At 61.1% G+C, this 57,671-nt stretch carries 42 protein-coding genes; 31 read left to right on the forward strand and 11 right to left on the reverse strand.

Annotated elements, in window-relative coordinates:
• Nucleotides 1-182 precede the first annotated feature (182 nt).
• From DWX39_RS04060 to DWX39_RS04070, 3 genes are all read left to right on the forward strand, one after another.
• Nucleotides 183-896, forward strand: coding sequence for an ABC transporter ATP-binding protein (locus DWX39_RS04060; RefSeq protein ID WP_117655442.1), 714 nt, complete (start codon nt 183-185; stop codon nt 894-896).
• An 8-nt stretch (nt 897-904) separates the two neighbouring features.
• Entirely contained in the window at nt 905-3,571 is a 2,667-nt protein-coding gene (locus DWX39_RS04065; protein ID WP_117758582.1) for an ABC transporter permease, read from the forward strand.
• A gap of 273 nt (nt 3,572-3,844) precedes the next feature.
• Nucleotides 3,845-5,050, forward strand: coding sequence for a DUF362 domain-containing protein (locus tag DWX39_RS04070; protein WP_117758583.1), 1,206 nt, complete (start codon nt 3,845-3,847; stop codon nt 5,048-5,050).
• A gap of 250 nt (nt 5,051-5,300) precedes the next feature.
• On the opposite strand, the gene DWX39_RS04075 is transcribed toward DWX39_RS04070, so the two are convergent.
• Nucleotides 5,301-6,266, reverse strand: coding sequence for an alpha/beta hydrolase (locus DWX39_RS04075; RefSeq protein WP_117758584.1), 966 nt, complete (start codon nt 6,264-6,266; stop codon nt 5,301-5,303).
• A gap of 187 nt (nt 6,267-6,453) precedes the next feature.
• Between DWX39_RS04075 and DWX39_RS04080 the strand changes: the two genes are divergently transcribed.
• From DWX39_RS04080 to DWX39_RS04115, 8 genes are all read left to right on the forward strand, one after another.
• Complete coding sequence (locus tag DWX39_RS04080; protein WP_199411441.1) at nt 6,454-7,137, forward strand: hemolysin III family protein; 684 nt, start codon at nt 6,454-6,456, stop codon at nt 7,135-7,137.
• 110 nt (nt 7,138-7,247) lie between these two features.
• Entirely contained in the window at nt 7,248-8,621 is a 1,374-nt protein-coding gene (locus tag DWX39_RS04085; protein WP_117758585.1) for a hemolysin family protein, read from the forward strand.
• 24 nt (nt 8,622-8,645) lie between these two features.
• Complete coding sequence (locus tag DWX39_RS11210) at nt 8,646-9,479, forward strand: hypothetical protein (RefSeq protein ID WP_233508870.1); 834 nt, start codon at nt 8,646-8,648, stop codon at nt 9,477-9,479.
• A 136-nt stretch (nt 9,480-9,615) separates the two neighbouring features.
• Nucleotides 9,616-10,005, forward strand: a complete 390-nt coding sequence (locus DWX39_RS04095; RefSeq protein WP_099432470.1) for a YtxH domain-containing protein — start codon at nt 9,616-9,618, stop codon at nt 10,003-10,005.
• Nucleotides 10,005-10,760 (forward strand): PRC-barrel domain containing protein, encoded by a 756-nt coding sequence (locus DWX39_RS04100; RefSeq protein WP_117758586.1) that lies wholly within the window; start codon nt 10,005-10,007, stop codon nt 10,758-10,760. The genes DWX39_RS04095 and DWX39_RS04100 overlap by 1 nt, the downstream gene beginning before the upstream one ends.
• Nucleotides 10,761-10,832: 72 nt before the next feature.
• Complete coding sequence (locus DWX39_RS04105) at nt 10,833-12,239, forward strand: polysaccharide deacetylase family protein (protein ID WP_233508871.1); 1,407 nt, start codon at nt 10,833-10,835, stop codon at nt 12,237-12,239.
• A 328-nt stretch (nt 12,240-12,567) separates the two neighbouring features.
• The gene (locus tag DWX39_RS04110) at nt 12,568-14,412 is read left to right on the forward strand and encodes a magnesium transporter (protein WP_117758587.1); all 1,845 of its coding nucleotides are present in this window, start codon (nt 12,568-12,570) and stop codon (nt 14,410-14,412) included.
• A gap of 74 nt (nt 14,413-14,486) precedes the next feature.
• Complete coding sequence (locus tag DWX39_RS04115) at nt 14,487-15,683, forward strand: Nramp family divalent metal transporter (RefSeq protein WP_117758623.1); 1,197 nt, start codon at nt 14,487-14,489, stop codon at nt 15,681-15,683.
• A 363-nt stretch (nt 15,684-16,046) separates the two neighbouring features.
• Here DWX39_RS04115 and DWX39_RS04120 read toward each other — a convergent pair whose 3' ends face one another.
• A complete protein-coding gene (locus DWX39_RS04120; protein WP_117758588.1) occupies nt 16,047-18,263 on the reverse strand; it encodes an acyltransferase family protein in 2,217 nt (738 codons plus the stop codon).
• A 187-nt stretch (nt 18,264-18,450) separates the two neighbouring features.
• Between DWX39_RS04120 and DWX39_RS04125 the strand changes: the two genes are divergently transcribed.
• The 13 genes from DWX39_RS04125 (at nt 18,451) to DWX39_RS04185 (ending at nt 34,174) form a co-directional block, all read left to right on the forward strand.
• Nucleotides 18,451-19,413: a ribokinase gene (locus DWX39_RS04125; RefSeq protein WP_117758589.1), complete on the forward strand. Its 963-nt coding sequence runs from the start codon at nt 18,451-18,453 to the stop codon at nt 19,411-19,413.
• A 30-nt stretch (nt 19,414-19,443) separates the two neighbouring features.
• Nucleotides 19,444-20,418, forward strand: a complete 975-nt coding sequence (locus DWX39_RS04130) for a nucleoside hydrolase (protein ID WP_117758590.1) — start codon at nt 19,444-19,446, stop codon at nt 20,416-20,418.
• Nucleotides 20,419-20,645: 227 nt separating this feature from the next.
• Nucleotides 20,646-21,656, forward strand: coding sequence for a LacI family DNA-binding transcriptional regulator (locus tag DWX39_RS04135; RefSeq protein WP_117758591.1), 1,011 nt, complete (start codon nt 20,646-20,648; stop codon nt 21,654-21,656).
• Nucleotides 21,657-21,916: 260 nt separating this feature from the next.
• Complete coding sequence (locus tag DWX39_RS04140) at nt 21,917-23,317, forward strand: L-fucose/L-arabinose isomerase family protein (RefSeq protein WP_117758592.1); 1,401 nt, start codon at nt 21,917-21,919, stop codon at nt 23,315-23,317.
• Between the two features lie 2 nt (nt 23,318-23,319).
• Complete coding sequence (locus tag DWX39_RS04145) at nt 23,320-24,156, forward strand: transketolase (RefSeq protein ID WP_199411442.1); 837 nt, start codon at nt 23,320-23,322, stop codon at nt 24,154-24,156.
• Nucleotides 24,149-25,090 (forward strand): transketolase family protein, encoded by a 942-nt coding sequence (locus DWX39_RS04150; RefSeq protein ID WP_117758593.1) that lies wholly within the window; start codon nt 24,149-24,151, stop codon nt 25,088-25,090. Before DWX39_RS04145 ends, DWX39_RS04150 begins: the two co-directional genes overlap by 8 nt.
• Before the next feature lie 56 nt (nt 25,091-25,146).
• Nucleotides 25,147-26,637 carry a glycerol kinase GlpK gene (locus tag DWX39_RS04155; protein ID WP_117758594.1) on the forward strand — a complete coding sequence of 497 codons (1,491 nt, stop codon included), beginning with the start codon at nt 25,147-25,149 and terminating at the stop codon, nt 26,635-26,637.
• A gap of 169 nt (nt 26,638-26,806) precedes the next feature.
• Entirely contained in the window at nt 26,807-27,295 is a 489-nt protein-coding gene (locus DWX39_RS04160) for an S-ribosylhomocysteine lyase (RefSeq protein WP_117758595.1), read from the forward strand.
• A gap of 144 nt (nt 27,296-27,439) precedes the next feature.
• Nucleotides 27,440-28,084, forward strand: a complete 645-nt coding sequence (locus DWX39_RS04165) for a DUF4867 family protein (protein ID WP_117758596.1) — start codon at nt 27,440-27,442, stop codon at nt 28,082-28,084.
• A gap of 344 nt (nt 28,085-28,428) precedes the next feature.
• Nucleotides 28,429-29,859 carry a 6-phospho-beta-glucosidase gene (locus DWX39_RS04170; RefSeq protein ID WP_117758597.1) on the forward strand — a complete coding sequence of 477 codons (1,431 nt, stop codon included), beginning with the start codon at nt 28,429-28,431 and terminating at the stop codon, nt 29,857-29,859.
• 402 nt (nt 29,860-30,261) lie between these two features.
• A complete protein-coding gene (locus DWX39_RS04175) occupies nt 30,262-32,061 on the forward strand; it encodes a histidine kinase N-terminal 7TM domain-containing protein (protein ID WP_158561611.1) in 1,800 nt (599 codons plus the stop codon).
• A gap of 2 nt (nt 32,062-32,063) precedes the next feature.
• Nucleotides 32,064-33,557 carry a sensor histidine kinase gene (locus tag DWX39_RS04180; RefSeq protein ID WP_117758599.1) on the forward strand — a complete coding sequence of 498 codons (1,494 nt, stop codon included), beginning with the start codon at nt 32,064-32,066 and terminating at the stop codon, nt 33,555-33,557.
• Complete coding sequence (locus tag DWX39_RS04185; protein WP_117758600.1) at nt 33,554-34,174, forward strand: response regulator transcription factor; 621 nt, start codon at nt 33,554-33,556, stop codon at nt 34,172-34,174. Before DWX39_RS04180 ends, DWX39_RS04185 begins: the two co-directional genes overlap by 4 nt.
• Before the next feature lie 109 nt (nt 34,175-34,283).
• Here the strand turns inward: DWX39_RS04185 and DWX39_RS04190 are convergent, their stop codons facing one another.
• From DWX39_RS04190 to DWX39_RS04215, 6 genes are all read right to left on the reverse strand, one after another.
• On the reverse strand, nt 34,284-35,126 hold the full coding sequence (locus DWX39_RS04190) for a hypothetical protein (RefSeq protein ID WP_117758601.1): 843 nt from the start codon (nt 35,124-35,126) through the stop codon (nt 34,284-34,286).
• Nucleotides 35,127-35,206: 80 nt separating this feature from the next.
• Nucleotides 35,207-36,448: an SPFH domain-containing protein gene (locus tag DWX39_RS04195; RefSeq protein WP_089573532.1), complete on the reverse strand. Its 1,242-nt coding sequence runs from the start codon at nt 36,446-36,448 to the stop codon at nt 35,207-35,209.
• Between the two features lie 48 nt (nt 36,449-36,496).
• Entirely contained in the window at nt 36,497-37,819 is a 1,323-nt protein-coding gene (locus DWX39_RS04200) for a hypothetical protein (RefSeq protein ID WP_117758602.1), read from the reverse strand.
• A 24-nt stretch (nt 37,820-37,843) separates the two neighbouring features.
• Complete coding sequence (locus DWX39_RS04205) at nt 37,844-38,581, reverse strand: DUF4428 domain-containing protein (RefSeq protein ID WP_117758603.1); 738 nt, start codon at nt 38,579-38,581, stop codon at nt 37,844-37,846.
• A 331-nt stretch (nt 38,582-38,912) separates the two neighbouring features.
• Complete coding sequence (locus tag DWX39_RS04210; protein WP_117758604.1) at nt 38,913-40,424, reverse strand: nucleoside hydrolase-like domain-containing protein; 1,512 nt, start codon at nt 40,422-40,424, stop codon at nt 38,913-38,915.
• A gap of 267 nt (nt 40,425-40,691) precedes the next feature.
• A complete protein-coding gene (locus DWX39_RS04215; RefSeq protein ID WP_117758605.1) occupies nt 40,692-42,029 on the reverse strand; it encodes a prolyl oligopeptidase family serine peptidase in 1,338 nt (445 codons plus the stop codon).
• A gap of 490 nt (nt 42,030-42,519) precedes the next feature.
• On the opposite strand from DWX39_RS04215, the gene DWX39_RS04220 reads away from it, so the two are divergent.
• Nucleotides 42,520-43,947, forward strand: coding sequence for a PTS transporter subunit EIIC (locus DWX39_RS04220; protein ID WP_117758606.1), 1,428 nt, complete (start codon nt 42,520-42,522; stop codon nt 43,945-43,947).
• Between the two features lie 210 nt (nt 43,948-44,157).
• Nucleotides 44,158-45,471: a DUF4038 domain-containing protein gene (locus tag DWX39_RS04225; protein WP_117758607.1), complete on the forward strand. Its 1,314-nt coding sequence runs from the start codon at nt 44,158-44,160 to the stop codon at nt 45,469-45,471.
• Nucleotides 45,472-45,660: 189 nt separating this feature from the next.
• On the opposite strand, the gene mgtA is transcribed toward DWX39_RS04225, so the two are convergent.
• Entirely contained in the window at nt 45,661-48,429 is a 2,769-nt protein-coding gene (gene mgtA / locus DWX39_RS04230; protein WP_117758608.1) for a magnesium-translocating P-type ATPase, read from the reverse strand.
• Nucleotides 48,430-48,865: 436 nt separating this feature from the next.
• Between mgtA and pyrE the strand changes: the two genes are divergently transcribed.
• Together pyrE and DWX39_RS04240 are read left to right on the forward strand one after the other, a co-directional pair.
• Nucleotides 48,866-49,546 carry an orotate phosphoribosyltransferase gene (gene pyrE / locus DWX39_RS04235; protein WP_117736922.1) on the forward strand — a complete coding sequence of 227 codons (681 nt, stop codon included), beginning with the start codon at nt 48,866-48,868 and terminating at the stop codon, nt 49,544-49,546.
• Between the two features lie 377 nt (nt 49,547-49,923).
• Nucleotides 49,924-50,544, forward strand: a complete 621-nt coding sequence (locus tag DWX39_RS04240; RefSeq protein ID WP_055250846.1) for a helix-turn-helix domain-containing protein — start codon at nt 49,924-49,926, stop codon at nt 50,542-50,544.
• A gap of 143 nt (nt 50,545-50,687) precedes the next feature.
• Here the strand turns inward: DWX39_RS04240 and DWX39_RS04245 are convergent, their stop codons facing one another.
• Nucleotides 50,688-51,542: a MurR/RpiR family transcriptional regulator gene (locus DWX39_RS04245; protein WP_117758609.1), complete on the reverse strand. Its 855-nt coding sequence runs from the start codon at nt 51,540-51,542 to the stop codon at nt 50,688-50,690.
• Nucleotides 51,543-51,584: 42 nt separating this feature from the next.
• On the reverse strand, nt 51,585-54,152 hold the full coding sequence (locus DWX39_RS04250) for a glycosyl hydrolase (protein WP_117758610.1): 2,568 nt from the start codon (nt 54,150-54,152) through the stop codon (nt 51,585-51,587).
• 116 nt (nt 54,153-54,268) lie between these two features.
• Between DWX39_RS04250 and DWX39_RS04255 the strand changes: the two genes are divergently transcribed.
• The 3 genes from DWX39_RS04255 to DWX39_RS04265 all read left to right on the forward strand — a co-directional run bounded on the left by DWX39_RS04255 (nt 54,269) and on the right by DWX39_RS04265 (nt 57,598).
• Complete coding sequence (locus DWX39_RS04255) at nt 54,269-55,276, forward strand: AraC family transcriptional regulator (RefSeq protein WP_117758611.1); 1,008 nt, start codon at nt 54,269-54,271, stop codon at nt 55,274-55,276.
• Between the two features lie 185 nt (nt 55,277-55,461).
• The gene (locus DWX39_RS04260; protein WP_117758612.1) at nt 55,462-56,910 is read left to right on the forward strand and encodes a glycoside hydrolase family 1 protein; all 1,449 of its coding nucleotides are present in this window, start codon (nt 55,462-55,464) and stop codon (nt 56,908-56,910) included.
• Nucleotides 56,911-57,061: 151 nt separating this feature from the next.
• Nucleotides 57,062-57,598: a PTS glucose transporter subunit IIA gene (locus DWX39_RS04265; RefSeq protein ID WP_117758613.1), complete on the forward strand. Its 537-nt coding sequence runs from the start codon at nt 57,062-57,064 to the stop codon at nt 57,596-57,598.
• Nucleotides 57,599-57,671 lie beyond the last annotated feature (73 nt).

A 57,671-nucleotide genomic window follows, 5' to 3' on the forward strand; every position in this document is an offset into this window, starting at 1 on the left:
ATAAAGAAGGCCAAGATTCGGGACGCAGTTCAAATGAGCGATTTCACTCATTTAAGTCTGTCCCCAATGAGTAAGTACCCAATGACTGGTTTGGAAAAAATTGCGCCTGTCGCTTAAAAATAGTTCACCGTGGTTTACTATTAGCTTAGAAAAGTAGCAGAAGGCTAACAACGGGGGATAACATGGCGACAAAGCAAGCCTATGTCCAGGTCAAAGGGCTCAAGAAACACTATGGCGACGGTGATGCGCGCCTGACGGTGCTCGACGGCATCGACACGTCCATCAACCGCGGCGAGATCTGCGTCATGCTGGGACCCTCGGGCTCGGGCAAGTCGACCTTTCTCAACCTCATTGGCGGCCTGGAGGATGCCGACGGCGGCTCCATCATGGTGGACGGCTGCGACCTCACCGCGCTCAAGCCTGCCGATCTGGGCGAGTACCGCCGCCGCGAGCTGGGCTTTGTCTTCCAGTTCTACAACCTGGTGCCCGACCTTACCATCAAGGAAAACATCGAGGTCACGGCGCACCTGTCCAAAAACCCGCTCAATGTCGACGACCTGCTGCGTTCGCTGGGCCTCTACGAGCACCGCAACAAGTTCCCACGCCAGGTCTCGGGCGGCCAGCAGCAGCGCTGCGCCATCGGCCGTGCACTCGTCAAAAACCCAGGCCTGCTGCTGTGCGACGAGCCCACGGGCGCGCTTGACTACAAGACGTCCAAGGAAATCTTGCAGCTCATGGAGGATGTCAACCGCACCTACGACTGCACCATCATCATTGTCACCCACAATGCCGCCATCGCGCGCATGGCAAATCGCGTGCTGCGCCTGCGCGACGGGCGCATCGTCGAGGATGAGCTCAATGAGTCACCCGTCGCGGCCGCCGAGCTCGATTGGTAGGCGGCGCCATGACACCTCTCGCAAAACGTCTCCCGCGCGAGCTGCGCCGCAATATCGGCAAGTACCTGGGCATCTTTTTGCTTATGTGCGGAAGCATCGCCCTTACCTCGGGCTTTTTGCTCGCGGCGCATTCCATCGGCTGCCTCATCGACGACATGCGCGACGAGTACACGATCGAGGACGGCCGCGTGACCACCTCCTTCGAGGCTACCAAAGACCAGCTCAAGGCCGCCGAGGATGCAGCCGGCGACGTCGGTGGCGTCACGCTCTACAAGAATTTCTCCATCGACGCCATCATCAAAAAGACCGCCGGCGACGATGGCACCAAGCGCACGCTGCGCACCTATGCGCACCGCACCAAGGTCGATATCGCGTCCTACTGTGAGGGCAGGCAGCCCAAGGCGGACGATGAGGTGGCAATCGACCGTGTCTTCGCCACCAACAACGACCTCGCCATCGGCGATAAGGTCGAGCTTGAGGGCCGCACCTACACCATCTGCGGCATCATGACCCAGCCCGATAGCCAGGCGCTGTTCCTCAACAATTCGGACTTTACGGTGAACACCATCACGTACGGCGTGGCAGAGGTCACCGATGCCGGCTTTGCCGCGCTCGAGGATGCCGGTGGCGCGCCTGCCTACACCTACTCCTTCACCTTTACCGACCGCGATCTCCCCACCGCGGATCGCATCGATGCGGAGCAGGATATGGTCGAGGCGCTGACCGATGCCGATGCGCGCGTGGACGATCTGATCGATGCCGATTCCAATCAGGGCATTGGCTATGCGCGCGACGACGTGGACGGCGACTCCATGATGTGGATGACGTTGCTCGACATCATCATCGTGATCATGGCGTTTGTCTTTGTGGTGCTCACCGACGCCACCATCGAGGAGGAGAGCGCCATCATCGGCACGCTGCTCGCCAGCGGCTATCGCCGCCGCGAGATCGTGCTGCACTACCTCGCGCTTCCCGCCATCGTGGGCGTGCTCGCGGCGCTTTTGGGCACTGCGCTCGGCGTTGTGTTCTTTACCGAGCCCATGCGCGGTCTCTACTACGGCTCGTACAGCCTGCCGCCCTTCCAGGTGTACTGGAGCTGGGAGATCTTCGTGAAGTGTGCCGTGGTCCCCGCCGCTGCGCTCATCCTCATCACGCTGGTGGGTCTGCTTCGCAAGATGGGCAAGACGCCGTTGCAGTTCCTTCGTCACGAGGCGAGCGGCAAATCGGGCACCAAGCGCGGCCTGCAGCTGCCGGAGCGCATGGGTTTTGTTTCCCGCTTCCGCCTGCGTATCTTCCTGCGCAATCTGGGCAACTTCGCCACGCTCTTCGTGGGCATCGCGTTTGGGTCGCTGCTTTTGCTCTTTGGTCTGGCGATCCTGCCCACGATGACGCACTATGCGGACAATCTAGAGACGAGCCTGGTCGCCGAGCATCAGTACACACTCAAGGCGCCGCTGGAGCTCGAGGGCACTGCCGAGGAGCGCGAGCAGTGGTCGGCACTCGAGCGCTTGCAGTCGGTTGACGGCGCGCTGCTTTCTGCCGCCCAGGATGCCGATGACGAGCTTGACGGCGCGGCCGATGCGGCGCAGACGGCAGCCGATGCCGCGACCGCATCTCCGTCTGCCGAGAGCCTGACCGCAGCGCAGGATGCGCTTGCCAAGGTCCAGGACAAGAAGGATGCGCTCTACGCGCGCCTTGACGATCTTGCCGATGCCCTTGGCTGCGACCGCGACGAGGCTATCGACCTGATCGACAAGGCCTCTAAGATCGACACTGACAACGACGACATTCACCCGGTCAACACGACCGACAACGGCGCGGGCGCAATCGCGCAGGCCGAGAAATATGCCGTTTACCAGCTGCAGTACGACCGTGGCGACGGTAATGGCGAGGAGACGATTTCTGTCTACGGCATCTCGTCCGATTCGCGCTACTGGAAGGGCCTCAACATCGGCGATGGCCGCGTCGTCTTTGGCGGCGGTCTGCTCGATAAGTTTGGCTGGAGCGAGGGCCAGAAGGTCACGCTCAGCGACAAGTACGAGGGCGAGCATTATTCCTTTGAGTACGCGGGCAAGGACTGTGCCTGGGGCTCCAAGTCGGACATGAATATCTATATGAGTATCGACGACTTTAACGAGCTGTTCGACAACGACGCCGCCTACTTTAACGGCTATGTGAGCGACGAGAAGCTCGACCTCGACGCGCGCTACTTTGCCGGCGACACCACGCCCGACGACATGCGCGCCGTGGGTGACCAGTTCATCGGCATGATGAGCGACATGATCGGCATGATGGTCGGGCTCGCGGTGTTTATCTTCCTGCTGTTTATGTACCTGCTAACCAAGGCCGTTATCGACCATAGCGCCCGCTCGATCAGCTATATGAAGGTCTTTGGCTATCGCGATGGCGAGATCTCGCATCTGTACATCCGCTCGATCACGCTGTGCGTGGCGGCATCGCTCGTGCTGAGCCTGCCGTTGATTATCTGCTCGCTTACGGCTATTTTCCGCTCCATGTTGCTCGCCTATAACGGCAATATCGAGATTTATGTGCCAAGCTGGTCCATGGCGGCGTGCGCAGGGATCGGCTTTGCAACGTACCTGGTCGTGGCGCTGCTGCACATGCGCTCGATCAAGCGCGTCAGCCTGGCCGAAGCCCTCAAAGTTCAAGAGTAGTCATTGGGGACGTTCCTAAACGACTAGTCATCGGGGACAGTCTTTGCCGATCTGCCCGCTCGCCGGCCGGGCCGGCAAGGACTGTCCCTAGCTGCCGGCAGGAAAGGAACGTCCCCAACTGCCGGGTGCCGGATGGCGAAAGGATGTCCCTGGCGGCCGGTCATTTAAGTCTGTCCCCAATGAGTGGCCAGGCGCTGCGCTTGACTTTGACCCTGCTTCAACGGGTACCATCTCCTATGTCTGTAACGCCATATAGACCGAGGGGATATATCTATGACCGCAACTGCACCCGCAGCACCCGCCAAGGTGTACTTCACCAACCTGCGCACGCATGCTCGCGAGAGCCAGCTCGACAAGCTCAAGCGCCTCATTCGCCGCGCCGGTATCGAGCAGATCGACTTTGAGAACAAGTTTGTCGCCATCAAGATTCACTTTGGCGAGCTGGGCAACCTGAGCTTTTTGCGCCCCAACTACGCCCGCGCCGTCGCGGACGTGGTGAAGGAGCTGGGCGGCAAGCCCTTCCTCACTGACTGCAATACGCTCTATGTCGGTAGCCGCAAAAACGCGCTCGAGCACATCGACACCGCCTACCAGAACGGCTTTACCCCGTATGCCACAGGCTGCCAGATCATCATCGCCGACGGCCTCAAGGGTACCGACGAGGCGCTCGTCCCGGTCGAGGGCGGTGAGTACGTGCGCGAGGCAAAGATCGGTCAGGCGCTCATGGATGCCGATATCGTGATCAGCCTCACCCACTTTAAGGGCCATGAGCAGGCCGGTTTTGGCGGCGCCATGAAGAACCTGGGCATGGGAGGCGGCAGCCGTGCCGGCAAGATGGAGCAGCATGCCGCCGGCAAGCCGAACGTCGCGACTGAGCACTGCGTTGGCTGCCGTGCCTGCGAAAAGATCTGTGCGCACAACGCCATCTCGTTTGACGATACCCGCGAGCGCGAGCTTGCCAACGGCAACGCCCGCACGGTGCACGTGGCCGCCATCGACCACGATCGCTGCGTGGGCTGCGGACGCTGCATTGCGGCGTGCAACCAGGACTGCATCAAGCCCGACTATGATGCCGCGGCCGACGTACTCAACTACAAGATCGCTGAGTACACGAAGGCCATTGTTCAGGACCGTCCGAGCTTCCACATCTCGCTCGCCATGGACATCAGTCCCAACTGCGACTGCCACCCCGAAAACGACACGCCTATCGTTAACGATATCGGCATGTTCGCGAGCTTCGACCCGGTCGCTATCGATCAGGCCTGCGCCGATGCCGTCATGGCATCCGAGCCGCTGCCCAACACCGAACTCACCGATAGCGCGGCCAAGATGGAGCATAACCACGAGCATCTGGAGGGCGAGCAGGCCAAGGACCCCTTCTGCATCACGCATCCCGACACCGACTGGCGCGCGTGCATCGCGCATGCCGAAAAGATCGGCCTGGGCACGAGCAAGTATGAGCTCATCGAGGTCAAGTAGCACCTGTCTATTGGACATATCAAGCGCTTTTGTAGCGCAACGTTAGCAAAAGCCGCCCGTGAGCACAGCGCTTGCGGGCGGCTTTCCGGAAGTATGCGGCAAATTTCGAGACCGCCGAGCACACGACATTTTTTGGCAACAAAACCCCTGATAAATTGTTGGTAAAACTGCGGTCTGGTCGGCAGTTCCAGATTTTGCAGCATACTTCCGAAAATAGGGGGTTAGATAAATCCCCAACGCCGCTTTTTCCCTAAAAATTCCTATCGAGGAAGTCGTCGACCGTATTCCAGTAGAGCTCGGGGTCAACTTGCGCGCTCTTGGCGTGGGTGGCGCCGTGGATAGTGAGCTTCTGTTTAGCCTTGCTGACGCACGCCTCGTAGTTTTGGTCGAGCATACTGTACGGCACAAAGGTGTCCTGGTCGCCGTGGATAAACAGCATGGGAACCGTCGCGTGTTTGAGTTGCTCCACACTGCTCGCCTTATGAAAGTCGTAGCCCGCGCGCACGTTGCACACCAAGTTTGCTACATCGAGCAAAGGAAAGCTGGGCAGGCCGAACACGTCCTTGAGCTGCAGAGAAAACTCGTCCCAAACACTCGTATAACCGCAGTCCTCGATAATGCATTTCACGTTTGCGGGCAGAGATTCCCCCGCGACGTTCATGGCGGTTGCTGCACCCATCGACTCGCCAAAGACCAGGATGCGCGCCTCGGGGTCAGCCTGAACGATCCGCCCAATCCATGCAACGACATCGAGCCGCTCGGGCCAGCCCATGCCGATATAGTCGCCGCCGGAGCGTTCGTGGGCGCGGGCGGCGGGTGCGAGTACGTTCATGCCGCGGTCGTGGAATCGCTTGACGTATCGGGCCATACCGATGGGCTCGTCGGTATATCCGTGCAGGCAGACGGCGTAGTCGTGTGTGCTCTCCGGGGCGGCAAAATACCAGGCGGCGAGCTCGGTTCCGTCATCTGCGGTGAGGCTGCTGCTCTTGCGGTTCTCTTTAAACCATGCCCGCGCCTCGGTATCCTCGGCATCCGGATGCTCACCTTCTTTGTCGTTCTTGCTATCCTGCATCATCTTCATGGTGTACGGCGCTTGGGGGTTCAGGGCAAAGTCAAACAAAAAGTTGCCGGCAAATCCGAGCAACGTGACAACGAGCGCCAGCGCAACAACGCCGGCTATCTTGAGCCTTCGATGGGGGTGTGCGCTTTGAGTCATAATGTCTTCTCCTCTGGGATGTTAATACGTCAACAATCAAACGAAGCGCATTATGGATGTTCGCCGTTGATGCGTCAACAGACAAAGAATGGGTAAACAAAGGGTCACGTATGGTGCAAATTTCGCACGTACCCAGACGCTTTGATATAGTGTTGAGAACTCTTTTATGTTGGAGGATGTAACCGGCATGTCCGATTCGAGCGACAGTTCCAAGCCGCGGCCCAAGACCGCGGCCATTCCGCACTACACGGTGGGCGAGGAGATCATGAACTCCGTCACCCATGGTGTCGGCTGCCTGCTGGGCATTGCGGGTCTGGTGCTCCTGATCGTATTCGCTGCCCTGCGCGGCGGCGGCCCGGCCCACATGGCCGCGGCAATTGTCTATGGCGTCAGCATTATCCTCGAATACCTAGCCTCTACGCTCTACCACGCGATTCAGCCCGCGCGCGCCAAGCGCGTGTTTCGCATCATCGACCACAGCTGCATCTACCTGCTCATAGCCGGCAGCTATACGCCGTTTTGCCTCATCACGCTCGCAAACGACGGCGGCCCCGCGCTGTTCTTTGCCGTGTGGGCCATCGCCATTATCGGCATCGCCCTCGAGTGCTTTCTGCGCGAGCGTCAACCGCATTGGGTATGCGGCCTGGTCTATCTGCTGATGGGCTGGCTCGTCGTCTTTAAGCTGCCCGAACTTGTGGCGCTGCTCAACCCCGTGGCACTTGCCCTGCTCGCCGTCGGCGGCGTGTGCTACACCGCGGGCGTGCCGTTCTATATCGCCAAAAACGTGCGCTACCTGCACAGTGTGTTTCACTTGTGGGTGCTCGCCGGCAGTATCTTCCAGTTCATGGCGGTGATCCTCTTCGTAATCTAGCGACCACGCCTGCGCGCCCGCATCCTTGTTTGGGCGCCGGTGCAATTGCCGTATCCGCCACCAACGTTTTACCCTAACGTCCCGAATCTTGGAGGTTCGAGAAACTCCCGATGGACATAACCATCTCCCTTATCACTACCCTCGTTTTGACCCTCATCAACGGTTACTTCTCTATGTCCGAGATGGCGCTCACCACGGCAAAGCGCGCTGTGCTGGAGCACGAGGCCGAGGAAGGCGACAAACGCGCCGAGCGCGCCATTAAGCTGGCCGCCGATTCCGACCAGCTGCTCGCTACCATCCAGGTCGCCATCACGCTCGTGGGCTTTGCCTCGTCCGCTGTTGCCTCGACGAGTCTGTCCGACCCGCTCGCCACGTGGCTCATGAGCTTTGGCATCGCGCCGCTCTCCGCCATCGCGCGCGGCCTGGCGCCGGTCATCATCACCGTCGCGGTCGCCTTCGTGTCCATCGTGATCGGCGAGCTCGTCCCCAAGCGCATCGGCCTGGCCAATGCCGAGGGCGTGTCCAAGCAGGTCGTGGGACCGTTGTCGTTTTTCCAAAAGATCGCCCGTCCGCTCGTGTGGCTGACTGGCGCTTGCTCCGATGGCCTGGCCCGCATCCTGCGCATCAAGAGTGCCGACGACCGTCAGAACGTCTCGGAAGAAGAGATCAAGTACATGGTCTCGGAGCAGGACGACCTGCTCGACGAGGAAAAGCGTATGATCCACGAGATCTTTGACCTGGGCGACACCGTTGCCCGCGAGGTCATGGTGCCGCGCGTGGACACCACCATGTGCGAGGACGACGAGACGGTCGCCGACGTGTTGTCCACCATGCGCCAGACCGGCTTCAGCCGCATCCCCGTCTATCACGAGGACCCCGACAACGTCGCGGGCATCGCGCACATCAAGGACCTGATCCAGCCCGCGCTCGACGGCAAGGGCGACCAGCCCATCGCCGGCTTTTTGCGCGACGCCACCTTTGTGCCCGACACCAAGGACATCCTGCCGCTGCTGTCCGAGATGCAGACCTCGCACGACCAGATCGTGGTGGTCGTGGACGAGTACGGCGGCACGGCCGGCATCATCACCATCGAGGACATCGTCGAGGAGATCGTCGGCGAGATCGAGGACGAGTTCGACCCCGACAACAAGTATCTCACGCGCCTTTCGCGCCGCGAGTGGCTCGTCGATGGGCGTTTTTCGTGCGATGACGCGATTGAGCTTGGTTGGCCGCTCGAGGAAAGCGATGATTATGAGACCATCGCCGGCTGGATCTTGGAGCTTTGTGACTCGGTGCCCGACATCGGAGAGGTGTTTGAGGTCGCGGGGTACAAGTTCAAGGTGCAGTCGATGCGTGGCCAGCGCATCTCGCTCATTCGCGTGATTGCTCCGGCCGAAACCGATAAGAAGGATTCCGAGTCCTCGGCAGAGAAGCCGGCGGCGTCGGGTGCGGGCTCTGCGGATCCGCACGATGGCGACGAGTAGGGCAAGGACGAGTAGGGGAGAGTTATGGCAGGCCTGTTCAACATCCTTAAGGTCACCGTCAGCGAGGACAAGATCTGCGCGCATGTGCTGGTGAACCCCGGCATGCCGCTCATGACCTCGGAGGACATCGAGGCCACGGCGCGCGTGTACTACCTGGTGCCTGCGATTGCCAAGCACCTGTGCCTGGGCGATTCCGGTCGCGAATTTCAGGACTGCATGGGCCAGACTGAGCTTTGCCACCTGCTAGAGCACGTGACGGTCGAGCTCATGAACGAGACCGGTCTTGCCGGCAGCATCTCGTGCGGTCGCACGCGCGTGAGCGAGCACGACGAGCGCGTCTTTGAGGTTGAGCTTTCGTGTCCCGATGACGCGTTGGCCATTGGTGCGCTGTCGTCGGCGACCTTTATGATGGATTGGGCGTACCTGCACGCCGACCAGCAGGCTCCCGATGTGGACGGTACGGTCGCGGGCCTGCGCAACCTGGTGCTGGGCATGCGCGCCGAGGCCGAGGGCAAGGATCCTCACGAGGCCGTCGCCGCTGCGAACGGCGAAGATGCTGCCGAGGACGAGGGCGCTGACGAGGGCGATGTGCCGGTCGACGCCGAGCCCGTTGCCGATGCGACCGCCGAGCCCGTTCCCACCGAGCCCCAGGGCGTCCCCAACTTTGACGACGAGCCCCAGGTGGCGATTGATACCGAGGGCGCGGTTGCCGAGAGCCACGAGGCCTCCGCTGCCGTCTTTGGCGGTGCGGCGACGGTTCCGGCAGGACCTGCGCATGAGGGCGGCCTGCCGCTCGTGGACGGCGCCGGCGAGGACCCGGGTGCCACGGTGGCCATGCCGGCTATGCCTCAGGAGTAGGCCTACGCGTTTATCACCATCACGTACCTGCACCTTTGCCGTACGCAGATGAGCGGAGCGGCAAGTGATGCGCTGCGGGTATAATGGACAGCATTCAAACGGTGGGCACCGACGTGCCCGCAGGAGAGGAATGATCATGGGTAAGACTTTCAGCTTTGTCTCCGGCGCACTTTTTGGTGCTGCTGCCGGCGCTATTATCGGTGTTGCTCTGGCTCCGCGCTCGGGCGCCGAGACCCGCGCCATGGCTGCCGATATCGCCAACGACGCCTGGGACAATATGCGCGACACCTACGAGCACAGCGCCGAGGAGGCCCGTGCTGCGGTGAATGACTTTGGCCCGATGGTCGACGCCAAGACCGACGACCTGCGCGCCAAGGTCGACCTGGCCCGCGAGCGCATGGACCAGCTGCGTGAGCAGCTCAACGACGCCATTTCGGGTGGCAACGTGACGCCTGCCGCCGACGTCGTGGTCGAGAACGCCGTCGAGGCTGATACCGAGGCTGCGGAGCCCTCGACCGAGGCATAATGCGCGCCGGGGATTTTGTCGGCGCCAAGATTTATCGCAAGCCTACCGAGGACAAGCGCACCAAAAAGGACGGCACGCCGCGCAGCCCTAAAAAGCTCGGAAAGATTCACTTTCCGGTCTTTACCCCGGGCGGTACGCGCGTGGTCGGCTTTATGGTCCGCCAGTCCGATATCGCGGGCATGATCGAGCGCCCCGACCGATTCGTAGCGCTCGACGCCATTGGTGTCTACGAGGGTGCCATTGCGGTCGATGACGTCAAGGACACGTACGATGCTGCCGCCGCCAAGCGCCTCGACATCAACCTGGACGATTGCATCATCTGGGTTGGCATGGACGTGCGCACGGAATCGGGCGATGTCGTGGGCTACTGCTCGGACGTTGAGTTCAAGCCACGCTCGGGTGTCGTGCAGGCATTCTATGTGACCGCCGGTGCCGCTTCGAGCGTGCTGGTGGGCGACACGCAGGTGCCACCGACGATGCTGCGCGGCTACGAGAACGGCGCGATGGTCGTCTCGGACGAGGTCAAGTCGCTCGGGTATTCGGGCGGTGCGGCTGCCAAGGCCGCCGAGGCCAGCGTCGTGGTGGGCGATAAGGTCAAAAAGGGCGCCAAGGTACTCGACGATAAGGGATCGGTTGCCGTGGACAAGGGCAGCCGCGCACTGGGCAAGCAGCTCGGCAAGACGCGCGGCATGTTCAAGGCCTTTAAGGACGAATACCAAAAGGCGAGCGGAGGCTCGTCAAAAGCTACAAAATAGCGACGTACCAAATGATGGGAGGCAAGCCGGAGACCTGTTGCTCCGGCTTGCTGTGTTTATGGGGGAGGGCATATGCGCCAAAACGGATCCAACTTAAACGGGCGTTCGGGTACGCGTCCGACGGCGCGCCGCGATCTGGGGCAGCTGCCCAGCGGTCAGCGCAAGCGTCACCGTAAGCCCGGCGCGATGTACCTCAACCATAGCCGCGGCTTTAGCGATCGCAGCGCGCGCATCGGCAACAGCCGTACGCCCCGTCGTTCGTCTCGCCTGCCCTATGCGCTCATCGCCGTGGGTTGCGCACTCGTGCTGTTTATCGCTGCCGTCGTGGGCTACGTCAACCGCAGCGTGGACGTGGAACTCAACGGCCAGAAGACCGCGGTGCGCGTGGGCTCTACGCTGCAGAATCTCATAGACGACCAGGAGTTGACTGACACCTACGACGCAGGCGACCTACTGGCCGTCGATGACAGCGTGCTCAAGCGCCATGGGGGCGAAAAGCTGTCGGTGAAGGTCGACGGCAAGCGCGTGAAGCAGGGCAAATGGGATAGCCGCGAACTTGAGGGCGGCGAGAAGGTGACGGTCAAGGATGGCCGTAACACCTACGAGAAGCACGAGATTCAGGCTACGGTTATCGAGCCCAAGCTCAAGGTCGAGGGCACGGGCGCCATAGAGTATGTGCAGACGTGGGGTGTCCAGGGCCGCTCCGAGGTGTGGGTTGGTGAGCAGTCGGGCAAGACGCAGGACCGCGGCGAGGTTGTGCCCGCCACCGATTGCGTCGTTGCGTGCGCCAGCGTGGCGCCCAAGGGCAACAAAAAGTACGTGGCGCTGACGTTTGACGAGGGTCCGAGCGGCGCCACCAAACAGATCTTGCAGGTGCTCAAGGAAAAGGGCGTCACCGCGACGTTCTTCCTTTCGGGCGATGCGGCCGAGGCCTCGCCTGCCACGGCCAAGGCGATTGTCGACGCCGGGTGCGAGATCGGATCCAACAGCTACAGCGACGATTCGCTCAAGGGTCAGGACCGTGAGGCGGTGCGCGAACAGATCACGAAAGGCACCGATGCGATTAAGTCGGCGACCGGCGTGAAGACGATGCTGCTGCGTGCTCCCTACGCTGCCTTTGACGAGCAAAACTGGATTGATGCGATGGACCTGGTCTCCGCCGTGGTCTCGTGGAATATCGACTCGGGCGACTGGCTGCTAAACGGTGCCGACGAACAGGTCTCGACGGTGCTCGATTCGGTGACGCCGGGCAATATCGTGCTGCTCACCGATAGAGACGAATGCGCCGAGCAGACACTCGAGGCGCTGCCGCAGATTATCGACGGCCTCATTGCCGACGGCTACAAGATCGTGACGCTCAGCGACCTGGTCAAGACGGACACGTCGCTGAGCAAAAAGCTCACCTCGCTGACGAAGGTCACCATGCCCAAGGACGCCGTGTTCCCCCAACTTGCCGAGGACGACGACACCACAGAGTAGTCATTGGGTAGTCATTTAGGAACGTCCCCAATGACTATGTCACGGATGCGTCAGCGTTTGGTATGCCTGCAATGTGCAGCGCATAAATTCGATGCCGCAGGGCGATGCTGATGCTATAGTTACTGCGGTTAATGAGGGTCAAGAGAAAGGTTACAGGTGAAATCCAAACCTCGACCATACAGTCGATGACCCCATGCAGGTGCTTTTTGCGCATGCACGGGGTGTAAGCGTCGAGCGGCGTGCCGCCCGCGCATGCGTATACATATCCAGAAGCCCCCGGACGTCGCACATGCGGCCGCGTTCGGAGGAATAATGATGGGGAGCACCATTGAATTATCTGAGTGAGATGCTCAAATTGCCGGTCTTGGACGTCGATGGAGAAAAGCTCGGCGTGGTGAACGATTTTGGTATTGCTACCGGCGAAGTTTTTCCGCACGTGACGTCGCTCGCGTTCCGCGGTCCCGGCAAGACGCCGTTTATGATCAGCTGGCGCAAATGGGTCGACCGTATCGACGAGACGGGTGTACACCTTAAGACGTCGGCCACCGAAATCCGTTTTTCGTACCTGCAGCCGACCGAACTCTTGCTTGCCCGCGACGTGCTCAACAAGCAGATTGTCGACACGCAGGGCATGAAAGTCGTGCGCGTAAACGACATCAAGTTTTCCATGTCGGGCGAAAATCAGCTGCGCCTGCTGGGCGCCGAAGTGGGCGCCCGCGGTCTGCTACGCGCGATCAGCCCCGCACTCGAGCATATCGTCGAAGGCTTTATGAAGCACCTGGGCAAGCCGCTCAGTGAGGACATCATCGCTTGGTCCTACATGGACCTGCTCGATCGCTCGACCAAGAACATTCAACTCTCGGTGTCGCATAAGACGCTCGGCGAGCTGCACCCTGCCGACATCGCCGACATTATCGAGCAGCTCGACCCGCGCCTGCGTGCGCAGGTGTTTGCACAGCTCGATACTGCCCAGGCCGCCGAGGCCATCTCGGAGTTCGATGACGACGAGCTTATGACCGAGATGCTCGAGGGCCTGTCCGACACGGACGCATCGTCGATGCTGGCCATGATGGACCCGGACGACGCCGCCGACCTGATCGACGAGCTCGATTACGAGAAGGCCGAGAAGCTCCTGCGCCTGATGGGCGTCAAGGAGGAGAAGGCGATTCGTAACCTGCTGGGCTATGAGGACAACACCGCCGGCCGCATCATGACCTCGGAGTTTGTCTCGCTGCCCGCCACGGCGACGGTCGGCGATGCCATCGAGGCGATTCGCAAACTCGATGAGGACTTCGAGAGTGTCTATTACGTCTATACCGAGGATCCGAGCGGCATGCTCACCGGCGTGCTCTCGCTGCGCACGTTGATCGTTGCCGACCGCGATGCCACGCTGGGCCAGCTCGCCTATCGCGACCTGGTCTACGTGTCGCCCGACGAGGACCAGGAAGACGTGACGGACGAGATGACCAAGTACGACCTGGTTGCCATCCCTGTCTGCGACGAGAACCGTCATATCCTGGGCATCGTGACCTTCGACGACGCCATGGACGTTATCGCCGAGGAGCATCAGGAGGACCTGCAGATCGCCGGTGTCGGCTCGGGCGATAGCGCGTCGGACGACTCGACGAACGTGCTCAGCTGGTTTGTGCATCGCCAGTACTGGGTTGTCGTGTGGGGCATTGCCTCGTGCATCATGGCAACGGTGCTGGGGACGGCGCTCGGCTCCGCGCATCTGGTGGTGTTCCCCATGTGCGCCATGCCGCTCGTGCTGCTTGCTGCCTCGCGCATGGTGTCGTTCGTCAAGAACTACTTCTTGGAGTATGACGGTCACGACGACGAGCCCAAGCCGTATCTGGGGTTCTTCTTCCAGAGCACGGGCATGGGCCTGATTCTGTCACTCGTGACCTACCTGTGCGCCCAGCTGGTGCGCACCGCTGCGTTCCCCGATGCGCCCATGTTTGAGGAGCAACTCTTTACCGGGTGCTTTAATATCGCTGCCATCATTTGCCTGGTTGGCAACATGAGCGCCGTGATTTACCTGATGGTGCTGTTCTGGCGTGACGAGCATGACCTCAACACGTCGGGCACCGCCATGAACGTTATTGCCGTCATGATCTCGTGCGTAGCGTACTGCGCCGCTGCGGTGCTGCTCACCATGTCGGTCATGGGTTAGGTGGTCGCGTGCAAAATACCAAGCAAAAGTCGGGCACCAAGCAAAAGTTGACCATCGCGGCCATCTTTGGCGCTATGGGTCCCGGTCTGCTGGCGGCGCTTTCGGGCAATGACGCCGGCGGCATTGCAACGTATTCCAGCGCGGGCGCCAGCTATGGCTACAAGATGCTCTGGATGCTTCCCGTCATGACTGTGCTGCTTATCGTGACGCAGGAGACCGCGGCGCGCTGCGGATGCGTCACGGGTAAGGGCCTGGCCTCGCTCATCCGTGAGCGCTTTGGCGTGCGCAGGAGCGTGCTGGCCATGGCGGCGCTGTTGATTGCCAACACGGCGGTGACCATCTCGGAGTTCGCGGGTATCGCGAGTGGCCTTGCTCTGTTTGGCGTTCCGGCGAGCATCTCGGTGCCGCTCGTGGCGCTGCTGGTGTGGATGCTTACCATGTCGGGCAGTTTTCAGCGCATCGAGAAGATTTTGCTGCTGGTAAGCTGCGTGTTCGTGACCTACATCGTCGCCGCGTTTATGGCCGGCCCCAACTGGGGCGAGGTCGCGGTCGACTTGGTCGTCCCCAATATTCAGAACGATCCCAGCTACGTGTCGCTCGTGGTCGCAACAATCGGTACCACCATCGCACCGTGGATGATCTTCTTGGCGCAGAACAACGTGGTCGATAAGAACGCGGGCGAGGACGATATCGTGCTGCAGCGCATCGATACCGTGAGCGGCTCGCTTGCCGCTGATGTCATTGCCGGCTTTATTATCATTACGACCGGTACGGTGCTGTTCCCGGCGGGTATTCAGATTAGCGATGCTGCCGATGCTGCCCGCGCGCTGGAGCCTATTGCGGGTCAGTGGTCTACGGTACTGTTTGCCTCGGGCCTGGTCGCGGCGAGTTTCTTGGCTGCCTGCGTGCTGCCGGGCGTTACGTCGAGCGCTATCTGCGAGGCATTTGGCTGGGAGCGCGGTGCCGATCGCAGCTGGGACGAGGCCCCGGTCTATCGCGGCATCATTACGGCCATCATCGGCATCTCTGCCGTGCTGGTGCTTATGCCCGGCGTCGATCTGTTCCAGATTATGATGACCTCGCAGGTCATCAATGGCGTGCTGCTGCCCGTGGTTCTGGTGTTCCAGGTGGTTATTGCCGCTGACCGTCACATTATGGGCACTAACCGCAACGGCCGCGTGTGGAATGTGCTCACTTGGGCGACTATCGGTGTGATTACGGTGCTCACGGTCGTTATGTTTGTTCTGCAGGCGATGGGTTACAGCGCTTAGCGCCTCCTTTGGACTCCAAACAGGCCGCTGCCATGGGTTGCGGACTGTATTTTGCCTGTTATAGGGGGTTAGTAATATGCGTGTGGACAAAAAATGCCAAATATGAGTACTGTTGCCTGGATGATAGTATTTACGACCAAGAAAATAATGAACATATCTAAAAATCTGTTCATTAAAAGCGAAGCTCCAAGTCTTAAGCCGGCCATTCTGGTCAACTGGAAGGGTCGCGCGCTACCGCTTGGGCGCCATTTTGGGTGGTTTTGCCTGCTACTAAAATGGTAACAGTACTCATATTTGCCCCTTTTTGTCCACGACCTCTTGGAGCCGGCTCGAAAAGAGTGATTTTGGGTTGTTTGCTGCAGGCTACTTGTCGGTGCCCAGTTTGTGCGGCTTGAGAGCGAGCGCATTGACGAGTGCGTCGGTGGCAGACTTGACGGCTGCCGGTTGCGGATCGTTGACGTGATCCTCGGGATGCACGGGCAGGTCCTTCTTGACTGCATCGTGGATCAAGTTGAGGTACTCAGTTACGCCAGTGGTCGATAGATGCGTGCCATCGCCATCGAACAGGTCGTTGCGGTTGGCGCTGTATCCGTACCAGTCGATAACGCGCACGTTCTTGTAGCGCGTAGCGGCGTTGGCGATGGCCTGGTTGGTAGAGCCAACCCACGGCTGCGGGCTGCGCGTGTTCACAAACACCACAATACGCTTATCTCCCGCATCGGCCATGATGGCGTCGATCTGGTCGTCGGTTACCAAGCCGTTGGTGCCCAGTGCAAAGACCACGATCTTGCCGGCAAGGTTCTGTTGGAGATAGCCCTCAAATGCCGCGCGGCCCGCATCGAACTGGCGGCCCTTTTCGGCATCGATGTGACTGTGGGGGAACACGCCGTCGAAGGAATCGACGGCGCGCAGCGACACGGAGTCACCGATCATCAGCAGGTCGTAGGATCCGTCGGGGAAGCCGTCGTTGTCCTTGTCGGTGTCGTCGGCCGCCTGCTGGTCGGTGGGCGCGGTGTTTTTGGCTTCCTTGTTGAGGACTTCGGCGCCCTCACCGCTCAGTGCGGAGGTCTCCGGCACAAAGATCAGGCCGCCCAGTGCAACGACCAACACGACAGCGCAGGCTGCGCAGACAGGGACGTGCGCGCGTACCCAGTTGGCGGGCGTGGTGGCGCCGTCGCGAAACTCGGATACGGTGCGCCCAAAGGCGCCCTTTCTAAACGGCGTCTCGATAAAGCGATATGAACATTCGGCTGCGGCGACCACCAACAACACCTGCAAAATGTACTGCCACCACGGCGTATCGTTGATGTTGGCGACCGGGTTCATGAGCAACAGTAGCGGATAGTGCCACAGGTAGATGCTGTACGAGCGCTTGCCAACCCACACGAGCGGCTCGGCGGACAGTGCGCGGGCAACCATTCCCTGGGGCTGCACGCAGGCCGCGATGACCATGAGCGTGAGGATGGAGCATAGCAGCGTGCCGCCGCGATACTGGAACGCGGTGTAGCCGTTGGTGAGCGCGACCATGGCGGCAAGGCCAACCAGACCCACGACGCCCAACACATCGATGGATGCGGGCGAGGACCAAAAGCGCACGAGGGCGCTCGGCTGTGCCGGGACGGTCTCGGCTGCGTTGTCGGCCTTCTCGCCAGGCTTGCCCTCGGCGTTCTTGCCGTGCTTGGCGGCGCCAGCCAGGCGATTGAGCCCCAAACGATGAGCGAGACACACCGGCGCCAGGTCGCGATCGGGGATAAAGGCCATCCAGGCGCCCAGCAGCAGCGAGAAGACGCGGGTGTCGGTGCCGTAGTACACGCGGCTGGGGTCGGCGGCAGGGTTATAGAGCACCATCATGGCGATGGCGGAGACAGCAGCCAGGCCCAGAACCATGCGGCGCGTGTTGGGCTTGCTCATGTGCATGGATACCATAGCGAGCAGCAGCGGTGGCCAAACCAGGTAGAACTGTTCCTCGATGGCGAGCGACCAAAAGTGCGTAAGCGGCGAGGGGTCGCCCAGGGCGTTGAAGTACGAGACGTCCTGCATAATCTGCCACCAGTTGTTAAAGAACAGCAGCGACGGCAGAATGTCGGGACGCATCTTGGTGAGCATCACGTGGTTAAAGATGGTGCACAGCGCGCAGGTCACGAACACTACCGTTACCACGGCGGGGACCAGGCGACGGATGCGGCGAATCCAGAAGCTCTTAAGGTCGATGCGACCGGTCTTAGCGACTTCGTTGAGCAGCAAGCGCGTGATCAGATAGCCCGAAAGCACAAAGAAGATCGTGACGCCAAGCAGGCCGCCCTGAGCCCACGTGAGGTTGAGGTGATAGAGCACCACCGCGACGACGGCAAGCGTGCGCAGGCCGTCAAGGGCAGGGATGTAGCGGGACTTGGGGCGAGCAGGCGTCTGCTCCGCGGCGGGTGTGTTGGCGCGGCCCGCGTTGTTGGCAGAAGCGCGATGGGGGCTCGCGGTGCGTCGCGGCTCGTTGGCACGGCGTTCGCCCTTCACGCGTTCGTGCGGCGCCGGCTCGTTGCCCGTGCGGCGTCGACCGCGCGAGCCCGATTGCGAGAATTGTTCCATAAAACATCATCCAATGACGAGAATAATCAGCACGTATTCATTGTAGCTGCCTGCCCCTGTGAATGCTTGCTGCTGGCGTAAGCTCAAGCGCGCGTCCACATCAAAGTGGACTAAAGTTATAGGGGGTGCGAGAGTGCACAATCGTTGGTCGACGGTGGGCGCAAAGCCTGAAGACGAGGAGGTTTCCATGGCGGATCACAGCATCGTTGCGGTGTTCGGCAGCATGAACATGGACCTTTCGGTGGCGTGCGAGCGCATGCCGCGTGCGGGCGAGACAGTCGGTGGCAGCGGTTTTATCACCAACGCCGGTGGCAAGGGCGCTAACCAGGCCGTCGCTGCTGCGCGCATGGGTGCGCGCACGTGCATGATTGGCGCTGTTGGGCGCGATACCTTTGGCGATGCGCTTGTGGCAGGGCTCCAGGATGCCGGCGTGGGCGTTGAGTTTGTGGCGCGTCGCGATGACGTGGAGACCGGTACCGCGACTATCATTCGCTGCGAGAGCGACAACCGCATCGTGCTGTCGCCGGGCGCCAACCATGCGCTTGCGGGCGAGGACGTTGCCCGCGCACTGAGGCGCTTGGTGGCCGACGAGCTCGACGGCGATGCCAGCGAGTTTGCCCCGGCTGCCGGAAGCGTCTTTATCGCCCAGGGCGAATGTGACCTTGCAGCGACGGCCGAGGCGCTTGCTTGCGCTCACGAGCTGGGGTTCTATACGGTCTTTAACCCTGCGCCCGCCTGCGATTTGCCGGCAGGAGCGTGGCCTGCGGTCGACTTGGTCTGCCCCAACGAGACCGAGTGCCAGATGCTGACGGGCATTCTGCCCACAGATGATGCGAGTTGCGTCGCCGCGCTCAATGCGCTGCTCGACAAGGGCGCCGGCGCCGCGGTCATCACGCTGGGCGGCGCCGGCTCGGTTACGCTCGGCGATGGCGGTGAGCCGCTGCGCATGCCGGCGCTTTCGAGCGCGGTGGTCGATACGACGGCCGCGGGCGATACGTTTATTGGTGCGCTTGCTGCAGCTCGTCTGGAGGGTCTGCCGCTCTTTGAGTGCATGGCCGCGGGTGCTCGCGCCTCGGCGGTGACGGTGTCGCGTCTGGGCGCTCAGCAATCGATTCCCACGCGCGCCGAAGTTGAACATTGGTTTGGTTAAACGATAAAGACGGAGAAGCGGAGTAGAACAATGGCAACCAAGAAGCTGATCCTTGATCTGGATATGGGTGTGGACGATGCGATGGCGCTGGCCTATGCCATCGCGAGCCCCGAGGTGGAGCTCGTGGGCATCACCACGTGCTTTGGCAACGTGCGCGTCGAGCAATCGGCGCACAACTGCCTGGCGGTGCTCGACCTGTTGGGTCGTCCCGAGGTGCCGGTGTACCTGGGCGCCGATCGTCCCATTAAGGCGACTGAGCCCTATACACCGCCGGCGTCCACCACGCTCATTCACGGCAAGAACGGCATTGGCGGGGCGAGCGTGCCCGCGTCGCCGTACGAGCCGGTGGGGGCGACGTCGGCCGACGGTAACGCGGCGGTCGATTACCTGATTGATGCTGCGCGCACCTATGGTCCCAATCTGGTCTACGTTGCGACCGGCCCGCTCTCCAACCTGGCACTTGCCTTGGAGCGCGATGCGGCGGCGATGATGTCTATCGGTCGCGTGGTCGTGATGGGCGGTGCGCTCACCGTGCCCGGAAACGTGAGCGCGGGCGCCGAGGCCAACATGGCAAGTGATCCCGAGGCGGCCGATGCCGTGCTGCGTTCGGGCCGCAAGCTCACTATGGTGGGGCTGGATGTGACGCATCGCGTGGTGCTCACGCGTCGCGACATTGCCGGCTGGACGGGCTCGGGCACCATGGCCGGTTGCGCGTTTGCGAGCATGGTGGAGCACTACATTGGCTCGTACGAGATGAACGCCTCCTACCTGGGTGGCTGCGCGCTGCACGATCCGCTTGCCGTCGCCGTGGCGATTGACCCCACGCTCGTGGGCGCGCTCGGCTGTAACTTGCGCATCGACCTGCTTGGCGAGTATCGCGGCCGCACCATCTGCGATGAGCGCCGTGTGGCCGATCCCGACAAGAGCGCACTCGTGGCGCTGACCGTCGACGCCCCGCGCTTTCTGTCCGAGTTCAAGGCGCGTATGGCCCGCGTCCTGGGCTAAATGTTTTTCACGCCCCGCCCCATGTAGTCAATTTGGGACGGGGCTTTTTTAGCTACCGAGTAAATGTGCCCGTTGGGGGAATAGTCGCACCACTTTGCTTGACAACAGGCTAAACTAGCTATTAAACATTTACTATTCTGTTTAGATTGAATTTGCGGTCGTTTAGTTATCGAGTCACGGGGCGGTCAGGCCACGATGCTCGACCGCGACCGTTACTAGGGGGAACAATGGCTAAAGCAAGTGTTCGCGAGATCAGCCGCATCACCGGTTTTTCGCCTGCGACCGTGTCCAACGCGCTCAACCGCAAGCGCAGCGTGAGCGAGGAGACCGCCAAGGTCATCCTGGAGTGCGCACAATCGCTCGGATACCAGCAGTCGACGCAGCTCGAGAGTATCCAGTTCGTGCTTGCGCGCAAGACGGGTGCCATCCTGGACGAGAGCACCTTCCATCCCGCGGTTATTGAGGGCGTGGAGCGTCAGGCGCGTCGCCACGGCATGAGCACGAGCTTTGTCTCGCTCGACTTTAGCGACCTGGACGCCGTGCGCCCGCAGGTCGAGGGCCTGATCGCCGATCCGTCCGCCGCCATTGTGCTAATGGGTACGGAGTTGGGCGAGGAGGACTACGCCCTGTTCGCTAACGCCGCCGCCCACCTGATTGTGCTCGATGGCTGGAGCGATCGCCAGTATTTCGACGCCGTGGTCATTGCCAACACCGATTCGGTGCTGCGCGCCGTGGACTACCTTATCGAGAAAGGCCACAAGCAGATCGGCTATCTGGCGGGCAACCTTCGTATTCGCAACTTTAAGGATCGCGAGCGCGGCTATCGCCAAGCGCTTGAGGACGCGGGCCTCGAGGCCAATCCGGCATGGCGTGTCACGTTGGGCACCACGCTCGAGGGTGCCTATCGCGACATGGGCGTGTGGCTCGACAGCGTCTCGCACGACGACCTGCCGACGGCTTTCTTTGCCGAGAACGACGTGCTCGCCGTGGGTGCCATGCGCGCGCTCAACGAGCACGGCATACGTGTGCCCGACGATGTCTCGATCATCGGCTTTGACGACCTATCTCTGGGTGCCTTCTCCAACCCGCCGCTCACCACGGTGCACGTTCCCAAGCACGAGGTGGGCGAGATCGCGGTGCGCCGCCTGGTGGGCAACATCCGCAATCCCAAGAGCTATACCTGCAAAACGGCCGTATCGACCTATTTTGTCGAGCGCCAGAGCGTGCGCGAAATCTAGGCAGAACGGCGCCAGACCTCAGAGCGGAAAAGTCCGCCAAAGGCAACCATATATGACGCTACCAAGAGAGAGGGTCCTACGGGGCCCTCTTTTTGTTGCCCTTGTATGTTCAGATTGTTTACATACCGTTTAGGCTGATTTCTCTACCGTTTACGGGACTTTCGCGCTAAACTACTAAACAAAAGAGTAAAACATTTAGTAAACAGAACAAAACGAAACATGCGTCTGTTTACTGAACATGTGATTAGGGGAGGACGTACATGGATAAGATCAAGCTCGGTTTCGTGCCCACGCGCCGCAGCATCTTTAGCGCGCCGGACGCGATCAAGTATCGCGGCCTTACGGCTGATCGCCTGCGCGAGATCGGCGTCGACATCGTGGATATCGACGACATCAACGACGAGGGCCTGCTGTTCGACGACAGCCATATCGCGCCTATCGTCGAGAAGTTCCGCGCCGAGGGCGTCGATGGCATCATGCTGTGCCACGCCAACTTTGGTACCGAGTACGTTTGCGCCCGCCTTGCCCGCGAGCTCGGTCTGCCCGTGCTGCTGTGGGGTCCGCGCGACGAGCGCCCCGAGCCCGACGGCACCCGCCTGCGCGATAGCCAGTGCGGCCTGTTCGCCACCGGCAAGGTCCTGCGCCGCTTCCAGGTGCCCTTCACCTACATGACCAACTGCCGCCTGACCGATCCCGAGTTCGAGCGCGGCGTCTGGGACTTTTTGGCCGTGTGCAACGTGGTCAAGACCTTCAAGCACACCCGTATTCTGCAGATGGCCACCCGTCCGTTCGACTTCTGGTCGACCATGTGCAACGAGGGCGAGCTGCTCGAGAAGTTCAACATCCAGCTTTCGCCCATCCCCATGACCGAGCTTGTCCAGGCCGTGCGCGACGCCCAGGCCGACGAGCAGGCCATGGCAGCCATGCTCGCCCACATTGCCGACAGCTTTGAGATCTGCATCCCCGAGGATAAGGTCCCCGCTGTGGCCGGTCTTGCCATCGCCATGAAGCGCTTGGTCGAGAAGTACGGTTGCAACGCCGGTGCCATCCAGTGCTGGAACGCCCTGCAGGACGAGTTGGGCATTATGCCCTGCGCCGCCAACGCCATCCTTAACGAGATGGGTATCCCCGTCGTGTGCGAGACCGATATCCACGGCGCCATCACCGCGCTGATGGTCGAGGCTGCCGATCTGGGCCGTCACCGCGGCATGTTCGCCGACTGGACCGTGCGTCATCCCGACAACGAGAACGGCGAGCTGCTGCAGCACTGTGGCCCCTGGCCCTGCAGCTGTGCGGCCGTCAAGCCCAAGCTCACCTACCCGCTGGCGTTCGATCACCCCGGCGCGCTGACGGCCGAGGCCAAGCACGGCGACCTCACCCTTGCCCGTTTTGACGGCGACAACGGCGAGTACTCGCTGCTGCTGGGCAATGCCCGCGGCATCGACGGCCCGGCCGGCATGGGCACCTACCTGTGGGTCGAGGTCGACAACCTCAAGCGCCTCGAGGCCAAGATCGTCGAGGGTCCCTACATCCACCACTGCGTCGCCATTCACGCCAACGTCGTGCCGGTGCTCTACGAGGCGTGCAAGTACATCGGCATTGCCCCCGACTTATACGACCCGATTGAAGAAGACGTCAAAGCCTACCTGCGAGGAGAGTAGAAATGGCAACTATCGAAGAGCTTGAGTCCCTGCGTTGGGACCTTCGCCGCGATTGCGTCGATATCATCATGGCTGGCGCCGGCGGCCACATCGGCGGCGACATGTCGGTGATCGACGCCCTCATGACCCTCTACGCCAACCATCTCAACATTTCGCCCGAGACCGTCGACGATCCCAACCGCGATCGCTTCGTGCTCTCTAAGGGTCATGCCATGGAGGCCTACTACGCGGTGCTCTGCCACGAGGGCTATCTGGACCTCGATGACGTCAAGGCCCGCTTCTCCAAGTTCGGCAGCCCCTACATCGGTCACCCCAACAACAAGCTCAAGGGCATCGAGATGAACTCGGGCTCGCTGGGTCACGGTCTGCCCGTGGCCGTGGGCATGGCGCTTGCCGGCAAGATGGACGGCCGCGACTACCGCGTCTGCACCATCATGGGCGACGGCGAGCTTGCCGAGGGCTCGGTCTGGGAGGGCGCTATGAGCGGCGGCAACTACCAGCTCGATAACCTGTGCGCGCTCGTGGACCGCAACCGCCTGCAGATCAGCGGCAGCACCGAGGACGTTATGAAGCAGGACTCGCAGGAGGAGCGCTGGGCCGCCTTCGGCTGGAACGTGCTCTCCATTCCGGGCAACGACGTCCAGGCCATCGACGCCGCGCTGACGCTGGCCGCCGAGACCAAGGGTAAGCCCACGGTCATCATCCTCAACACGGTGAAGGGCTACGGCTCGCCGGTTATGGAGGACAAGGCCTCCTGGCATCATCATCTGCCCAACGATGAGGAATATGCCCAGATCATCGCCGATTTCGCTGCCCATAAGGAGGCTATCAATGGCTAACAAGATCGCCAACCGCAAGGTTATCTGCGACACGCTGCTCGAGGCCGCCGCAACTGACAAAGACATCGTCGTCCTGTGCTCCGACTCCCGCGGCTCCGCATCGCTCACGCCGTTCTTCGATCAGTATCCCCAGCAGTCCATTGAGGTCGGCATTGCCGAGCAGGACCTGGTGAGCATCGCCGCCGGCATGGCCTCGTGCGGCAAGAAGGCCTGGGCCGCCTCGCCGGCGTCCTTTGTGACCACGCGTTCGTATGAGCAGTGCAAGGTCGACGTCTCGTACTCCAACACCAACGTCAAGCTCATCGGCATCTCGGGCGGCGTGTCCTATGGCGCCCTGGGTATGAGCCACCACTCCGCGCAGGATATCGCCGCCATGAGCGCGATTCCCAACATGCGCGTGTATCTGCCGAGCGACCGCTTCCAGACCGCCGAGCTTGTGCGCGCCCTGGTAGCCGACAACAAGCCGGCCTACATCCGCGTGGGGCGCAACCCGGTCGAGGACGTGTACGCCGAGGGCGAGTGCCCGTTCCAGATGGATCGCGCCACCTGGGTGCGTCGCGGCACCGATGTGACGCTTGTCGCCACCGGTGAGATGGTCCGCCATGCCGTGGACGCCGCCGATTTGCTGGCCGAGCAGGGAATCTCGGCAACAGTGCTCGACATGTACTGCGTCAAGCCACTCGACGCCGAGGCCGTGATCGAGGCCGCCGGTACCACGCGTGCCGTCGTGACGGTCGAGGAGCACAGCCCCTTCGGCGGCCTGGGTTCCATGGTCGCGCAGGTCGTGGGCGAGCATTGCCCGCGTCCGGTCAAGTGCCTCTCCCTGCCCGATGCGCCGGTCATCACCGGCACGAGCCCCGAGGTCTTTGCGCACTACGGGCTCACCGGCGAGGGAATCGCCAAGACGGTCGCCGAGTTCCTGCCCGCAGAGTAACTGGAATGTGACAAAGGGACAGTCCCTTTGTCACATTCGTTTTGAAAGGGGTGGCCATGGGCCGCTACATCATCGGAATCGATCAATCCACGCAGGGCACCAAGGCGCTGCTGGTGGACGAGGGCGGCCATTTGATTCATCGTGCCGATCGCTCGCATCGCCAGATTGTCAACGAGGCCGGCTGGGTGAGCCATGATCCAGCCGAGATCGCCGCCAACGTGCTGGCCGTGGCGCGCGCCGTGGTGGAGGAGACCGGGGTCGATCCGGCCGACGTCGCCGGCATCGGCATCTCCAACCAGCGCGAGACTACCGTTGCCTGGAGGCGCACGACGGGCGAGCCGCTGTGCGACGCCGTGGTGTGGCAGTGCGCCCGCGCCCGCGAGCTGTGCGACGAGCTGGCCGCGCGCGAGGGTGTAGCCGAGCTGGTGCGCGACACGACGGGTCTGGTACTCTCGCCCTACTATCCGGCGGGCAAGATGGCTTGGATTCTCGCGAACGTTCCCACGGCTGCCGAGGCCGCGGCGGCAGGCGAGCTGTGTCTGGGCACCATCGATGCCTGGGTGGTCTGGACGCTCACGGGCGGCGCGGAGTTCCGCTGCGACTGGTCCAATGCCAGCCGCACGCAGCTCTTCGACCTGCGCCGTGGCTGCTGGAGCGAGCCGGTGTGTGAGGCCTTTGGCGTCGATGCAGCCTGCCTGCCGCAGGTGACCGATTCCGATGGCCTGTTCGGCATGACGGACCTGGGCGGCTTTTTGCCGGCGCCCGTGCCCATTCACGGCGTACTCGGCGACAGCCATGCCGCCTTGTTTGCCCAGGGCTGCCACAGCCGCGGCATGGCCAAGGCGACCTATGGCACCGGCAGCTCGGTCATGATGAACGTTGGCGACGAGTTCGTTGCCAGCTCGCACGGGCTTTCGAGCTCGCTTGCGTGGCGTATGGACGGTGTGACCGAGTATGTGCTCGAGGGCAACGTGAGCTACGCCGGCGCCGTCAAGACGTGGCTGCGCGACGACCTGGAGCTCATCAACAATCCCGAGGAAGTCACCGACCTGTGCTATGCCGCCAACCCGGCGAGCCGCGTCTACTTTGTGCCGGCGTTCACTGGCCTGGGCGCGCCGCACTGGGCGAGCGACGCCGAGGGCTGCGTCTTTGGCATGACACGCACCACGGGCCGCGCGGAGTTCGTGAAGGCCGCCGATGAGTCGATCGCCTATCAGATCTTCGACGTCATCGATGCGATGGTCGAGGATTCGGGCGCGGCACTGGCCGAGCTTCGTGTTGACGGCGGTCCCACGCGCGACGCGTACCTGATGCAGTTTGAGAGCGACCTGGTCGGCTCGCCCATCCGCATTGCGAGCAACGACGAGATGAGCGGTCTGGGCGCGGCCTGGGCCTGCGGCATTGCGCTGGGCATGTACACGCGCGACGTCGTCGACGTCTACGGCGCCCGCGGCATCGTGGAGCCCACCATGTCCGTCGACGAGCGCGCCAAAAAGATCGCCGGCTGGCGCCATGCTGTCGACGCCACAATTGCATACACTGCCTAGGCGGCTGCGCGTCGCCCAAGGATTTTTCTGGGACGGGGATAAAAAACTCATTGATCCCCGTCCTAGGCAGCTCATTTGGGGTGGGGCTTTTTTGACTGGTATGATTGGTGCGACCATTCGAACCAGCTAAAAGAGCCCCGTCCCAAATTGACTACCGAGAGGATCTGCCATGGAGCGCATCGCGAGTTTTTCCGTTGACCATCTGCTGCTCGAGCCCGGCGTGTATGTGAGCCGCATCGACCGCGATCCGGCGACCGGCGCCGCCGTCACCACCTTTGACCTGCGCCTGACCACGCCCAACAAGGAGCCAGTTATGAACACGGCGGAGTGCCACACCATCGAGCATCTGGGTGCCACGTTCCTCCGCAATCATGCCGAGTGGTCGAGCCGCATTGTCTACTTTGGCCCCATGGGCTGCCGCACGGGCTTTTACCTGGTTGTCTTTGGTGAGCTGACGAGCGAGGAGATCTTGCCGCTCGTGCGCGAGCTGTTCGAGTTTGTTGCTGGTTTTGAGGGCGATATCCCCGGCGCCGCTCCCGAGGAGTGCGGTAACTATCTGGACCAGAACCTCCCCATGGCAAACTGGCTCGCGCGCCGTTATCTCGACCGCGACCTGGCCAATATCGACGAGAAGCACCTGCACTACCAGCAGGCGTAAGGGCTTTATCGCCCAAAGCGCGCGCATTGGGCGCCTTCGCTTATGCGGGGGCGCCTTTTTGTTGAGTGGTCGGGACGAGCGTTCAAAATCGCTCATGTTTGTTCTAGAATGTTCGTATAGTCACATTTACGAACAGGAGCGAACATGCACATCTATTCTGTCAACGATCCCGAGTTCAAATCCTATGGCAACGTTTGGGATGACGTTCCGTCCGAGCTCACGTCGCTCGTGCTCGAGGCGCTCTCTGCCACGCCCATCCCCGAAGGCAGCAAGTACGTAGCAAGCGCGCCGGAGCTCGAGAGCGTCAAGGGTGCCGATAAACTGGGCTTTCTCATGTTTGGCGGCCGCCCCTTCCAGCTCGGCTGGTGCAACGGCCACAACACGCAGCTCAACTGCCTGGAGTATCACCGCGCCAGCGAGTTTAACCTGGGCGCTCGCGACTTTATCCTGCTCGTGGCGCATCGCTGGGAGATCGAGGACGGCAAGCTCGACACCGCGTGCGTCAAGGCGTTCCGCGTGCCGGCGGGTACGGTCGTCGAAGTCTTCAACACCACGCTCCACTACACGCCATGCATGGTCGACGACGGCGGCTTCCAGGTAATGGTTGCGTTGCCCGCCGGCACCAATGGTCCGCGCCCCGAGGCCGCAGCCGACGTGCCCGCGGTCGGCGACAGCTACTGCTACTGGAAGGCTGACAAGTGGGTCCTCTGCCACGCCGACAGCCCCAAGGCGGCCGAGGGCGGCTACGTGGGCCTCGTCGGCAAGAACCTCGACATCGCCTGTGGCTAGCATCTTCCGTCTCGATTTGTAACATCTAGCGGGCTAAATCGTCTCTACCTGTTACAGATTTAGACAAACTGCGGGGGGCTGCCCGAAAATCTCGATCTGTAACACCAAGCCCGGTTTTGGCTGCCTACCTGTTGCAGATCGAGACAAACCGTCCCCAACCACCACAAAGGTGCCTGTCCCCTTTGTGGTGGTGTGGGGCGGCGGTATCAGAAAGTGTCAGACGGGGGCGGCTGCGGGGCGCCTGTGCGCGAAAAGAAGTGTCGACCTGCGCCGTTGCCGTTGAGTAGCGCGCTGCTTACGGGGATACTGAAGCCACGACAAACAGCGTGTGAAAGGATTGATGCATGGCTTTCCGTAAAGACTTCCTGTGGGGCGGCGCAACGGCTGCCAACCAGTGCGAGGGTGCCTACGACGTGGACGGCCGCGGCCTGGCCAACGTGGATGTGGCCCCGCACGGCCCCGAGCGCTATGCGGTGGTCTCCGGCCAGCGCAAGATGCTCGACTTCGAGGACGGCTATTACTACCCCGCGCAGACCGGCATCGATTTCTATCACCACTACAAGGAGGACATCGCCCTCTTTGCCGAGATGGGCTTTAAGACCTTCCGCATGAGCCTGGCCTGGACCCGCATCTTCCCCAACGGCGACGAGACTGAGCCCAACGAGGCCGGCCTGGCCTTCTACGAGGACGTGTTCCGCGAGTGTCAGGCGCACGGCATCGAGCCGCTCGTGACCATCACGCACTTCGACTGCCCGATTCACCTCATCAAGGAGTACGGCGGCTGGCGCAACCGCAAGCTCATCGACTTCTACAAGAACCTCGCGACCACGATCTTCACCCGCTACAAGGGCCTGGTAAAGTACTGGCTTACCTTCAACGAGATCAATATGATCTTGCACCTGCCGTTTATGGGTGCCGGTCTGGTCTTTGAGGAGGGCGAGAACAAGGAGGCCGTCGAGTACCTGGCCGCCCACAACGAGCTCGTCGCCAGCGCTTGGGCAACCAAGATCGCTCACGAGATCGACCCTGAGGTCAAGATCGGTTGCATGCTTGCCGCAGGTAGCTACTACCCCTACAGCTGCCGTCCGGGCGATGTGCGCCAGGCGCAGATTGACAACCAGAGCAACTATTTCTTCGTCGACGTTCAGAGCCGCGGTTACTACCCGGCCTATGCCGTCAAGAAGCTCGAGCGTCTGGGCATCGATGTGGGCATGACGGACGAGGACCGCGAGATCCTGGCCGCCAACACCGTCGACTTCATCAGCTTTAGCTATTACAGCACCCGTTGCTCCGCCGGTGCCGATAACCCCGATGTCGAGCGCACCCAGGGCAACGCCTTCGCCGGCGCCAAGAACCCCTACCTGCAGGAGAGCCAGTGGGGCTGGGCCATCGATCCGCTGGGCTTCCGCATCACCCTCAACGACCTGTACGACCGTTATCAGAAGCCGCTGTTTGTGGTCGAGAACGGCCTGGGCGCCAAGGATGTTGTCGAGGAGGATGGCTCCATCAACGACGACTACCGTATCGACTACCTGCGCCAGCATATCGCCGCGATGCGCGATGCGGTGACCGAGGACGGCGTTGACCTGCTGGGCTACACCACCTGGGGCCCGATCGACCTGGTGTCTGCCGGCACGGGCGAGATGTCCAAGCGCTACGGCTTTATCTATGTCGACCGCGATGATGCGGGCAACGGCACCCTCAAGCGTTCCAAAAAGAAGAGCTTTCACTGGTACAAGCATGTCATTGAAACGAATGGTGAGGATCTGTCCTAAGGAAGCCGAGACACTCAACTTCAGAGTTTCCTAACCAAAACGCCCGGCGAGCAGTTAATGCCCGCCGGGCGTTTTGTTAAAAGAAGTGAAAGCACTCATTGGGGACGTACTTAAATGAGTGCCCGCAGAATGAGAGTGGATAATCTCCCGTTTTTAGCCTGTTTGTGGGCTCAAAGTGGGAGATTATCCACTCTCGTCATTGGTAGTCATTGGGGACGCTCTTAAACGACTAGTCGCTGGCGACGTCCCTCGCCGTCGGCGGATTTTGGGACATGTGGCCCGCTTTTTGGGCCCGCCTGTCGGTACACTAAAAGCACTATGGGTACCCGCGAGCGACATATCGGCCACGCGGCCGCCCGATCCGCACCCGTGGCGGATCCCAGGGGCGGCAGGCTCTTCGCCATGCCGCGATTCCTTGTTGGTATAACACATCAGGTGTACCGTCACCGCGTCTTTGCTATCGCCGGCGCCATCACCGTGCTGTTCCTCATGCTTTTGGCAGTCTTGCCGGCGCTGTTTGCCTCCGACCCCAAGCTTTCCAACGCCGTGCCCGCCTATAGCGAGGTGTCCGAAGAGGTCGTGGATGCGCTCGTCCACTCGAGCTCTCTCCCGTTGCTTGTCGCCGCAATTATATTTTCGATCTGGGGTGTATCGGTCTATCTACGCTGTTTGGACTATGTGTTGCGCCGCCGCCTTGTTGCCGTCGCCACCATCTGCGCCCTCTGGATGATTGAGGTCATCCTCAAATACAAGTCGTTCACACCGTTCTATGCCACCGTGCTGTGGTACCTGTACTACGTGCCCATGACGCTCATTCCGCTGCTCTACCAGCTGTGCGGCCTGCGCCTTGCGGGGCTGGAACAACACCGTGCGGGCCGTCGCTATCGCAGCATCCTGTGGGTCGTGGCCATCCTACTTATCGGTTTTGTGCTCACCAACGATTTCCACCGGCAGGTATTCCACTTTGACCGTGCAAGCGACACCTGGAGCAACGATTACACGTACGGCTGGGGCTATTTCGCCGTCTTAGTGTGGACGGCCTTTAACTTCGTGGCCTTTTTTATCTTGGTGGGCCGGTCCTCGTCCTTTCGCATCCAGCGTTTCTCGGGCACGGCGGCGCTCGTACTGCTGGGTGGCGCATTCTTTGCCGTCTCGTATGCGTTGCGCGTGCCCTGGGCATGGAGGCTCAACTTTTCGCTCGTCTATTGCGTCCTGTGCGTGGTGGCGATGGAAATCTGTCTCGATTGCGGTGTCATTCCGTCGTATCACGACATCGCCGGCATCTTCGACACCTTGCCGCTCGACCTCAAAGTTCTAACGCGCGACCTGCAGGAGGTCTATGCCACGCCGGCGTCAAAGCCAATGCCGGTAGGCGTGCGCGAGGAGTTGCGGACCCAGGAGCACGGCCACGCCCATGCCTTTGCTGTGGCGTCCGATCCCGATGTGGTGTACCGTGCCTTTCCACTGCTGGGCGGATCGGCCCTGCTTGCCCAAGACGTGTCGGATCTCAACGAGCTTAACCGTGAACTGGCACATCGTCGCATGGAACTGCAGCGTCAAAACGAGCTGCTCGCCGCCGACTACGACCTTAAGACGCATCTGGCAGATCAAGAGGCCGAGACCTTGCTGGTCCAAGACGTGGACCAAGCACTTGCCCGCGCGCTCGAAGGGATGTACGACCTGCTGAGCTCGCTGCCACCGTTGACCGACGAGGCGTCTTCGCACGAGCGTTACCGCATGCTGCAGCGCGCCAAGATGCTCGTCGCCTATTGCAAGCGCAAAGGGTCGCTCACGTTGGCACAGCACGGTGAGAGCGGTTTTGATCGCGACCGCATTCAACTCATTGCCAATGAGCTCGCAAGCGACCTGCGCACCATCGATATCGATTGCGCCTCGATTATCGCCATACGGCGCCCGATGCACGCCAGTACGGTAAGCGCCCTGTACGACTGCGTGTATGACTTTGCGTTTTTTGCCTACACCACCGACCATCCGGCGCTTATGTATCACTTGGGCGACCATGATCGGTGCAGCGTCGAGTTGCGTGCCACGCTTTTCTCCAACGACGATGAGGATCTTTCGCAGACACCCGCTGCGCAAGAGCTCGAAAGCGCTTTGCAAGGGCGCAACGTGGCATATCGCCTTGAGGGCGAGCCCGGCCAGCTGCGCATGATCGTCTTGATGCCGCAGGCGGGTGAGTGACGATGCAGATTTCGTTCATCCTTCCCCAAATCGTTGCGCTCGATGTTGTCTTTGCCCTGGCTGCGTGTCTGCAGATGATCCACGTCCCGCTCATCGCATCGCGCCGCTCGTCCTATAACCGTAAGGTGATTTGCGCCTACGAGACGAGCCTTGTGCTTCACCTGATGATTTCGGCGCTCATCTTATTCGCGTCGTCTGGCTCGTATCTGGTGGCGCCGCTTGACGTTTGCGCCAGGGCAATGGGCGGAGTGTTGTGGCTCAATGCCGCGATCTTTGCCTATGGCGTGGTCCTTATGGTGCGCTATCGTCGCCCTGTCATGCTGGCCGAGCTGCTGCTTGTTGGCGCCGTGACACCGCCGGTGGTTTTTGCCATGGGCTCGGTGTGGGCCGTTGTCCTTATCGCAGAGGGAGCGTTCTTCCTGTTCCGTTCCGTCGCGGCGCTCTTGATGGACGTCCGTAACCGCCAGGAGGATATCACCGCGTTCTCGACGATCGAAACCATCAACGTGATTCCCGTGGGCATCCTGTATCTGGACTCGAGGGGCCGTCCACTGCTCATGAACCGCTGCATGCGCAAAAACCTGGTGGAGCTTCATATGCCCACCGACCTAGGCGATATGAGCGGTACATGGAACGACCTGCGCAAGCTCAGCATGCAAATGCCCGGAGGCGGTAAGAACAGCGTGCGGATCAACCTGGACCGCTTTGGTGAGGCGCGTGCGGTGGTCGAGGTTTCTCCCGCCGAGATTCGCCTGTTTGTGTGCGATGGCGTTATGGTCTCGGGCCGTTCGTTCGAGCGCATAATCGGTCTGGATGTGACAGAGTATGCGCATGCGCATGACCGCCTGGCGCAGGCCAACCACCTGCTTGAGCTTGCGGGCCAAGAGCTCCAGGCCCAGATCGAAGAAGTCAAAAAGGTTGCCGACAATGCGGCCTACCTGCGCATGCGTTCCCGCGTGCACGATGTGATCGGCCAGCGCCTGTCCATCCTCCATCGCTATTTGGAGGAGGGGCGCCTGGATGACGAGTCACTCGAGCAGATCGACCCGCTGCTGCGCTCAATCGCTGCCGATCTGCGCAGCGGGGGCGACACCGAACCGGCAGAGCAACTGGGCGATATCGTCCATGCCTTTGGCCTGGTGAGCGTGCAGATCGATGTTGAGGGTGCGCTGCCTGAGGACGCACGTGTCGCCGCCGCCTTTTTGCAGATTATCCGCGAGGCCTCGACCAACGCCACCAAGCATGCACAGGCGCATCGGGTCCATGTGCGCTTGTGGCAGGAGAGGACGGATGCTGACGCCGTCGCGCACATGACGATTTCTAACGACGGGTCCCCGGCCCCCGTATCGTATCGCGAGGGAACGGGTATCCCAGGTATGAGGCATGTCGCGCAAGATCTGGGTGGCAGCCTAGAGGTCCACGCCACCCCGCCCTTTACGCTTACGGTATCCATTCCGCTTAACGCCAACGACACGTCCCAAAGGAGAAGCTCATGATCCGCGTGTTAATTGTCGAAGATCAGGCCATCCTGCGCGAGAGCCTGGCGCGCTCCGTTGGCGACCAGCCCGATATGACCGTCGTTGCCGCGATCGCCGATGCCTCCGAGGCCTTGGGTGTCGCGCTCAAGGAGCGCCCGGACATGATACTGATGGACGTGTGCACCGAACACGATTCAAACGGCATCGTGGCGGCGGCACGCATCAAGGAGCAGCTGCCCGAGTGTCGCATCATTATCATGACAGGCATGCCCGAGATCACCTTTGTCGATCAGGCCCGCGAGGCGGGCGTCGATAGCTTTGTGTACAAGAACGTCGGTATCGACGAGCTGTTCGCCGTGATGCGCTCCACGCTGGCGGGTTACTGCACGTTTCCCAAGCCGCCCGAGAGTATCTTCTCGGGCACGGCGGCCCTCGACGATGTCGAGCTATCGATTTTGCGCCTTGCCTGCGAGGGTAAAAGCCGCCGCGAGATTGCGGCCGAGCTGTTTATGAGCGAGGGCACCATCAAGCGCCGCATCTCGGAGATCCTGAGCAAGACCGGCTACGACAACATCATGCGCCTGGCCGTACATGCGGTGACCGAGGGCAGCATCGTTCCCAACATAGAGCGCTAGCGCTCGTTACGCATCGGCATAAAAGCGACGGGGCCGCAGGATCATTTCCTGCGGCCCCGTCTGGTGTGCGCGGATGTGTCCGCCAATCCGCGGCTGATGTTACGTGCCGTTACGCGATGGTTGCGCTGTAGGAGGCAACGTCCTCGTAGGAATCGGTCAGGTAGGCGTCGATGCCGATGGTCGTATTGACCAGGTCGTCAAGGCTATCGAGCGTGCCGTTCGAGAACGTGAATTCCTCAGTGGCGTTGGTGCCGGGCATCAGGTGAGCCGAGAACCAGGGTTCCTTCATGGTGCCGTTGACGTTGGTCTTGCCGGAAGGAGCGTAGAAGGTCAGGTCCTTGTCGCTCTTGTTGGTGATGTTGACGACAAAACCGATGTCGCCCCACTCGTCCTTGAACTTCTCGGTGATGGTAATGGTGCACAGGTCATCATCGGCAACGGTGACGGCGGGGGAGATTTCAATCTTCTGGACGTCGTCTTCTTCGACGGCCTCATCGATCTCCTCTTCCTTCTCGGCCGCCTCGCGATCCTTCTTCACCGTGCCGGACAGATCCTTGTCGGACTTGGTAAAGACAAGATTGCCGTCATCCTCTTCGAGGATGAGCTTGCCGTCCTTGAGCTTCATGTCATGCGACTCGTCTTCGGCGGTGATGGTTACGGTGGTGGCGTCCTTGGCCTCCCACTTAAGGTCGACAACCTCAAGGAACAGGTCGAGGGAACCCGTGCCGTCCTCATCGAGGATCAGGATGCAGTTGACGCCCCACTCCTCGAGCATATCCATGTACTCGTCGGTTAGCTCTTCGCCCTCCAGGGTTCCACCCGAGAGTTCCCAACTGCCGACGAAGTTGGCCTTGGGGTCTTTGCCGCCGCCGCTGCAGCCCGTCAGGGCAAAGGCGAGCGCAAGGACGCATGTCAGAAATGCGAGTACGGACTTTTTGAACGTTGTCTTCATGGTGTCCTCCTTTATCGAACGAAACCCATAGAAGCAAATGCGGGGGTGGCGGATCCCCCGCCAATTACCAGATAGAGGGGCTAGGGCCTGGGCGTTCCGCAGTTGCTGCAGAACTTGCCGCCGTTTTCGCTGCCGCAGTTGGGGCAGAACCACTTGGCCGGTGCCGGGGCGGGTGCGGGACTGCCGCACTCGGAGCAGAACTTGCCGGTGTTGGTGGCGCCGCAGCTGCAGGTCCATGTGCCGGCCGCGGGGGCAGCGGCAGGAGCCGGTGCGGGAGCGGGCGCCGGAGCCGGCTGCGGGGCGGCCTGCTGCTGTGCCTGGCCGGCGGCGAACAGCTGGCTGGCGTTCATGCCACCCATGCCACCTGCCATGCCCATGCCCATAAAGCCTGCCATCGCGCCGTTGGGGTTGGCGGCTGCCGCGCGCATTGCGTCGCTCTGGGCGCTGGCAATGTTGGCTGCCGCCATGGTGGGATCGCGCATGACTGCGGCTTTCTGCAGGTCCTTGATCATCTGCTCGTCCTCTTGCGAAGCGGCGATGGAGTTGACGCCAAAGCTCACGATCTCGACACCGCGCAGGTCACGCCAGTCGGCAGAGAGGACCTCGTTGAGCGCGCGGGCGAGCTCGGTGGTGTGGCCGGGGATGGCGCTGTAGCGGATGCCCATCTCCGAGATCTTGGCGAAGGCGGGCTGCAGGGCGGTGAGCAGCTCGGACTTAAGCTGGCTGTCGATCTTGTCGCGCGTGTAGCTATCGGTCACGTTGCCGCACACATTGGTGTAGAACAGCAGCGGGTTGGTGATGCGGTACGAATACTCGCCGTTGCAGCGCACAGAGATGTCGACGTCCAGACCGATATTGTTGTCGACTACGCGGAAGGGCACGGGAGAGGCGGTGCCGTACTTGTTGCCGATGATCTCCTTGGTGTTGATAAAGTAGACGCGCTGGTCCTTGCCCGCGTCGCCGCCAAAGGTAAAGCGGCTGCCGATATTGGCGAAGGTCTCCTTGATGGAGTCGCCCAGATTGCCGCTAAAGACGCTCGGCTCGCTGCCGGTGTCAAAGACGAACTCGCCGGGCTCCAGCGCTACCTCGATGATCTTGCCGTTTTGCACCACGAGCATGCCCTGGCCGTCGTTGACGGCGATGACGGAGCCGTTTGAGATGACGTTGTCCTCGCCACGCGTGTTGGAGCTGCGGCCGCCGGTGCGCTTGCTGCCCTTGCAGGCCAAGACGTCAGCGGGCATCGATTCGCAGTAGATAAATTCCTTCCACTGGTCGGCCATGACGCCGCCGGCAGCACCCAATCCAGCTTTCAAGAGTCCCATGGTGATCTTCCTTTCTCGTCAAAGGCCGGGTGGTATTGGTCAGAATGGCTAATCGTCCTTGTTGTCTTTCATGACAACGGTGGTCTCGGTGTGGCTGAAGGTGTCGTGCTTCTCGGTCAGGTCGAGCTCGCCACAATACTCATCGGCGTGGGTGGCCTCGTTGGCTGTCTTGAGCTGGCCTACCAGCAGTACGTCCGCGATGATTACGATGATCAGCGGCGCGACGATGTTGATGAGGATGCCCTCGACATCAAAGGTGAGGTAGTCTGGATCGAAGGCGTTCTCACCCATGAAGAGGATCTGGGAGAGGGCAAATCCGATCACAAAGAACAGCACCGAGGCAATGGCGAGCTTGGGCTTGGAACAGGGGAGCTCGCCGACCATGCGACCGGTCTGGCCGTTCATGGCAAACAGATAACCCTTGCCGTTCCACGAGGTAGAGAGCATCCACACGGGGAACAGGGCATAATCGCTTTCTTCCCAGGTGTAGTCGAGCTGCTTGCTTTCGACCGTGGCGTCGTCATATTCGTCGACGACGGTCTCGCGCAGGGCCGAGATCGTGCTCTCCTCCATGCGGCGCTCGGCGCGCGCCTTGCAGGTTTCGCAGTCCTCGTCGTAGCGGTTGGCGATGTAGCCGGGCATATACGCGACCGAAAACGGGCGCAGCGCGCCGTAGTCAAACGGCTCGATGGCGTCCATGTGGCCGTCGGGCATCTTGGACGATCCGTCGACGGGCACGCGCTCAAACGAGATATTGCCTTTACGGTAGGCGTCGTAGTGGTCGGTGGTCGTGACGGTGCGATCGGATTCCTCGGTTACGGTCTCGTTGGTCGCGTCAAAGTACACTTCGCCGTCAACGCGGGCGCCGTAGAGCCAAAACGGTACGTAGACGCCTTGGACCTCGTCGATGTGGTTGCCGGTGACAAAGCTCTTGGGCAGCAAGATCTTGCCCTTGTAGTGCTCTTTGAGCGCGGCCATAACGTCGTCGCGTCCGAGCTTAAACGGGATCACCAGATCGGGCGAGAAATCTCCCGAGAGCTGGCCGGGTGCCACGGCGGAGTTGCCGCAGTACGGGCAGGTGGTAACGGCGACAGTGCCATCGGACACGAGCTCGGCGCCGCACGACGAGCAGATGTAGCCGGCGTTTTGGGCCAGCTCCTGCACGGCATCGTCGACAGCAGGCGTGGGGGCCGCGGCTGCGGCATCGGCTTTGGCATCTGCCTTGTCCTGGCGCTCGCGATAGAGGGCCTCGACTTCTTCGACTTCAAAACGCGAGTCGCAGTAGTCGCAGACGAGCTTTTGCTCGGCACTGGCAAAGTGAAGGGGGCCGCCACACGCGGGGCACTGATAGTTGACGCTCTCGAAGGCCATGATCGGTCCTTTCCGTGCCGGGTGTTATGCGCCGATAGCGCCGCCGCAGTATTCGCAGCGCCCGCTGGCATCGGGAATGGTGGTGGCTCCGCAGAAGGGGCAGGTGACCGCGGTCTTGGGGGCCTTGGCGGCCACGACGCTGTCGCGCGTCTCCTGGCGCAGCTGCACCAGCGCATCGCGGACTTCGGTTGCCTGGCGCTTGGCCTCGCGGTATTCGATGGAGCCGCGCTGATCGATGGTGGAGTCGTTTACGCGCAGGTTGATCTCGGTAAAGTACGGCGTGTTGACGTGAATGGTCAGATTAAAGTCGTAATCCAGGTCGTAGCGCGGCGGGTTGTAGCTCTCGCGCTCGCCGTCCTCGGTCTCGCGATAGATCTCGGTGCGATGCTCGTCGATATCCATATCGCAGCCGAGTACCTGCGAGAACTCGATGATGTCGGGATTGGCGTCGCGCCAGCGGCTCTGCGAGGTGATGATCAGCAGGCCCGCGTCCTCATCGAGCATGATGTTGGTGCGCCCGGCAGAAAGCGTGCGCGTGGGGTTGAACGACGCCAGGCGCTCGGCGTTGGCCTCGCGGTAGGCGAGTTGCTCACGGATATCGTCCGCGGTGCTGGAGCGATAGCCGTGAAAGTAGGGGGAGAGCTTGCCGGCGCACTCTTTGCACAGGTAGCCTTCATTGATTTTTGTCTTACCTAGAAGTCCCAGCTCGGTACCGCAAATCGCGCACTCTTTCTTCTCGAACATCTTGTCAAAGAAGCCCATGGCTGCCTCCCATCAACTGGTAGCGTGTGTCACTTTTGATGATGGGGGAGTGCGCAGCCTTTCACGATACCCAGACGGCTCAACGAGTCTCCACAACTGGGACACATGGCCCATTTTTCCTACTCATTGGGGACGTACTTAAATGAGTGAAACTACTCATTTAAGTACGTCCCCAATGAGTGCTCGCAGAACGAGAGTGGATAATCTCCCATTTTTGGCCTATGTGCAGGCTCAAAGTGGGAGATTTCCACTCTCGTCATTTGGGTGTCCAAAAATCCCCGCTCGTTTGGCGCCTGGGGACACTCTTTGTCGAATGTGGGCGTCGCCCTTGCTATGCCACAGTCACGGCGACCTGGGCGTAGCGGCTGCAGGGGCGCTCGGCGCGCGTCTGCACGGTGAGGGTGAGCACAAAGCGGTCGCCGGGTCGTGCGTCGGCGGGCACGATGAAAGTGGCATCCTCCGTGCATTCTTGCCACAGCGACAGATCCTGGACGCCTGCATAGCTCGACGGGTCTACGGCGACATCCCAATGCGCATCGAAGCCCCTGCCGTCGGGGTCGACGATGGTCGCCGCAAGGTCGATGCGCTCGCCGGCTGCGGCGCTGCGGTCGGCCGTGACCTCGACAACATGCGCCGGATGCGAGCAGATGGCCGGATCATGGGCGCACCATTGCGCGCGGGCGGCAAAGTCTTCCTGATAGGCACGCAGGTAGGGATTGAGATTGTCGTCTGAGGGCGTGCCGAGGGCGGCAAAACCGGTGGGCGCGTTCGCATCGGGGCGTCCATCAAGAAACATGCGGCCGAGCAGCGTATCGAAGTCGCGGTCGTCGATACCGCGCAGGCCAAACGGAAGCAGCGGAATATAGGTCATGCTGTCGCCTTCGGCCATAAAGTCGCCGCGCTCAAACTGTACCGCGGGCATGCCTTCCAGGCCCCAATCCAGGCGGGCATGCTTGCCAAACTGAAAGCGCTCGGGCTCGTTTTCGTAGACCTTACCATCGCCATAGAGCATATAGCGTGCCATGAGGTGGCCGTTGCCCTGCGTGAGGTTCTGCTTGGGCCAAGGAGCCTGAAACAACGGCAGCGTATCGGGCTGAGCCATCTTGGCGTCGACATAGCCGCCATACATATAGGGCACGCGCCAAAAGATGAGCTCGGGAAAGAGCTCACGCCCATGGTCGAGCCACGAGTTGTCCTGTCCCACGCCATCGGCAACGCCCATCACGCGCACCTTCTGATAGACCTGCTGCTGCACGGCGGGCCACTCGGGCGTGGCGCGATAGCGCTCGGCAATACTCATGAGGGCGCGAACGATCGTATTCATACCACCCCAGCTGAGCAACCATAACGTACGCGGATCATCATCCAGAATCGCCTGCGCAATTACGCGAGACCCCTCAGTTTCCTCAGTCACATCACCCTCAAAGGCAACATTTCCCACAAAGGTGCGCTCGATTATCTGGGCGGGCGTGGGAAACGGCGGCTCACCGGCAGCGGCCGCATTTGCCTGCAACTGCGGCCAAGCCTGGGCATATTCATTGCTCCAGAGGCTCTCAATCCAATGCTCGGGAAACGGACGATACTCACGAAGCTCCCCTGCCAGTGGATCGGGTTCATGAGGCACAACAGCCCACTCATAAGAGCGCCGCCCTTTGGTCCGCCAATGCGAATTCACCTCGCCGAGCGTATGAACCCCATCCCCAAGAAAGTGATACTGCGAAGCCGTATACACCACAGCCTGAACATCAAGCAAGTTGAGATACAGAGCCAAATGAACAAGCGAGTTCATATCATCGACTTCCATATCAGTGGTAACAATCACCCGAGTCAACTTCTGGGACATAGGAACAGCTCCAATCAAAATCAATTCAGCCAGTTACGCGCAAGGCAAGACGGGACCCACGCCCCCATCGCCCGCGACCCGGCGGCCCGCCGGAAGCGGCCGACCAGCGTTTCGAACAACGTTAACTTAGGGGGGCTCTGACCTTTAGCTTTGTAAACATTCCGCAGCGCGAGCCCCGCTTATCCGATGCTCCGAAGGAGCAGGATAAGCGGGGCTCATGCGCGAGGACGTTTACAAAACTAAAGGTCAGAGCCCCCGATGGGATGGTTACCTCGAAACCCTGGCCGACCACTCCCAGCAGCCCACCGGCTCGCCGTCGATGAGTACGTTGCCCCCGTCGAAGTCTTGATAACACAGGTCGTTGAATTGGTGGATCCACACGCCGTGGTTGAACGTCTTCTTGGCCGAGCCGTCGGCCTCGCGATACACGCCGGTCAGGTCCTCGACATGGCTAAAGTAGGTGAGATGCACGTTGGCGCCGGCATCGCGCAGGCGCGCGAACAGCGGCAGCACGGTCTGTTGCGGGTGCACGAGCTCGTCGCCCTTGGAGTGCGTAAACCACAGCGGCGTCTTGGCGAGCGAGGCTACGTCCTCGTCCGTGGCGTTGTACCACGGGGCGCAGCAGGGAAGGCCCGCGGCGAAGAAATCGGGGTAGTCGGCGCACAGGCGCAGGGTCATAAAGCCGCCGTTGGAAAGACCGGCGACCACGATGCGGTCGGTGTCGATGCGGTCGGCATGCTCGGTGACAAACTCATCGATAAGTGCCTTGAGCACGGGGGAGTAGATGCTCTGGTTGGAGTGACCAAGCTGCTCGACGCCGTTGTCCATCCAAAACGTGGGCGACTGCGGCACGAGCACCCAGGCAAAGCCGCCAAAGTAGCGCTGGATCTGCGCCTGGCTGATGGCCGTCACGCGGTTGCCGATATAGGCGCGCGTGGCGCCTTCGCCCTGCGTGGCGCCCTTGCCCTCGCCGGCGCCGTGCAGATACACCACGAGCGGTGCCTTTTGGGGCACGGCCGTGGCCTCGGGCGCAAAGGGGTTGAAGCATGCCGAGTCCTCGGCCTTAAAGCTGGGCTCAAAGAAGCCGTATTCGAGCGCGATACCGTCGACGGCGGTCTTTTGCGTGTCGTTGCTCCAGCCTTTGAGCGCAGGGCAGATATCGCCACGGCAGGTGTCGAAGACCAGGCCGCAGGTGGGATCGTCGCCGTCGTTGCCGGGAAGAGCCGCGAGCTGCGTGATGTGCAACTGGTCATCGAGCATGCGCGAGCCCATGACGCCGCCTTCGATCTTTTTGGTCAGGCGCTGCTCGGCGACCTCGAGCGCCACATGGGTGCCCACGGCGAGCTTACGTCCGTTCTCGTCGCACGGATATGCGGCGAGAATGTCGATGTAACCCACGGAGGGCGCGGCATGGTCGGCGCCGCGTTCCTTGCGCATCAGAACATCGCCCGAGCGCTCGTGACGCTCTACATATATATGGAAGGTGTTCGCGTCGATGTCGTTGGCGCGCACGGTGCAGGGCAGGTCGAGTACGACCTTGCTGATCCAGGGGCCAAAGTCGCCCAAGGTGGTGACGGTTGCGTAGGTACACAATTTGAGTTCCATGAGCTGCCTCCCTTGCGCCGCGAATGCCTGGCATCTGCGGCAATACAAACTAAACATGTTTAGTGTAATCTAGAATTGAAGAATAACCAGATGAACTCGGTAAACGGCAAAATTGAACACGTCGTGAACTACTAAACGTATGTTTACTAGCTTCTAGCAGGGATTCTGTTGATGAGTTAACAGATCAGTGAGGTGTTCATCAAAATAAAATCCCACGTAAATGGCTATATATCAATAGAGGGTCAAAGAGACCATCTCCCGCCATTCAAATACGTTCACCCCCGATTTCCTACCGTTCACCGGACTGTAGACGGCAAAATTGCCATAAATTCGGCGCTCCGTGTAAACTAAAGCCCGTAAACGTTCAGTAAACACCTTGTTTACAAAAGCGTATCCAAGGGTCCGGCAACCGTAAGGGGTTATAGTCGCCGGGCCAAAGGCGTGCCTAAGCCCAAGGGGGCTGGCACACGAAGATATGGGGAGGGGTCCCATGGCAGTAGATAACAAGCAGATTGCCACCGATGTCCTCGAGCTCGTGGGCGGTGCGGAGAATGTTTCCGTTGCCACCAACTGCATGACGCGCCTGCGTCTGACGCTCAAGGATAACAGCAAGGCCGACGTGGAGAAGATCAAGAAGGTCAAGGGTGTTCTGGGTTGCCAGTTTGCCGGCAGCCAGCTCCAGGTCATCATCGGCCAGAACGTGCCCAAGGTGCTCGCCGAGTTCGTCGCCATCTCCGGTGTCAAGCAGGGTGAGGCCGTCAACGAGAACCTCGATGCTCCCAAGGAGAAGTTCGAGCTCAAGAACCTGCCCAATATCATCCTCGACTATCTGTCGGGCTCCATGACCCAGCTCATCCCGCTGCTCATGGCCGGCGGTCTGTTCCGTACCATCGCGGCCGTCCTCGGCCCCACCATGCTCGGTGTGCTCTCGGCCGACGACCCGACCTATACGTTCCTCTACACCACGCTGTACGAGGCCACGTTCACCTTTATCCCCATCTACCTGGGTTATGCCGCGGCTAAGAAGCTCGGCGCCAGCCCGGTGCTCGGCATGCTGCTCGGTGGCGCCCTCATGGCTCCTTCCGTGGTGAGCGTCGCCACCCAGGAGGGCGGCGGAATCATCTCCGTCTACGGCATCCAGATCGCCGCCGCCAACTATCAGCAGTCCGTCCTGCCGATCATCCTTTCGGTGCCCGTCCTCTACTTCATCGAGAAGTTCTTTAAGAAGGTCATGCCCGACGTGCTCTCCACGGTCTTCACGCCGTTCTGCACCATGATCGTTACCATCCCCATCGCCTTCATCGTCCTCGCCCCCATCGGCAACGAGATCGGTACGCTGATCGCTAACGCGCTCTTCGGCCTTGCTGACCTTGGCGGCATCGGTATTCTGATCGTCATGGCCGTCCTCGGCGCCTTCTGGCAGCTCTTCGTGGTCTGCGGCATGCACATGCCCGTCATCCTGCTCGCCCAGGTTCAGATCATCGCTGCCGGTTACGATCCCTTCGTCTTCGTTTCCACCAACTGCGCTATGGCCGCCGTCTGGGGCTGCGCCTTCGGTGCCTTCCTCAAGATGAAGAACCCCGACGAGAAGTCTCTCGCCATCGGTTACGTCATCTCCGCCATCGCCGGCGGCGTCACCGAGCCCGCGCTCTTCGGTATCCTCATGCGCTTCCGTCGCACTATGCTCGGCATGTTCATCGGCGGTGCCATCGGCGCTGTGTTCTCCGGCCTCATGGGGGTTACCTACTACCTCGCAGGCGGTGCCTCCAACTTCCTGGTCTTCACCAACTACCTGCAGGGTGGCCAGATGAACACCGTCTGGGCTATCGTCGGTATGGCAATCTCCTTTGTCATCGCCGCTGCCGTCGTCTTTGTCTCCGGCTTCTCCAAGGAGGAGCTCGCCGAGATGGAGGCCTAAGGCCAAGCCATTCGGTCGCATAAGACCTCACCTACACGACAGGGCCCCGTCAGGCGCAAGCCCGGCGGGGCCCTTCTTGCAAGGTAGACTGATTGGGGGCGCGTGGCGCCTACTCGCCGGGGCTTGCTAAGCGCCAGGGGCTTTCGCGCGGGGTTACCGCGAAAGAATCTGCCGGTTCGCAACTCCTTTATCAAACGAAAGGACATGCAGATGAGTTTGGGAAAACTGACTGTCAACAGTCGCCAGGACGGCTTTTTGTGCGAGGGCAAACCGTTCTTTTGGTTTGCCGATACGTGCTGGAGCGCATTTACGAGCATCGCCGAGGACGACTGGGACTACTATCTGACCCGCCGTGCCGAGCAGGGCATGAACGTGCTGCAGGTCAACACACTGCCGCAGTGGGATCGCTGCTGCCCCGATTTGGGCATTTGGCCCTATGCCAGCGAGGACGGCGTGCACTTTGATTGGTCCCGTCCCAACCAGGCGTACTGGGACCGCGCTGCTGCCATGTGTCGCGCTGCCGTCGAGCACGGCATTCGTCCGGCACTCGTGCTTATGTGGTGCAACTACGTGCCCGGTACCTGGGGCGCCAAGATTGCCGAGCATTGCGGTGCCGAGGTTATGCCGCGCGAGGAGGTCCGTGCCCACGTTGCCCGCGTCGTCGAGAACCTGGGTGAGTTCGACCCCGTTTACGTGGTGACAGGCGATACCGACTTTACCAGCGACGAGGCGATCGCCTATTACGAGGATGCCCTCGACGAAGTCGTCAATCGCGCGCCCGAGGCGTTGCGCACCATGCATATCAACCGCGGCAACCGCACCATCCCGGCACGGTACCTGGACCGCTTGGACTTCTACATGTTCCAGCCCGGCCACAACTACGAGGGCCAGCCCGAGGCTTGGCACTTGCCGCAGGACTTTATCGCCAACTATCCCAAAAAGCCGATGGTCAACTCTGAGCCTTGTTACGAGCAGATGGGTGCGTCGCGCAATGTGTACTGGCGCTTCACCGCGCAGGACTGCCGCGCGAGTGTGTGGTCGTCGATCCTTGCCGGCGCCAGCGCGGGTGTGACCTATGGCGCGCACGGTGTTTGGAACTGGCAGACTAGCAAGAGCCAGGGCTCGGTGTTGGGCGAGGGCTTCGATATGCCGTTCCGCTGGCAGGAGTGTCTGCAGTTTGCGGGCGTTTGGGACTTTGGCGCGATCGAGCATGTGCTTGCCGGCCTGGGTGCTACGGCTGGCGACGACGCACTTGCCGTGGTTCCGGCGCAGGAGCTCCTCGATGACGCGCGCGAGGCCATTCGTGTGGCGCGCGTTGGCGATCGCGTCGTCACGTACCTGCCGCGCACCACGGCGCTCAAGTTTAAGCTCGACGGCGCGCGTGGCTGGACGGCGACGGTTCTCGACATGGAAGACAAGCGCGTCGCCAAGCTGCCCGTTCGCGACAACGGTGACGGCACCGTGCGCGTGGCTCAGCATCCCTTTGAGCACGACGCCCTGGTGATCCTGACCCCTGGGCGCTAACGGCTCTTCTCCAACATTTACAACCCAGTCCCTTTCATAAGGCTGCGACGGAATGGTTCCTGCATGACGGCTTTAAGCTGTCAAGGGGAGCCATTCCGCCGCACTCATTGGGGACGTGCTTAAATGAGTGGTTTAACTTGAGACGGGACTTTTTGACCGCCTGATGGGTCGCGCGCCACAATTCGGGCGCTACAGTAGCTCGCCGTGGCGGGCGATGTAGCGGCGCTTGACCAGCTGGGTGAGCGCGATATAGGCGGTGACGATGCCGACGAGCAGCGCGAAGAAGCTCGGCGGCAGCGGCATGAGGCCCAGCGCATCGGCGACGGGGCTTGCCGGCAGCCAGGTGACGAGCGCCAGGCCCAGCACGGTGAGGGCGCACAGCGCGGGCGCGGCGTGGTCGCGCGCGCTCGGCAGGCGCGGGGAGCGCAGCATGTGGATCACGAGCGTCTGTGACCACATGGACTCGACAAACCATCCGCTCTGGAAGAGCGCCGCAAAGGCCGCCATGTCTGCGACGTTGCCCGCGGCGGCAAGCTCTGCCCAGCTCGCGCCCACGGTTGCGGGGCACACTACAAAGAAGAGCGCGGCGAAGGTCGCGATGTCAAACAGCGAGCTCATGGGGCCCAACTCGAGCATAAAGCCCCTAATGGACGCGGCATCCCAGGCGCGCGGGCGGGCAGTCCAGGCGTCGTCGACGGTGTCCCACGGCAGCGCGATGCATACGATCTCGTAGACGAGCGACAGCAGCACCAGCTGCAGGGCGCTCATGGGCAAAAACGGCAAGAACAGGCTCGCGACGGTCACGGACAGCACGTTGCCGAAGTTGGAACTCACCGTGGTCTTGAGGTACTTGAGCAGGTTGCCGTAGGTGCGACGGCCTTCGATGGCGCCGCGCTCGAGCACGCCCAGATCCTTCTGAAGCAAGATGATATCGGCGGATTCCTTGGCGATGTCGACGGCGGAATCGACCGAGATACCGCAGTCGCTCGCGCGCATGGCGGCGGCGTCGTTAATGCCGTCGCCCATAAAGCCCACGGTGTGACCGAGCAGCTCGCGCATGACGCGCACCAGGCGCGCCTTCTGCAGCGGCGAGAGTTTGGCAAAGAGATGAGTTTTCTCAGCGCGCTCGGCAAGCTCGGCGTCGTCGAGCGCATCGATCTCGGAGCCCAGCAAGACGTTACTCGCGTCGATGCCGATCTGCTCGCAGACGGTGGCGGCCACGCGGTCGTTGTCGCCGGTTAAGACCTTGACCGCCACGCCCTTGGCCTCGAGGGTGGCGACGGCGCCGGCGGCACTTGCCTTGGGCGGATCGAGGAAGGCCAAAAAGCCCATCAGCACCATGTCGCACTCGTCAGCGATGCCAAACTCGCCCACGCAGCGCGGATTGGTCTTCTGCGCCACGGCAATCACGCGCAGGCCCTCGGCGTTGAGCCCGGCTACCTGCTTGCGAATCTGGGCGAGCTTATCTTTGGTAAGCGGCTGGGCGGCACCATCGACCTCGACAAAGGAGCAGATCTCGAGCATTTCCTCGGCAGCTCCCTTGGTGACCATCTGGGTTTTGCCTTGGGCGTCGGCGACAACTACGCTCAGACGACGGCGCGAGAAATCGAAGGGCACCTCGTCGACCTTGGTATAGCGGTCGCGCAGGCTCTGGCCCAGCATGGAATCGGGTGCTGCGGCCGAGGGCGTCACATCGGCGCGGTCGATGACGGCCAGGTCGATAAGGTTCTTGAGGCCGGTCTGGAAGAAGCTGTTCAAAAACGCATGGCGCAGCACGCGCGCGTCCTCGTTGCCGTCGGTGTTGAGGTAGCGCTCGAGCACGATGCGGTCTTCGGTGAGGGTGCCGGTCTTGTCGCAGCACAGGACGTCCATCGCGCCGAGGTTTTGGATCGCCGGTAGCTCCTTAACGATAACCTGGCGACGGGCGAGGTCCTTGGCGCCCTGCGACAGGCTCGAGGTCACGATGACGGGGAGCATCTGCGGCGTGATGCCCACGGCCACGCTCGTGGCGAACAGCAGCGCGTCGATGACGTTGCCCTTGGTGGCGACGTTGATGGCAAAGACCGCCGGCGCCATAACGAGCATCAGGCGCACGAGCAACATGGAGACGCTCGAGACACCGCGGTCAAACGCGCTCTTCTCGCCGCGCCCGTTGAGCATCTTGGCGATGCCGCCCAGGTAAGTGTCCGAGCCGGTGGCTACGACAAGTGCCATAGCGGTGCCGTTTTGCACGGAGGTGCCGGTAAAGACGATGTTCTTGCAGGCAGAGAGCGGCAGCGCGGAGCTGTCGGCACCCTCGGCGACGGTGATGGCAGCGGTCTTTTCGACGGCCTCGCTCTCGCCGGTGAGTGCGGACTCGATCACAAACAGGTCGCGCGCGGTGATGATGCGGGCATCGGCCGGCACCATATCGCCGGCAGAGAGACGGATTACATCGCCGGGGACGAGCTCGTCAAAGGGGATCTCGATACGCTCGCCGTCGCGCAGGGCACAGCAGGTGTTGGAGGCCAGGTCCTTGAGGGCCTCGGCCGCATTGCCGCTGCGGGCTTCCTGGATAAACTTCATGCCGCCCGATACCAGCAGCATGATGCCGATGACGATGACCGTGGAGGGGTCGCGCTGGGGCTCGGGCACGGCGAGCACGTCGATGTAGAGCGAGACCAGTGCGAGCGCGGCGAGGATGCCGGCGAAGGGGTCGATGAACGCGTCGGCGATGCGGCGGGCGAGTGTCTTGGTCGGCGCCTCGATGGTGTTGGGGCCGACGGCGTCTAGGCGCTCGGCGGCGTGCTCGGTACCGAGTCCGCCAGCCCTGGCGTCAAGCAGCACGAGGGCGTCCTCGGCGCTATGGGTGGCGGCGAATATGGTGTTCTTGGACAGGCCGGTGTGAGCGGCAGGGCGCGCCGTGCGGCGGCGCTTGGAGATGACTTCGAGTACCGTAGCGGTTTTGAGCATCAGCATAGGGTCCTCCTTGTTGAAGGGAGTTAGCGTACGTGTCGTATGTGCTTTAAAAACCTAGATGTCGCTCACGTCATGCTCTCGAACCGCCACAAAGGGGACAGGCACCTTTGTGGTGGTTTTGACGATCGGTTCGTGGCGCTTATGCGCGTGCGGAATCCTCGCGGCGTGCCGAGGGCGACATGCAGGTTTTTCGACTATGACTGCCTTCCATGGCACACCTCCTTAAGGCCGGGCGCGGCGCGCTTTGGGTATCTCGTACCCGTTTTAATCCGCCCGTATTTTTGATGAGGGGGTTTGCCGTGTCAACCCCTTTGTTTGGAAAACCATTGCCCCTGACAAAGCCTTTACAGAATGCTGAGGCCCCAAAGCGCGCCCGCACCGACGCCCTGCCTGCGCTAAACTGGAAGGCACGTACGCGATTACGAGAGGAGCCCGCATGGAGGCTTACAAGCAAGAGTTCATCAAGTTTATGGTTGAGTCCGACGTCCTTAAGTTCGGCAGCTTTACGCTCAAGAGCGGCCGTCAGTCCCCGTTCTTTATGAACGCCGGCGCTTACGTGACGGGCTATCAGCTCAAGAAGCTGGGCGAGTATTACGCCCAGGCCATCCACGATAACTTTGGCGACGACTTTGATGTCCTGTTTGGGCCGGCCTACAAGGGCATTCCCCTGGCCGTCGTGACCGCCATCGCCTACCACGAGCTGTACGGCAAGGAGGTCAAGTACTGCTGCGACCGCAAGGAGGCCAAGGACCACGGCGCCGACAAGGGCAACCTGCTGGGCTATGAGCCCCAGGACGGCGACCGTGTGATCATGGTCGAGGACGTCACCACCAGCGGCAAGTCCATCGACGAGACCTATCCCAAGGTCAAGGCTGCTGCCGATGTCGAGATCAAGGGCCTGATCGTGTCCCTCAACCGCATGGAGGTCGGCAAGGGCGGCGTGACCACCGCGCAGAAGGAGATCGAGGCCAAGTACGGTTTCCCCGTCGCGAGCATCGTCTCCATGGCCGAGGTCGTCGAGACCCTTTACAACCACGAGATCGACGGCAAGGTTGTCATCGACGACGAGCTCAAGACCGCCATCGACGCCTACTACGAGCAGTACGGCGTCAAGTAGGTTCCGCCGTTCTACCGAACGGCGGACCGGCCGACGCTGCGCGCTGCCCAGGACGACAATTTGTCATTCAAAAGGCAAGGCATGACCAAAAGGTCTATGCCTTGCCTTTTTCATGCCAACTTGTTCGTCCTGGACGTCGCTCGCTGTCGTTGCCAAAACATCGGGGCTCTCGCTGCCGTTGCCCAGTCATTGGGGACAGACATAAATGAGTGGTCATTGGGGACGTTCTTAAATGACTACTCAGGATGAGCGTCCAAAAATCCGCGCTCGTTCGATTGGCGCATGTCTACGCAGCGTAGGTTGTCGAGCCTGGCCTTCAAATGGATACTGACTGTCGAACCGGTTCACTCCATTTCTTCAATTTGATTGGACAGCCCATGAACCAGACACGGCAAACCAATGCTTCCCATACTTTTTTGGCAGCGCATGCCATCAAGCAGCTGCGCGAAGAGCGCGGCCTCACCCAGCGCGCCCTGGCGGAAAGCCTTGGCGTGACCGATAAAGCCGTCAGCAAATGGGAATCCGGCCGCGGCCTTCCCGACATTTCCCTCGTTGAGCCTTTGGCCCAGAGACTCGGCATAAGCGTGGCTGAGCTTTTGGCTGGTGACATTCGGGCCAACGCCAACCGTGCAGGCAATATGCTCAAAGGCGTCTTTTACGTTTGCCCTATCTGCGGAAACGTTGTGCACGCGCTCGGAGAAGGCAGCTTTAGCTGCTGTGGCTCCACGATGTTTCCCCAGGAGGCCGAAGAGCCGGACGCGGACCACGCCTTTTCCATCGAGCGCATCGAGGACGATTGGTACGTCACGCTCGATCATCCCATGACCAAGGATCACTACATTAGCTTTGTGGCATATGCGACTATGGATGGCATCTGCTTTAAGAAGCTCTATCCAGAGCAATCGGTGCAGCCGCGCTTCCATATTACCGGGCGCGGCAGGATATATCTTTACTGCAACCAACACGGACTCTTTACGTCGCTGACGCCTCGCAAATAACGGCTTTCTATCCGCCCTCCTCATGCGTTCCCAGGGGACCCAAAATGAGCGTGGATAATCTCCCGGTTTTGGCCTGTGCGCGGGCTCAAAGTGGGAGATTATCCACGCTCGTTAGGTTAGTGTCCGATGATCCACGCTCGTCGCTACTTGAGCCCGGGCAGGCGGGTGTAGGGAAACGACCGCTCTAAGAACTCAGAGCAGCGGGCGTAATCTTTGGCAAAGTAGCTGCTGTAGAGTGAATCGAGCACGTATTGCACGGCGATGTGGCTGGCGAACTGTGTGATGCGATGCGTCATGCTCTCGTGATCGCTCACCGTGAGATAGGCGGCAAAGCCGGGGTGAATGCGGGCGCAGTGCGGTGTGCCGATGACGATGACCGGGACATGTCGACTGCTGAGGATTGGCAAGATCTCCCTGAGGTTGGGGGCAAGGCCGCTGTAGGAGATAACGATTGCCACATGGTCGGGGCCCGAGGCGAGCGCCGTACGCACCTGCGCCTCGACACTGTCGTGGCACGTTGCGCTTTTGCCGGCGGAAAGCAGGCGATCGCGGAACATTCCCGCTGGATACAGATTATGCGAGCCCGTGTAGATGTCCACGGTGCCGGCGCGCACGATAAGCTTGGCGGCCTGGTCGAGCTGTGTGGGGTCGAGCAGCTCCTGCGTTTCGGCCAAAGTGGTCTGATAGAGCCCCTCCATACGCTCCATCACCTGCGCAGGAGTGGAGGTGGCATCGAAGGGAAAGTTGATGTCCACGTCGCGCCGGTTACCCGTCTCGGCTGCCTGACGGATGAGCTCGACCTTGAGGTCTTTGAATCCCTCGAGGCCGAGCTTTTTGCAAAAACGGTGCACGCTCGCAACGGAAACGTTGGTGCGCGCGGCAAATTCCTTAATAGAGAGCCCGCGGACGTCTTCGCCCATGGCAAGGGCCGAGATGCCGAGCTGTTGCTCGGTAGGGGTAAGGCCCTGTGCCTCGGAAATCGTGCGTTTGATATCCATGCGAACTCCCACACTCAACAAGCCTGCCAAAAAGGGACAGGTTTATTTTGGCAGGTTTTGCCCGCAAAGGGTAACGGGACCGAGGATGCCGCTCGGGGCGATGGGTTCGGTGAGGGCGAAGATGTCGGGAATCGCATGATCGAGCGTGTTGATGACGTCGACGGTGAGTTCGTGCGTGCCGGCGGCAAGCGGGTCGATGGCAAAGCGATAGGGCGGACAGATGCGTGTGCCGAGTGGGTGTCCATCGAGCGTAAGTGTCGCGACTTCGTAGACATCTCCCAGGTCGATTGCGGCATCGGCAAGGTCGTTCGCCAGCTCGAACAATGTGCGATAGCGGAACGTCCCGCATGCATCGGGGAATCGCTCGGCAGTGAGATCGCATAAGTGCTCGAGTTCCTGCGGGGCGCCAAAGGTTCCGCTGTCGGCAGGGGAGAGGGCGACGGTCCAAGGTCCGTTGATGTCGAGGGCGAGCGCATCGCTCGAGCCCATGTCCGCGCCGTCCCCGGACTCCAGCTCGCCGTCCGTCTCCAAGGCAACGAAGCAGCTCTCGAAGGGTGCGAGCTCAAGCGTTCCGTCAAACGCAACGGGATCGGTGCCATTCAACAGGTCGAGGCGCGTGCCGCAAAGTCGCTCGCCTTGCGCGAGTTTAACTGTGCAGTCGACGCACTCGCGCGGGTGCTCGTTGACCAGCATGACGTAGGTCTCGTCGGCGTGCTCGTAGCGAAGCGCGCGCAGCCAGGGCTGGGGCGTGTCGGTGACAACCGTCTGCAGCCCAACGCTCGCCAGCACGCCCGCCATATCGGCAAGCGGAGTCGCTGCAAGTTCACCCAGTTCAACCACGCCATCGGCGTCGTAAAGCGCGCTCGACACCTCGTCGACAGCGAGGACCATAACGCCCGCCGCCATCATGCGCCTTATGGCCCGCGTCGTCGCCGAGCCAATAAATGAAGCTCCTGGCATAACAAACGCCTGGTAACGACAATCGTTTACGGCAAGCATTCCATCAGCAACTGAAACCTCGTAACGGTCCTCATCCTCAAAAGCCTCGGCGGGCACAAAATCAAAGTCGATCTGCGCGCGCGTGAGCTCGGCAGCCACGCGCTCGATAGGCATGGCGCTGCCGGCCCACTCGGCATCGGCGTGGTACAGGATGGCGACGGGACGCGCGGCGCTGCCTCCCGAAAGCAGCGTTGCCGTACGGTTCATATAGCTCATGAGCTGGCCAAAGTGCGGCCATTGCGGATTGTTGCCGTGTGCGTAAAAGTGCGGCGGGCAGTCCCAATCGGGGAAGGGCGCCATGCTAAATGCGTGCGGCGTAAACCAGTTAATACCGCGGACGAGCATGTGGTCGGCGATCCATTTCATCTCGCGAAGGCCCTCGTGCCAGCCGAAGGCGCCAAAGACCTCGGCCATACAGCTCCCCTGCTTTTTTGGGTCGAGACGCGCGGCCGAAGAGCCCAGCTTGGCAAGCGCGTAGGTAAAGAACTCCATGTTCCACGCGCCGTGGAAGTAGCTGTAGCGCCCGTGGTCGATGCCGGGGGCAAGCTGGTTGATGACAACGTCGATGCCCGCCATATCTTGTCCGGCGACCGCGCGGAAGTAGTGCCCGGCGCCCTGGCCCAGGCGCGTGTGGCAGCTTTTGTCCTCAATCACATGTCCGATGTGCATGACGCCGCGCTCGCGGCACCAGTCGCCAATCTGCTCGTCAAAGCATGCGCGGTAGAGTTGCGTGGCAATGTCCATGTAGGCGTGACGGGCTCGGGCACCATCTGCCTCGCGTGTCCAAAGGCCGTGTAGCTTGGTGAGCCAGTCCTCGCCAAGTGCATTGCACAGGCGGCTGGCAAGCTCGTCCGACCAGGGCAGTGACATATCGCCGCGTCCAATAAAGCTGCTGGTAGAAGCATCGTCGAGAGCCGTGCCCTTCTCGTTCATAAAGCCCGGCTCATCGGTAAAGAACCCCAGTATGGTGCAGCCGAACTCGTCGCCCAGGTGCTCAAACGTGGGCTCGTAGACGGCATCGATGAGCACACGGCACGAATCGGCGTCGACCATGTTGATGTACTCATCGCGAAAGCCGGTCTTTTGGCTGGTGACGAAGAGCTCGACGGTGGTGATGCCGGCGGGCGCGTCAAAACGCAGGCGAGCGGGGGTGCCGTCGGCCTGCTCAACGGAGAGCTCAAGGTCGAGCGGTGCGCCGGCGGCGTCGAAAGTCGCCGCGCCCACAAAGCGCTCCGTGTGATCCATAAGATTGCCGAGCTTGATGACCGTGGACGGCTGGGGACCGACGACCGTAACCGTGCGATGTTTGAGCACGGTCTTCTTAAGCGCGGGGTCGACGTTCTCGCCCGCAAGCGCGCCGTTGGCGTAGCCCGTGGGGAAATGGGCGTCGTCGAGCAGCCAGATCTTCAACCCTAAGCGCTTGCACTCGCCGATGATAAAACGCAGGTCAGCCCACCAGCCGTTGCGACAAAACTCGGGATGCGTGCGCGATTCGAGGCAGACCTCGCGGATGTTCGCACCGGCGATCTGCTCCAGGTATTCGGTAATCGTCTCGTGCGCCTCGCCCTTGAGCCACAAGAACGGAAGCACATGGTTGTCGTATGCCGCCATATCCACTCCTCTAAAACCAACCTTTTAAATCGATTGAAGTCAGAGTACGCCGAGCGCGCCGTCCTGCTAATATCAAAACCACAGCAGAATATGACCGAATCAACGATTGTGATGCCATGGATCTTGCACGTTTAGACAGCCTTCTGCTCGAGCTGACCGACAGCGAGCGTGCTTACCACGCGGGCGCCCGCTATGACTGGAATGATGCGTTCAGCTGGGGTCATCAACAGAATATCAGTGAAAAACATATCCATAAAATCGGTGACCCGACGCGAGCCTTGCACCAAGAAGGCATGCCTGAGGGCCTATCAATCGTGCGCAACTCGCGCTTCAACCCTGTACCGGAGCATGTGCACGATTATGTCGAAATCAGCTATGTTTATCGCGGGCATGCGCCGCAGACCGTCAACGGCGAACAGCTTATGCTTGCCCAAAACGAGGTGCTCTTACTCGACGCCGCCTGTCCACATGCCGTAGGCGAGCTCGGCGAGCATGACATTATGCTGAGCATCGTCATCTCGCGGCCGATGTTGCACCGCAGCCTAGAGCAGAGCCTGTCGCCGTCAAGCACCGTCTCGCAGTTCCTCATTAATGCCCTCAATGACGAAACCGACCACCGCGGTCATGTGCATTTCCGCACGGGCAACAGCCGCCGCGTGCGCCGATATATGCAGGAGATGCTGTGCGAGCTTCTGGAGCCGACGGCTGCGAGTCCCCAGATCGTGTCGAAGCTGTTTGAGTTGCTGTTGATTGAGCTGATGCAAAGCTATGAGGCCGCACTGCTGCAAGCGGGCAAACCTACACTTCCCTCGGCGCAGGTCGCGGCCGCCGTGGGCTACATCGAGCGCCATGCCTGCGATTGTACGCTCGAGGACGTAGCTCGCCACCTCCATCTGAGTCCCAACTACGCAAGCGCGCTGCTCAAACGGCAGACGGGACGCACGTTTATGCAGCTCGTGCAGGAGAGTCGCCTAACACGCGCGGCAACACTGCTCGACGCCGGCTCCACTGCGGAAGCCGCGGCGCGCGAGGTCGGCTACGCCAACATGAGCTTCTTCTACAAAAAGTTTGCCGAGCGCTATGGCTGCACGCCGGCAGCGTATCGCCAGCGTTTGCCCAGATAAAACCGACCAAAATAAACCTGTCCCTTTTGGCAGTCCCTTTTTGGCAGGTATCAGGAAGTGTCAAGGGCGGGGTGGCGGCGGGGTGCCGCTGCGAAAAGAAGTGTCGGGTTTGGCGCGCCCGCTTCTGCCCGCCCCGTGCGCAGGCGATACTCAGCTTATCGACCCACGATGTAAAGGAGATGCTCATGGCAAACATCAAGTTCCCCGAGGGTTTCTATTGGGGCGGCGCCACGGCCGCCAATCAGTTTGAGGGTGCTTGGAACGTGGACGGCCGCGGTCCTTCGGTCGACGACCATTTCTTGGGCGGCAGCTACAAGGAGCCGCGTCAGATCACGATCGACATCGACCCCGACCGCTTCTACCCCAATCATGACGGTATCGACTTCTACCATCACTACGAGGAGGATATCGCGCTGTTCGCCGAGATGGGCTTCAACATGTTCCGCATGTCCATCTCTTGGAGCCGCATCTTCCCCAACGGCGACGATGCCGAGCCCAACGAGGCCGGCCTCGCCTTCTACGACCGCGTCTTCGACTGCCTGCGCGCTCACAATATCGAGCCGCTCGTGACCCTGTCGCACTACGAGATGCCCTATCACCTGGTCGAGAAGTACAACGGCTGGGCGAGCCGCGAGCTCATCGGCTTCTTTGAGAAGTATTGCCAGACCGTCTTCGACCGCTATCAGGACAAGGTCAAGTTCTGGCTCACTTTCAACGAGATCAACTGCGGTACCCAGGACATGGGCAACCTCTTTGGGACCAGCATGATCCAGGGCTTTGAGGGCCCGGCTTCGGCGGTCCACACCACGCCGCAGGCCCGTATGCAGGCCCTGCATCACCAGTTCGTGGCCAGCGGCCGTGTTGTACGCTATGCCCACGAGCACTACCCGCAGTTTAAGATGGGCAACATGGATTGCTTCATCCTTTCCTATGCCGCCACATGCGATCCGGCCGACGTGTTCGCCACGCAGCAGGAGATGAATACCATGAACTGGTACTGCTCCGACGTGCAGGTGCGCGGCAAGTATCCGTTCTACGCCAAGCGCTTTTGGACCGAGAATGACGTTGAGCTCGTGATGGAGGACGGCGACCTGCAGGATATCGCCGACGGCAAGGTCGATTTCTACACCTTTAGCTACTACATGTCCGGCACCGTGGGCACCCACAAGGATCACGAGATGACCGAGGGCAACATGACCTTTGGCGGCAAGAATCCCTATCTGGAGTCCACCGACTGGGGCTGGCAGATCGATCCGCTGGGTCTGCGCATCGCCCTCAACGAGATTTACGCCCGCTACGAGATTCCGCTGATGGTGGTCGAGAACGGCATGGGCGCTTACGATGAGGTCGAGGAGGACGGCTCCATCCACGACCCGTACCGCATCGCCTATCTGCAGAGCCACATCAAGGCCATGGGCGAGGCCATCGCCGACGGCGTTGACCTGATTGCCTACACCTGCTGGGGTCCCATCGACCTGGTTTCCGCCGGCACTGGTGAGATGCGCAAGCGCTACGGCTTCATCCACGTCGATAAGTACGACGACGGCACCGGTACCTACGAGCGCCGCCGCAAGGACAGCTTCTTCGCATATCAGAAGATCATCAAGTCCAACGGTACCGAGGGTCTGGATTAATCGACAATATGAGTGCCGCTGGGGAAAAGGTTTTGGGAAGGGCTTGGAAGGGCTTGCGATTCGAACCCTCACCTTAGCAATTTGATCATTTGGCACTATAATCACCATAGGCATGCGCAAAACGTTGCGCTTAATCAAGAGGAGAAAACGTATGGGTCTGTTTGACATGTTCAAGAAGAAGGCTGAGCCCGCGGCAGCTGCTGCTCCGGCCTCCATCTCTGCTTCTGCCGGCGCCGACGTGCTGTGCTCGCCCGTCAAGGGCAAGGTCATCAAGATGGCCGACGTGCCCGATCCCGTCTTTGGTGGCGAGGTTCTGGGCAAGGGCTGCGCCGTGTGGCCCGAGGACGACCTGGTCTACGCTCCCTGCGACGGCAAGGTGACCGTCACCATGGGTCACGCCGTGGGCCTGCAGTCCGATAGCGGCATCGAGGTTCTGGTGCACGTTGGCGTCGATACCGTCAACATGAACGGTGACGGCTTCGAGGGCTTCGTCAAGGCCGACGACGTCGTGAAGGCCGGTCAGCCCTTGCTCAAGATCGACCGCGCCAAGATCGCTGCCGCCGGTTACAAGGACTGCGTCGTCGTGGCCGTGTCCAATACCGCCGAGTTTGCCGACGTCGAGCTCGCCGTCGAGGCCGAGTCTGCCGTTGCCGCCGGCGATGCCATCGTCAAGGTCGTCCGCAAGTAAGCTGCGGCATCCAAAGGGTGTGCAAGGGTGGTCGGGTTATCCGGCCGCCCTTTTTTATTACAATGCGGCGGAA

Origin of the sequence: Collinsella sp. AF19-1LB, from assembly GCF_003459655.1 — a bacterium.
Taxonomy (GTDB): domain Bacteria; phylum Actinomycetota; class Coriobacteriia; order Coriobacteriales; family Coriobacteriaceae; genus Collinsella.

Excerpts from the sequence above, each read along its gene's own strand:
- DWX39_RS04180 (WP_117758599.1), top strand. The coding sequence starts at position 32,064 with ATGCAGATTTCGTTCATCCTTCCCCAAATCGTTGCGCTCGATGTTGTC.
- DWX39_RS04140 (WP_117758592.1), top strand. The coding sequence starts at position 21,917 with ATGGATAAGATCAAGCTCGGTTTCGTGCCCACGCGCCGCAGCATCTTT.
- DWX39_RS04185 (WP_117758600.1), top strand. The coding sequence starts at position 33,554 with ATGATCCGCGTGTTAATTGTCGAAGATCAGGCCATCCTGCGCGAGAGC.
- DWX39_RS04075 (WP_117758584.1), bottom strand. The coding sequence starts at position 6,266 with ATGACTCAAAGCGCACACCCCCATCGAAGGCTCAAGATAGCCGGCGTT.
- DWX39_RS04060 (WP_117655442.1), top strand. The coding sequence starts at position 183 with ATGGCGACAAAGCAAGCCTATGTCCAGGTCAAAGGGCTCAAGAAACAC.
- DWX39_RS04125 (WP_117758589.1), top strand. The coding sequence starts at position 18,451 with ATGGCGGATCACAGCATCGTTGCGGTGTTCGGCAGCATGAACATGGAC.
- DWX39_RS04260 (WP_117758612.1), top strand. The coding sequence starts at position 55,462 with ATGGCAAACATCAAGTTCCCCGAGGGTTTCTATTGGGGCGGCGCCACG.
- DWX39_RS04145 (WP_199411442.1), top strand. The coding sequence starts at position 23,320 with ATGGCAACTATCGAAGAGCTTGAGTCCCTGCGTTGGGACCTTCGCCGC.
- DWX39_RS04205 (WP_117758603.1), bottom strand. The coding sequence starts at position 38,581 with ATGGGCTTCTTTGACAAGATGTTCGAGAAGAAAGAGTGCGCGATTTGC.
- DWX39_RS04210 (WP_117758604.1), bottom strand. The coding sequence starts at position 40,424 with ATGTCCCAGAAGTTGACTCGGGTGATTGTTACCACTGATATGGAAGTC.
- DWX39_RS04080 (WP_199411441.1), top strand. The coding sequence starts at position 6,454 with ATGTCCGATTCGAGCGACAGTTCCAAGCCGCGGCCCAAGACCGCGGCC.
- DWX39_RS04215 (WP_117758605.1), bottom strand. The coding sequence starts at position 42,029 with ATGGAACTCAAATTGTGTACCTACGCAACCGTCACCACCTTGGGCGAC.
- DWX39_RS04195 (WP_089573532.1), bottom strand. The coding sequence starts at position 36,448 with ATGGGACTCTTGAAAGCTGGATTGGGTGCTGCCGGCGGCGTCATGGCC.
- DWX39_RS04200 (WP_117758602.1), bottom strand. The coding sequence starts at position 37,819 with ATGGCCTTCGAGAGCGTCAACTATCAGTGCCCCGCGTGTGGCGGCCCC.
- DWX39_RS04105 (WP_233508871.1), top strand. The coding sequence starts at position 10,833 with ATGCGCCAAAACGGATCCAACTTAAACGGGCGTTCGGGTACGCGTCCG.
- DWX39_RS04150 (WP_117758593.1), top strand. The coding sequence starts at position 24,149 with ATGGCTAACAAGATCGCCAACCGCAAGGTTATCTGCGACACGCTGCTC.
- DWX39_RS04255 (WP_117758611.1), top strand. The coding sequence starts at position 54,269 with ATGGATCTTGCACGTTTAGACAGCCTTCTGCTCGAGCTGACCGACAGC.
- DWX39_RS04095 (WP_099432470.1), top strand. The coding sequence starts at position 9,616 with ATGGGTAAGACTTTCAGCTTTGTCTCCGGCGCACTTTTTGGTGCTGCT.
- DWX39_RS04065 (WP_117758582.1), top strand. The coding sequence starts at position 905 with ATGACACCTCTCGCAAAACGTCTCCCGCGCGAGCTGCGCCGCAATATC.
- DWX39_RS04245 (WP_117758609.1), bottom strand. The coding sequence starts at position 51,542 with ATGGATATCAAACGCACGATTTCCGAGGCACAGGGCCTTACCCCTACC.
- DWX39_RS04120 (WP_117758588.1), bottom strand. The coding sequence starts at position 18,263 with ATGGAACAATTCTCGCAATCGGGCTCGCGCGGTCGACGCCGCACGGGC.
- DWX39_RS04220 (WP_117758606.1), top strand. The coding sequence starts at position 42,520 with ATGGCAGTAGATAACAAGCAGATTGCCACCGATGTCCTCGAGCTCGTG.
- DWX39_RS04240 (WP_055250846.1), top strand. The coding sequence starts at position 49,924 with ATGAACCAGACACGGCAAACCAATGCTTCCCATACTTTTTTGGCAGCG.
- DWX39_RS04130 (WP_117758590.1), top strand. The coding sequence starts at position 19,444 with ATGGCAACCAAGAAGCTGATCCTTGATCTGGATATGGGTGTGGACGAT.
- DWX39_RS04250 (WP_117758610.1), bottom strand. The coding sequence starts at position 54,152 with ATGGCGGCATACGACAACCATGTGCTTCCGTTCTTGTGGCTCAAGGGC.
- DWX39_RS04175 (WP_158561611.1), top strand. The coding sequence starts at position 30,262 with ATGCCGCGATTCCTTGTTGGTATAACACATCAGGTGTACCGTCACCGC.
- DWX39_RS04135 (WP_117758591.1), top strand. The coding sequence starts at position 20,646 with ATGGCTAAAGCAAGTGTTCGCGAGATCAGCCGCATCACCGGTTTTTCG.
- DWX39_RS04165 (WP_117758596.1), top strand. The coding sequence starts at position 27,440 with ATGCACATCTATTCTGTCAACGATCCCGAGTTCAAATCCTATGGCAAC.
- DWX39_RS04225 (WP_117758607.1), top strand. The coding sequence starts at position 44,158 with ATGAGTTTGGGAAAACTGACTGTCAACAGTCGCCAGGACGGCTTTTTG.
- pyrE (WP_117736922.1), top strand. The coding sequence starts at position 48,866 with ATGGAGGCTTACAAGCAAGAGTTCATCAAGTTTATGGTTGAGTCCGAC.
- DWX39_RS04190 (WP_117758601.1), bottom strand. The coding sequence starts at position 35,126 with ATGAAGACAACGTTCAAAAAGTCCGTACTCGCATTTCTGACATGCGTC.
- DWX39_RS04155 (WP_117758594.1), top strand. The coding sequence starts at position 25,147 with ATGGGCCGCTACATCATCGGAATCGATCAATCCACGCAGGGCACCAAG.
- DWX39_RS04160 (WP_117758595.1), top strand. The coding sequence starts at position 26,807 with ATGGAGCGCATCGCGAGTTTTTCCGTTGACCATCTGCTGCTCGAGCCC.
- DWX39_RS04170 (WP_117758597.1), top strand. The coding sequence starts at position 28,429 with ATGGCTTTCCGTAAAGACTTCCTGTGGGGCGGCGCAACGGCTGCCAAC.
- mgtA (WP_117758608.1), bottom strand. The coding sequence starts at position 48,429 with ATGCTGATGCTCAAAACCGCTACGGTACTCGAAGTCATCTCCAAGCGC.
- DWX39_RS04115 (WP_117758623.1), top strand. The coding sequence starts at position 14,487 with ATGGGTCCCGGTCTGCTGGCGGCGCTTTCGGGCAATGACGCCGGCGGC.
- DWX39_RS04070 (WP_117758583.1), top strand. The coding sequence starts at position 3,845 with ATGACCGCAACTGCACCCGCAGCACCCGCCAAGGTGTACTTCACCAAC.
- DWX39_RS04265 (WP_117758613.1), top strand. The coding sequence starts at position 57,062 with ATGGGTCTGTTTGACATGTTCAAGAAGAAGGCTGAGCCCGCGGCAGCT.
- DWX39_RS04085 (WP_117758585.1), top strand. The coding sequence starts at position 7,248 with ATGGACATAACCATCTCCCTTATCACTACCCTCGTTTTGACCCTCATC.
- DWX39_RS11210 (WP_233508870.1), top strand. The coding sequence starts at position 8,646 with ATGGCAGGCCTGTTCAACATCCTTAAGGTCACCGTCAGCGAGGACAAG.
- DWX39_RS04100 (WP_117758586.1), top strand. The coding sequence starts at position 10,005 with ATGCGCGCCGGGGATTTTGTCGGCGCCAAGATTTATCGCAAGCCTACC.